Origin of the sequence: Aeromonas sp. R4-1, assembly GCF_040908325.1 — a bacterium.
In the GTDB taxonomy this organism is placed as follows: Bacteria; Pseudomonadota; Gammaproteobacteria; order Enterobacterales; family Aeromonadaceae; genus Aeromonas; species Aeromonas veronii.
The window spans coordinates 1-46625 of record NZ_JBFODM010000051.1; the positions used below are offsets into that span (position 1 = coordinate 1).

General features: G+C 60.3%; 42 protein-coding genes and 1 rRNA gene. 11 read left to right on the forward strand and 32 right to left on the reverse strand.

Features of this window, described 5'->3' with window-relative positions:
• The 3 genes from AB5Y90_RS08375 to AB5Y90_RS08385 form a co-directional block, all read right to left on the reverse strand.
• Positions 1 to 1115, reverse strand: a 1115-nt coding sequence (locus AB5Y90_RS08375; protein WP_368166786.1) for a retention module-containing protein, incomplete at its 3' end; no start/stop codon positions are given.
• A gap of 231 nt (positions 1116 to 1346) precedes the next feature.
• Positions 1347 to 3008, reverse strand: a complete 1662-nt coding sequence (locus AB5Y90_RS08380; RefSeq protein ID WP_368166787.1) for a putative transporter — start codon at positions 3006 to 3008, stop codon at positions 1347 to 1349.
• A 127-nt stretch (positions 3009 to 3135) separates the two neighbouring features.
• Positions 3136 to 3771, reverse strand: a complete 636-nt coding sequence (locus AB5Y90_RS08385; protein ID WP_368166788.1) for a hemolysin III family protein — start codon at positions 3769 to 3771, stop codon at positions 3136 to 3138.
• Positions 3772 to 3945: 174 nt separating this feature from the next.
• Here AB5Y90_RS08385 and AB5Y90_RS08390 point away from each other — a divergent pair, with 174 nt between their 5' ends.
• From AB5Y90_RS08390 to AB5Y90_RS08400, 3 genes are all read left to right on the forward strand, one after another.
• On the forward strand, positions 3946 to 5469 hold the full coding sequence (locus tag AB5Y90_RS08390; RefSeq protein WP_368166789.1) for an aminotransferase class V-fold PLP-dependent enzyme: 1524 nt from the start codon (positions 3946 to 3948) through the stop codon (positions 5467 to 5469).
• 90 nt (positions 5470 to 5559) lie between these two features.
• Entirely contained in the window at positions 5560 to 6123 is a 564-nt protein-coding gene (locus AB5Y90_RS08395; protein WP_064335576.1) for a septation protein A, read from the forward strand.
• A gap of 24 nt (positions 6124 to 6147) precedes the next feature.
• Positions 6148 to 6444 carry a YciI family protein gene (locus AB5Y90_RS08400; protein ID WP_005354350.1) on the forward strand — a complete coding sequence of 99 codons (297 nt, stop codon included), beginning with the start codon at positions 6148 to 6150 and terminating at the stop codon, positions 6442 to 6444.
• 79 nt (positions 6445 to 6523) lie between these two features.
• Here AB5Y90_RS08400 and cysQ read toward each other — a convergent pair whose 3' ends face one another.
• The 11 genes from cysQ to rpoE form a co-directional block, all read right to left on the reverse strand.
• Positions 6524 to 7279: a 3'(2'),5'-bisphosphate nucleotidase CysQ gene (gene cysQ / locus AB5Y90_RS08405; RefSeq protein WP_368166802.1), complete on the reverse strand. Its 756-nt coding sequence runs from the start codon at positions 7277 to 7279 to the stop codon at positions 6524 to 6526.
• A gap of 199 nt (positions 7280 to 7478) precedes the next feature.
• Positions 7479 to 8216 (reverse strand): pyridoxine 5'-phosphate synthase, encoded by a 738-nt coding sequence (pdxJ, locus tag AB5Y90_RS08410; protein WP_005335389.1) that lies wholly within the window; start codon positions 8214 to 8216, stop codon positions 7479 to 7481.
• Positions 8217 to 8300: 84 nt separating this feature from the next.
• Positions 8301 to 9011 carry a DNA repair protein RecO gene (recO, locus tag AB5Y90_RS08415; RefSeq protein WP_041210624.1) on the reverse strand — a complete coding sequence of 237 codons (711 nt, stop codon included), beginning with the start codon at positions 9009 to 9011 and terminating at the stop codon, positions 8301 to 8303.
• A complete protein-coding gene (gene era / locus AB5Y90_RS08420) occupies positions 9012 to 9911 on the reverse strand; it encodes a GTPase Era (RefSeq protein ID WP_042053921.1) in 900 nt (299 codons plus the stop codon).
• Entirely contained in the window at positions 9908 to 10579 is a 672-nt protein-coding gene (gene rnc, locus AB5Y90_RS08425) for a ribonuclease III (RefSeq protein ID WP_005335394.1), read from the reverse strand. Before rnc ends, era begins: the two co-directional genes overlap by 4 nt.
• Positions 10580 to 11503 carry a signal peptidase I gene (gene lepB, locus AB5Y90_RS08430; protein ID WP_139472317.1) on the reverse strand — a complete coding sequence of 308 codons (924 nt, stop codon included), beginning with the start codon at positions 11501 to 11503 and terminating at the stop codon, positions 10580 to 10582.
• A gap of 3 nt (positions 11504 to 11506) precedes the next feature.
• Positions 11507 to 13300, reverse strand: a complete 1794-nt coding sequence (gene lepA, locus AB5Y90_RS08435; protein WP_115522000.1) for a translation elongation factor 4 — start codon at positions 13298 to 13300, stop codon at positions 11507 to 11509.
• 116 nt (positions 13301 to 13416) lie between these two features.
• Positions 13417 to 13878, reverse strand: a complete 462-nt coding sequence (locus tag AB5Y90_RS08440) for a SoxR reducing system RseC family protein (protein WP_040068038.1) — start codon at positions 13876 to 13878, stop codon at positions 13417 to 13419.
• Positions 13879 to 13971: 93 nt separating this feature from the next.
• Complete coding sequence (locus AB5Y90_RS08445; RefSeq protein ID WP_005335407.1) at positions 13972 to 14952, reverse strand: MucB/RseB C-terminal domain-containing protein; 981 nt, start codon at positions 14950 to 14952, stop codon at positions 13972 to 13974.
• A gap of 21 nt (positions 14953 to 14973) precedes the next feature.
• Complete coding sequence (locus tag AB5Y90_RS08450) at positions 14974 to 15576, reverse strand: RseA family anti-sigma factor (RefSeq protein WP_064335572.1); 603 nt, start codon at positions 15574 to 15576, stop codon at positions 14974 to 14976.
• Positions 15577 to 15598: 22 nt separating this feature from the next.
• The gene (rpoE, locus tag AB5Y90_RS08455) at positions 15599 to 16180 is read right to left on the reverse strand and encodes an RNA polymerase sigma factor RpoE (protein ID WP_005335411.1); all 582 of its coding nucleotides are present in this window, start codon (positions 16178 to 16180) and stop codon (positions 15599 to 15601) included.
• Positions 16181 to 16362: 182 nt separating this feature from the next.
• On the opposite strand from rpoE, the gene nadB reads away from it, so the two are divergent.
• On the forward strand, positions 16363 to 17970 hold the full coding sequence (nadB, locus tag AB5Y90_RS08460; protein ID WP_005354382.1) for an L-aspartate oxidase: 1608 nt from the start codon (positions 16363 to 16365) through the stop codon (positions 17968 to 17970).
• A 140-nt stretch (positions 17971 to 18110) separates the two neighbouring features.
• Here nadB and AB5Y90_RS08465 read toward each other — a convergent pair whose 3' ends face one another.
• Positions 18111 to 18503, reverse strand: coding sequence for a protein YgfX (locus AB5Y90_RS08465; RefSeq protein ID WP_201954519.1), 393 nt, complete (start codon positions 18501 to 18503; stop codon positions 18111 to 18113).
• A 19-nt stretch (positions 18504 to 18522) separates the two neighbouring features.
• Positions 18523 to 18792 carry a succinate dehydrogenase assembly factor 2 gene (locus AB5Y90_RS08470; protein ID WP_005335417.1) on the reverse strand — a complete coding sequence of 90 codons (270 nt, stop codon included), beginning with the start codon at positions 18790 to 18792 and terminating at the stop codon, positions 18523 to 18525.
• A gap of 111 nt (positions 18793 to 18903) precedes the next feature.
• Between AB5Y90_RS08470 and ygfZ the strand changes: the two genes are divergently transcribed.
• Positions 18904 to 19812, forward strand: a complete 909-nt coding sequence (gene ygfZ / locus AB5Y90_RS08475; protein WP_368166790.1) for a tRNA-modifying protein YgfZ — start codon at positions 18904 to 18906, stop codon at positions 19810 to 19812.
• A 6-nt stretch (positions 19813 to 19818) separates the two neighbouring features.
• Here the strand turns inward: ygfZ and AB5Y90_RS08480 are convergent, their stop codons facing one another.
• Positions 19819 to 20700, reverse strand: coding sequence for a LysR family transcriptional regulator (locus AB5Y90_RS08480; protein WP_042080104.1), 882 nt, complete (start codon positions 20698 to 20700; stop codon positions 19819 to 19821).
• 125 nt (positions 20701 to 20825) lie between these two features.
• On the opposite strand from AB5Y90_RS08480, the gene AB5Y90_RS08485 reads away from it, so the two are divergent.
• The gene (locus tag AB5Y90_RS08485; protein ID WP_159164222.1) at positions 20826 to 21272 is read left to right on the forward strand and encodes a PACE efflux transporter; all 447 of its coding nucleotides are present in this window, start codon (positions 20826 to 20828) and stop codon (positions 21270 to 21272) included.
• 162 nt (positions 21273 to 21434) lie between these two features.
• Here AB5Y90_RS08485 and AB5Y90_RS08490 read toward each other — a convergent pair whose 3' ends face one another.
• Complete coding sequence (locus AB5Y90_RS08490; RefSeq protein ID WP_069529227.1) at positions 21435 to 21791, reverse strand: hypothetical protein; 357 nt, start codon at positions 21789 to 21791, stop codon at positions 21435 to 21437.
• 244 nt (positions 21792 to 22035) lie between these two features.
• Here AB5Y90_RS08490 and cutA point away from each other — a divergent pair, with 244 nt between their 5' ends.
• From cutA to AB5Y90_RS08505, 3 genes are all read left to right on the forward strand, one after another.
• Positions 22036 to 22353 (forward strand): divalent-cation tolerance protein CutA, encoded by a 318-nt coding sequence (gene cutA / locus AB5Y90_RS08495; RefSeq protein WP_368166791.1) that lies wholly within the window; start codon positions 22036 to 22038, stop codon positions 22351 to 22353.
• A complete protein-coding gene (locus AB5Y90_RS08500) occupies positions 22350 to 24140 on the forward strand; it encodes a protein-disulfide reductase DsbD (RefSeq protein WP_368166792.1) in 1791 nt (596 codons plus the stop codon). The genes cutA and AB5Y90_RS08500 overlap by 4 nt, the downstream gene beginning before the upstream one ends.
• A gap of 131 nt (positions 24141 to 24271) precedes the next feature.
• Positions 24272 to 24685 (forward strand): hypothetical protein, encoded by a 414-nt coding sequence (locus AB5Y90_RS08505; protein ID WP_042080037.1) that lies wholly within the window; start codon positions 24272 to 24274, stop codon positions 24683 to 24685.
• 54 nt (positions 24686 to 24739) lie between these two features.
• On the opposite strand, the gene AB5Y90_RS08510 is transcribed toward AB5Y90_RS08505, so the two are convergent.
• From AB5Y90_RS08510 to AB5Y90_RS08560, 11 genes are all read right to left on the reverse strand, one after another.
• A complete protein-coding gene (locus AB5Y90_RS08510) occupies positions 24740 to 25327 on the reverse strand; it encodes a hypothetical protein (RefSeq protein WP_368166793.1) in 588 nt (195 codons plus the stop codon).
• 240 nt (positions 25328 to 25567) lie between these two features.
• Positions 25568 to 26872 carry an NAD(P)/FAD-dependent oxidoreductase gene (locus AB5Y90_RS08515; protein ID WP_368166794.1) on the reverse strand — a complete coding sequence of 435 codons (1305 nt, stop codon included), beginning with the start codon at positions 26870 to 26872 and terminating at the stop codon, positions 25568 to 25570.
• A gap of 159 nt (positions 26873 to 27031) precedes the next feature.
• On the reverse strand, positions 27032 to 28111 hold the full coding sequence (gene fbaA / locus AB5Y90_RS08520) for a class II fructose-bisphosphate aldolase (protein ID WP_005340963.1): 1080 nt from the start codon (positions 28109 to 28111) through the stop codon (positions 27032 to 27034).
• A gap of 114 nt (positions 28112 to 28225) precedes the next feature.
• On the reverse strand, positions 28226 to 29389 hold the full coding sequence (locus tag AB5Y90_RS08525; RefSeq protein WP_005335436.1) for a phosphoglycerate kinase: 1164 nt from the start codon (positions 29387 to 29389) through the stop codon (positions 28226 to 28228).
• A gap of 61 nt (positions 29390 to 29450) precedes the next feature.
• A complete protein-coding gene (gene epd, locus AB5Y90_RS08530; protein ID WP_368166795.1) occupies positions 29451 to 30461 on the reverse strand; it encodes an erythrose-4-phosphate dehydrogenase in 1011 nt (336 codons plus the stop codon).
• A 60-nt stretch (positions 30462 to 30521) separates the two neighbouring features.
• Positions 30522 to 31451, reverse strand: coding sequence for an ROK family protein (locus tag AB5Y90_RS08535; protein ID WP_368166796.1), 930 nt, complete (start codon positions 31449 to 31451; stop codon positions 30522 to 30524).
• A gap of 111 nt (positions 31452 to 31562) precedes the next feature.
• Entirely contained in the window at positions 31563 to 32630 is a 1068-nt protein-coding gene (hemE, locus tag AB5Y90_RS08540; RefSeq protein WP_005335440.1) for a uroporphyrinogen decarboxylase, read from the reverse strand.
• Between the two features lie 182 nt (positions 32631 to 32812).
• Positions 32813 to 33592, reverse strand: a complete 780-nt coding sequence (gene nudC / locus AB5Y90_RS08545; RefSeq protein ID WP_368166797.1) for an NAD(+) diphosphatase — start codon at positions 33590 to 33592, stop codon at positions 32813 to 32815.
• Positions 33593 to 33813: 221 nt separating this feature from the next.
• Positions 33814 to 36978: a bifunctional proline dehydrogenase/L-glutamate gamma-semialdehyde dehydrogenase PutA gene (gene putA / locus AB5Y90_RS08550; RefSeq protein ID WP_368166798.1), complete on the reverse strand. Its 3165-nt coding sequence runs from the start codon at positions 36976 to 36978 to the stop codon at positions 33814 to 33816.
• A gap of 314 nt (positions 36979 to 37292) precedes the next feature.
• Entirely contained in the window at positions 37293 to 37898 is a 606-nt protein-coding gene (locus AB5Y90_RS08555) for a TIGR04211 family SH3 domain-containing protein (protein ID WP_005335443.1), read from the reverse strand.
• A 146-nt stretch (positions 37899 to 38044) separates the two neighbouring features.
• Entirely contained in the window at positions 38045 to 38797 is a 753-nt protein-coding gene (locus AB5Y90_RS08560) for a potassium channel family protein (RefSeq protein WP_005354446.1), read from the reverse strand.
• A 101-nt stretch (positions 38798 to 38898) separates the two neighbouring features.
• On the opposite strand from AB5Y90_RS08560, the gene AB5Y90_RS08565 reads away from it, so the two are divergent.
• Positions 38899 to 40149, forward strand: a complete 1251-nt coding sequence (locus AB5Y90_RS08565; protein ID WP_005362726.1) for a methyl-accepting chemotaxis protein — start codon at positions 38899 to 38901, stop codon at positions 40147 to 40149.
• A 205-nt stretch (positions 40150 to 40354) separates the two neighbouring features.
• Entirely contained in the window at positions 40355 to 43228 is a 2874-nt protein-coding gene (gene glnE, locus AB5Y90_RS08570; RefSeq protein WP_368166799.1) for a bifunctional [glutamate--ammonia ligase]-adenylyl-L-tyrosine phosphorylase/[glutamate--ammonia-ligase] adenylyltransferase, read from the forward strand.
• A gap of 208 nt (positions 43229 to 43436) precedes the next feature.
• Here glnE and AB5Y90_RS08575 read toward each other — a convergent pair whose 3' ends face one another.
• The 3 genes from AB5Y90_RS08575 to rrf form a co-directional block, all read right to left on the reverse strand.
• The gene (locus AB5Y90_RS08575; RefSeq protein ID WP_368166800.1) at positions 43437 to 45599 is read right to left on the reverse strand and encodes an AsmA family protein; all 2163 of its coding nucleotides are present in this window, start codon (positions 45597 to 45599) and stop codon (positions 43437 to 43439) included.
• A 131-nt stretch (positions 45600 to 45730) separates the two neighbouring features.
• Positions 45731 to 46237 (reverse strand): NUDIX domain-containing protein, encoded by a 507-nt coding sequence (locus AB5Y90_RS08580; protein WP_368166801.1) that lies wholly within the window; start codon positions 46235 to 46237, stop codon positions 45731 to 45733.
• Between the two features lie 161 nt (positions 46238 to 46398).
• Positions 46399 to 46513 (reverse strand): 5S ribosomal RNA (gene rrf, locus AB5Y90_RS08585).
• Positions 46514 to 46625: the final 112 nt, after the last annotated feature.

A 46625-nucleotide genomic window follows, 5' to 3' on the forward strand; every position in this document is an offset into this window, starting at 1 on the left:
TCGGCCACCTCGGTGGTCACCTTGCTGCTGGTGTCCAGCTGCTCGTAGTTGCCACCGCTGCTGCCGGTGATGCTCACCGTCAGGCTGCTGCCATCTTTGTAAACGTCGTCACTCGGGGCATCGACCGTCACGCTGCCGCTCAGCTCGCCCGCCTTGATGGTGATGCTGGCGCCGTTGGACAGGGTCAGCACCAGGTCACTCTGCGGGGCATTGTTGACACTGGCGCTGTAGGTGATCTGCCCACCTTCGTTGACCTGCGCCGGTGCGCTCAGGGTCACCGTGGTGGTGTCCACGGTGTCGTTAATCTGGGTAGTCGTTGAAGGTCCAGTGATAATCTGGTTGAAACCACCGCCCTGAGTACCGGTAATCGAAACGGTGATCGTTGACGGGTCGACATAAGGGCTGTCCGCTGGAGCAGCAACAGTGAATGAACCGGAACTCTGGCCGACGGGAATGGTGATCACTACACCATTTGACAGCTGAATAACCAAGTCAGAACCAAAAACAGGTTCATCTAATGTCGCAGTAAAGGTGATAAACCCACCTTCATTCACCTGTGCATCTGCACTCAAGACAAGGTCAACGGAGGTAAAAAGAGGATCATCTTCACCAACTGCTTCAAGCAGTGGCTCACCATTGGCGTTGTAGGTGGTATCGAAGGTGGCTTCAGCAATGGTTGCGGAACCGGTACGGTCGATGGTGACAAAACCGCCGTTGCCACTGGCACCGGCGACACCACCGATACCGCCACCGCCAGCAGCAGGTGCACCGCCTGCTGCAGAGGCTTCAAAGGCCTGGGTCGGGTCAGCGCCACCCAAAATGGCCTGTTGCAGGGCATTGATATCATCAGGAGTGCCAGCGGCACCATTTTGAGCCAGCTGGGGAGCATCCTCCTCTTCGGCAGGCTCACTCTGCTCGCTGGCTGGTTGCACATTGAACGACTGTCCGCCGCCCATGAAACTGGCGCCATCCGGCGACATGATCACCGCCCCTTTCGGCAGCACATCACCTTCAGCCAACAGCTTCCGGCTGCCATCTGCGGCAACCAGATAAATTTGTCCTTTAAGTTGGGTTACGGTTACGCCCTGTTCCAAGGTAACGGCATTGGTGATCATGTTCTCTCCTGAATCCTGATTTGAATGCAATAAGCCACAGCCTACTTTGCAGACTGAGGGGAAAAATAACCAGCTCGAAAATTCGAAAGGATAGACCGATTTGAGGCTGAACTGTTCAGCCAGACAGAAGTGTATAAAACGAGGTTGCGAGAATAGCAAAAACCAAAATTATCAATAGATTACAGAATGATGACGGGAGCATGACAAGGCATGCTCCCGTCAGGATGAACCCTAGGCTCCCGCCCAGAGGATGATAGCCAGCAGCTGTGGCGAGATGATCCGCAGAAACATCACCAGCGGGTAGACAGTGGCGTATGAGAGCGCACTGGCGCCACTGGTCGGGTGCATGGCGTTGGCAAAGGCCAGCGCGGGAGGATCTGTCATGGAGCCGGCCAGCAAGCCGCACAGGGTCAGATAATTCATCTTGCCGTAGAGGCGCGCCAGCAAACCGACTACCAGCAGCGGGATCAGGGTGATCGCCATACCGTAGAGCATCCAGGCCGGGCCATCGCCGTTGATCAGGGTATCGACGAAGCCGGCACCGGACTTGAATCCAACCACCGCCAGAAACAGCACGATCCCGATCTCCCGCAGCGCCAGGTTGGCGCTGGGTGGCATGAACCAGTAGAGCTTGCCGATGCTGCCGATCCGCGACAGGATCAGCGCCACCACCAGCGGCCCCCCCGCCAGACCCAGCTTGAGGGCGGCCGGGAAACCGGGCAGATAGAAGGGGATGGAGCCGAGCAATACGCCAAGGCCAATCCCGATAAATACCGGCAACATCTGCACCTGTTGCAGTTTTTGCTGCACGTTGCCGACCACATTGGTCACCGCTTCGATGGCGTCGAGACGGCCAACCAGGTTGAGGATGTCACCAAACTGCAGGCTGGTCTGACTGGTCGGCACCAGTTCGATACCGGCACGGTTGAGACGGGAGATCACCACGTCATAGCGCTGTTTGATGTCCAGATCGCGGATCTTCTTGCCAAGAACCTGCTCGTTGGTCACCACTACTCGCTCGACGCGCAGATCGGTGCCGCGGGTCGAGAGCGAGGTCTCCACCTCCTCCCCCAACACCAGCAACACCTTGTGCAGCGCGTGACGCTCACCGACCAGGTGCAGCAAGTCACCCAGTTGGATACGGGATTCCGGCCGTGGCACCATCAGCTCGTCGCCCCGCTTGAGCCGTGAACAGATGACATCCGACTCGTCGAGACTCGGGATCTCGCTCAGCATCAGGCCGTGCATGTTGGGGTTGCGCACCGCGATGTTGATAGTCTGCAAGCTCTCCTTGGTTTTACCGGTTTGTAGCTCGAACTGGGCGGCTTCATCGTCGATCTTGATGCGAAAGAAGACCCTAACCAACCACATGGTGAGCAAAATGCCACAGATGCCGAACGGATAGGCAACCGCATATCCCATCCCCATCAAACCGGTAGAACCGGGCGCGGCGCCCAGCTCGGCCAGGATCTGCTGGCCCGCACCGAGGGATGGCGTATTGGTGACGGCACCGGAGAAGACCCCCAGAATGACCGGCAACGGCACATCGAAAAATTGATGCAAGCCAGCGGCCACCACGCAGCCAAGGATGACCAGCAAGGCGGCAAAGGCGTTGAGTTTGAGACCCGAACTGCGCAATGACGAGAAGAAACCCGGCCCGACCTGGATGCCGATGGTATAGACAAACAGGATCAGGCCAAATTCTTGAATAAAGTGAAGCGTTTGTGCATCCAGCGCGAGATCGGAGGCGCCTGCAAAGTGACCCACTATGATGCCGCCGAACAGCACCCCCCCTATTCCCAAGCCAACGCCATAGACTCGCCAGTTTCCCAGCCAGAGTCCTAGCACTGCCACCAGCGACAACATGCTGATGGAAAGCGCGATTTCACTCATTTCGTGCATCCTTTGCGAATTGAACTGGCCCTAGCTTGTCAGCAAACGCTGATGCCAACTGTGTGATACCGCACGAATTTATCCTTTTACGCGCCAAAAATACCAATTAAGGGCTAGTTGCAAGACGTTAGGCGACGTAGCCGTAAATGGCCATAAAGTGACAGACGCTGCCACCCAGCACAAAGAGATGCCAGATGGCGTGGTTATAGGGGATCTGCTTGGCCACATAGAAGATGACCCCGAGGCTGTAGATAAGGCCGCCAAGCCCGAGCAGCAGCAGCCCCTCACCGGCCAGATGGATATAGAGCTGATAGATGACCACCAGCGACAGCCAGCCCAACATCAGGTAGGTAAAGAGCGACAACTTCTTGAAGCGGTTGATAAACACCAGCTTGAACACCACACCAGCCAGCGCCAGGGCCCAGATCACCACCATCAAGCCCTTCGCCAGCGGCGTGTCGAGCGCCACCAGCAGGAAGGGGGTATAGGTGCCGGCAATCAGCAGATAGATGGCGCAGTGATCAAACACCTTGCACCAACGTCTGGCCCGCTCTGACCCCATGCTGTGATAGAGGGTCGAGGCGAGATAGAGCAGCACCAGACTGCCGCCATAAAGGCTGTAACTCACCAGCGCCTGCGTACCCTGTCCCCATCCCTTGATGAGCAACAACACCAGCCCGATAATCCCCAACAACAATCCCGCACCGTGACTCAGCCGGTTTGCCAGCTCCTCCCGGGGGGAGTAATCCATCACACCACTCATAACATTCACTCCGTCATCATTGGCGACACTCTACCCAGCACCATTTCAGAGTACAAGTGTTCGCTTAAAAAATGGGGTGGCTGTCACCCGCTCCCCTTTGGTGTATGCTCTGCCGCCGATGCCCGACAGAAGCGGCATAGACACCTACCCCGGTGACCTGGTCTGGAGAACCTGATGAAGTTGACTGAGCTGTTTGCACAAGCGGATCCCGCCTTTGGCGAGGCGATGAGCACCTTGCTGGAGACCTTCCACCACTCCGACGACAGTCAGGCCCCCTATCAGCGCGACCTGTTCACCCACCAGCTCGATCAATCCCGCATGCCAGCAGTCGGCCAACCTATCGAGGAGTATCTGGCGCGGCTGGCTACTCTGGTACCCGGCGCCTCGCACCTCACCTCGCCACGCTACATGGGCCATATGACGGCGCCACTGCCGGCCTATACCGCCGAGCTGTCGCGCCTGCTGGTAATGCTGAACCAGAATCCGATGAAGATGGAGTCCTCCCGCCTGCTCAGCTTTCTGGAGCGGGAGGTGCTGGCCAAGCTGCACCGCCTCATCTACGGCATGGACGATGCCTTCTACGGCGAGCAGATGCATGCCAAGGATGCCGCCCTCGGTGTCATGACCAGCGGCGGCACCATCGCCAACGTCACCGCCCTCTGGCTGGCTCGCAACCGCGCCTGTGGCGACAACCTGTTTGCCCTCTACGAGCAGGGCTATCGCGGCGCCGTCATTCTGGGCTCCCGCCTGATGCACTACTCCTTCGACAAGGGGATGGATCTGCTGGGGCTGGGCGCCCGCAGCGTTTGGCGCCTCGAGACCGACGAGCAGAACCGGCTCAGTCTGGCGGCGCTGGAACAGGCTCTGATCCAGTGCAAAGAGCAAAAATTGAAAGTACTGGCATTGGTCGGCGTGGCAGGCAGTACCGACTTTGGCTCCATCGACCCCCTGCCTGAGCTGGCCGCCATCGCCGAGCGCGAGCAGATCCACTTCCACGTGGATGCCGCCTGGGGCGGCCCAACCCTCTTCTCCCCCCGCTATCAAGGTCTGCTGGCCGGAATAGAGCAGGCCGACACCGTCACCCTGGATGGTCACAAGCAACTGCTGGTGCCGCTCGGTACTGGCATGCTGCTCTGCCGCCAGCCCGACCTGATGATGGCGGTCAAGCGAGAGGCGCCCTACGCCATTCGCGCTACCTCATTCGATCAGGGCCGCTTTACCCTGGAGGGCACCCGCCCGGCCAACGCCCTCTATCTGGATGCAGCTTTCCAACTCTTCGGCCAGCAAGGCTATGCCGAGCTTATCGAAGCCAACTACGACCGGGCCCGGCTGATGGCCGAGCTCATCGAAAGCGATCCTGCTTTCGAGCTGATGTCGGCGCCGGTGATGAACCTGCTCTCCTACCGCTGCATCCCGCCCCACCTGCAGGGCAAGGTGCTGGATGAGACGGCCAATGCGCAGATCAACGACTTCAACGTGGCACTGCAAAAAGCCCAGCGGGCCGAGGGGCACAGCTTTGTCTCCCGTACCCAGCGCGCCGTGGTGCGCTACGGTACCCAACCGCTCACCCTGCTACGCGCCGTGCTGCTCAACCCTCTGATTGAAGAGCGCCATATCCGCGACCTGCTGGCCGATCAGCAGCGACTGGGGATCTCCATTGCACGCCAACTGTTTGGCGACAGCGCGGAACCGGCGTAAAAATGAGCGGTCTTATTCATTTGCCGTTGTCCGCCATGCAGGTAGACTGGGCGAAATTTGCAGGCCATCTTTGAGGACTAGGCGCCAGACATGAAGCAATTTATTGAATTTATTCCACTTATCGTTTTCTTCGCGGTCTACAAGTTCTACGACATCTACATGGCTACCGGCGCACTGGTGGTGGTCACCGGTCTGCAGCTCGCCTATAGCTGGATCCGCTATCGCAAGGTCGAGAAGATGCAACTCTTTACCTTCCTGCTGGTCGGCTTCTTTGGCGGCCTCACAGTTTTCTTCCACGATGACACCTTCATCAAGTGGAAAGTGACTGTCATCAACGTACTGTTCGCACTGGGTCTGCTCATCAGCCGCTACGGCTTTGGCAAGAATCTGATCAAACAGATGCTGGCCAAGGAGCTGCAAGCACCCGATAAGGTCTGGGACACAGTCAATCTCGGCTGGGTCGGCTTCTTTACCGTCTGTGGCCTGCTCAACCTCTACGTGGCATTCAACCTGCCGCAAGAGATGTGGGTCAACTTCAAGGTGTTCGGCCTGCTGGGGATGACGCTGGTCTTTACCCTGCTGAGCGGCGTCTATCTCTATCGCCACATCCCTGCCGAGCAGTTGTCACAGCAAAAAGACGAACCAAAAAAATAACCCTCATCAGAAAAGGATTGTCTCATGTGGTATCTCATCTACTCAGAAGATGTTCCCGATAGCCTGCCACTGCGCAAGCAAGTTCGCCCTGCCCATCTGGCTCGCCTGCAAGCCCTGCAGGATGAAGGTCGCCTGCTGACCGCCGGCCCCAACCCGGCTATCGATGCCGAGGATCCGGCCGATGCAGGCTTTACCGGCAGCACCGTCATCGCCGAGTTTGCCTCGCAGGCGGACGCCCAAGCCTGGGCCGATGCCGATCCCTATGTGGCCGCCGGTGTCTATGCCAAAGTGACCATCAAGCCGTTCAAAAAGGTCTTCTGACCGCAAAGCGAATAGCGAAATAAAAAGGCCGGACTGGAAGTTCATTCCAGTCCGGCCTTTTTGCATCCCGATATCTCGTTTATGCCTTGGCGACAAACCAGGGGTTGAGAATGTCGGGCTTGTTGTAGGCGAGGGGCGAGCCATCGAGTTGGGTGACGCTGCCACCCGCCCCCTCCAGCACCGCCTGTGCCGCGCCGGTATCCCACTCGCAGGTGGGGGCAAGGCGCGGATAGAGCTCGGCGTCCCCCTCGGCAATGATGCAGAACTTGAGGGAGCTGCCCATCGAAACCAGCTCGATCTCGCCAAAAGGAGCCAAGAAATCGAGGGTCTCCTGCGACAGGTGGTTGCGACTGCCCACCACTCGCCACGCCTCGCCTTCACGATGAGGCCGGGTCTGGATAGGCTCGCGCTTGCCATCGGCGATGCGCCAAGCACCGAGCCCCTTTCCGCCATACCAGAGCTTGTCCAGCACAGGGGCATAGACCAGCCCCCAACGCGGCGCCCTCCCTTCAATCAGCGCGATATTGACGGTGAACTCGCCGTTGCGCGAGACAAACTCCTTGGTGCCGTCGAGGGGATCCACCAGCCAGTAGCGGGACCAGCCGTGGCGCGCCGCCATCACCTCGGACCCAGACTCCTCCGACAATACGGGAATATCCGGAGTCAGCCGTGCCAACCCCAGAACGATCACCTCATGAGCCCCCTTGTCGGCCGCCGTCAGCGGGCTCTCGTCGCTCTTGTACTCCACCGCGAAGGGCTGGCTGTAGATGGCCATGATGGCCGCTCCCGCCGCACGGGCGACAGGTTCAAGTTCGGTGATATCGGGGTGGTACAAGGGATGATCCATAACAATCTCGTCCAACTCACAGGGTCAACCAGTGTAACCCTTTTGACATCAACTGCTTATAGCCGATTGTGCTGGGTTATTACTGCGCGGGTGCCGCCCTCGCTTGAACAGGGCCTGAAATAACAAAGGACGCCGTGGCGTCCCTTGTTATTTTTGGCAGCCTGTCTCAGGCCGCCGGTCTGGTGAGTCAGATCCCCTGACGGGCTTCCTGCATCAGCAGGCGCATATCGCTCACGGCCTTGGCCAGACCATCGAAGGCGGCACGACCGATGATGGCGTGGCCGATGTTGAGCTCATAGAGCTCGGGGATGGCGGCGATGGCCTTGACGTTGTGGTAGTGCAGGCCGTGACCAGCATTGACCTTCAAGCCCTTGCCAGCGGCATAGGAGGCGCCGGCGGCGATACGCTTGAACTCGGCGTTGCGCTCGGCATCTGTGGTGGCATCGGCGTAACGGCCGGTATGGATCTCGATAAAGGGGGCGCCACTCTCGGCAGCCGCATCGATCTGGATGGGATCGGCGTCGATAAAGAGGGATACCTGGGCACCCACAGCAGAGAGGCGGGCAACGGCGTCAGTCACCTTGTCCAGCTGACCGGCCACGTCCAGACCGCCCTCGGTGGTCACTTCGGTGCGCTTCTCCGGCACCAGACAGACGAAGTGGGGTTTGATGCGGCAGGCGATGCCGATCATCTCTTCGGTCACCGCCATCTCCAGGTTCATTCTGGTCTGGATAGTCTGACGCAGGATCTCCACATCGCGGTCGGTGATGTGGCGGCGATCTTCACGCAGATGCACGGTAATGCCATCGGCCCCGGCCTGTTCGGCCACGAACGCGGCCTGTACCGGATCCGGATACTGGGTGCCACGGGCGTTGCGCAGAGTCGCGATATGGTCGATGTTCACACCCAGATAGATTTCACTCATTGAGAACTCCTTGAAAGGCTTCATCTGTTGACTGCGCGGTCAGTGAATCACCCCGCGCCAATATCCGTATGTCTGTAATCTGTGTCAGCCTTGGATGCTGGCTTTGCGTTTTAAAAACAGCTCCCGGCTCTTTAGCTGGCGCTTGCCCAGATAGGGTTGCAGTGCCAGTCGGCTGAAACGTTTGGCCGCCTGCAGCAAGGGAGGGGTATCGAAACGTCCCTCGGCAAAGGCGAGCAGGTGGGCACCGAGAAACAGGGTACGGGGATCCGGCGCCCGCTCGCAAGCAACAAAGCCCAATTCACGCTCGAAGCCATAGAGCAGGGTCGGCTCGATGGGCGACTCGTCGTCCGCCGTGTATTCGAAATCCACCGCATAGCCGAGCGCCTGCAACAGCAGGAACTCGAAGCGACGCAGCGGCAGCTCCGGCGTCTCGCCATCGGCCAGCGCCATGATGGCACGGGCATAGGCATCGAATACTTCGGGGAACGGGGTGTGCGCTTCCAGCAGGTAGTAGACCAGCTCGTTGAGATAGAGGCCGTAGAAGAGGCGATCGCCACCGAGACGCAGGGAGTGGTCGGGGCATTCGACCTGGGTGAGGTTCTTGAGATCCCCCTTGCCGCGCCAGGCGATGGTGAGCAGGGTAAAGGGTTGCAGCAGCCCCTTGAGAGGGGAGCGTGGCCCGCGAGAACCGCGAGCCACCAGAGTAAATCGGCCACTATCCTGGGTGAAGACCTCGACCAGCTGGCTGGTCTCCCGATAGGGCCGACTATGGATGACGAAAGCCGGGGTCAGCAATCAGTCGTCACCATAGCCGAGACTGCGCAGGGCGCGCTCATCATCAGCCCAGCCCGACTTGACCTTGACCCACAGCTCGAGGTGCACCTTGTTCTGGAACAGACGCTCCATATCGAGGCGCGCTTCGGTGCCGATGGTCTTGATCTTCTCGCCCTTGTTACCGATGACCATCTTCTTCTGGCCATCGCGCTCGACCAGGATCAGGCCGTGGATGTGGTAGAGGCCGTTCTCTTCCACCTTGAAGCGCTCGATCTCCACCGTCACCGAGTAGGGCAGCTCCTCGCCGGTGAAGCGCATCAGCTTCTCGCGGATGATTTCGGAGGCCATAAAGCGGGAGGAGCGGTCGGTCACGTAATCTTCCGGGAAGAAGTGGACGTTTTCCGGCAGCAGATCCTTGGCCCACTCGCGGATCTTCTCCACGTTGGTGCCCTTTTCGGCACTGATGGGCAGAATATGGGCGAAGTTCATCTGTTGGCCCAACCACTCGAGGTGGGGCAGCAGATCTTCTTTCTCTTTGACGTTGTCAATCTTGTTGACCGCCAGCACCACCGGGCACTTGAGATTGCGCAGCTTGCCCAGCACCATCTCGTCGTCTTTGGTCCAGTGGGTACCATCGACCATGAACACCACCATGGCCACATCACCCAGCGAACTGGTGGCGGCACGGTTCATCAGGCGGTTGATGGCCCGTTTCTCTTCAATGTGCAGACCCGGGGTATCGACATAGATGGTCTGGTAGTTCTCCTCGGTATCGATCCCCAAAATCCGGTGACGGGTGGTCTGGGGCTTCTTCGAGGTGATGCTGACCTTCTGGCCAAGCAGCTTGTTGAGCAGGGTGGACTTGCCCACATTCGGGCGGCCCACGATGGCGACAAAGCCGCAATAGGTAGTATCTGTCATGACAGTTTTTCCAATGCTTGCTGCGCCGCGGCCTGTTCGGCCTTGCGACGGCTGGTGCCGACCCCGACGAGGGGACCATCCAGACCTTCCACGTCACACTGGACGGTGAACTCCTGGTTGTGTGCCTCGCCCTTGACGTTGGTCACAGTGTAGGTCGGCAGGGATTTGCGGCTTCCCTGCAAAATTTCTTGCAGACGGGTCTTGGGATCTTTCTGCTCGATGCCCGGCTTGATCTCTTCCAGGCGGCTGGCGTACCAGCTCAGCAGCAGTGTCCGCACCGTCTCAAGATTGGTATCCAGATAGACGGCACCGATCACCGCCTCGACCGTATCGGCCAGAATGGATTCGCGGCGAAAACCGCCGCTCTTGAGTTCGCCGGGACCGAGGATCAAGTGATCCCCGAGGTCGAACTCCCGGCCCAGTTCGGCCAGGGTCTTCTCGCGCACCAGGGTGGCGCGCATCCGGCTGAGATCCCCTTCCGCCGCTTGCGGGAAGCGGTGGAACAGATCGTCGGCAATCACCAGACTCAAAATGGAGTCCCCCAGAAATTCCAGTCGTTCATTGTGACGGGAACCGGCGCTGCGGTGAGTCAGCGCCCGGGTCAGCAGTTCCAGATCCGCAAAGACATGCCCGAGACGGGACTGCAGTCTGTTCATCTTGATATTCATTTACTTGATTCCGCCAATGCGGTTGAAGCGCACACCTGTCGGTACCCAACTTGGCAGCAGGGAGCCTTCTTCGCGCTCGAATTCAAAACTTATCCAGATAGCGACCGCCTTGCCGACCAGATTCTGTTCGGGCACAAAGCCCCAGAAGCGGCTGTCGGTGCTGTTGTCGCGGTTGTCGCCCATCACGAAATACTGGCCTTCCGGTACCACCCACTCGTCGGGGTAGGTGCCGGGCTGGCGATAGTAACGGCCAACCATGTCGGGCATCAGCGGATTGCGCAGGGTCTCGTGGGAGACATCACCCAACTGCTCGGTATAGCGGTCAAGGGGGATCCCCATCTGGGTAAATTCGCCTCTTTGTTCAAACTTGACGTCGAGCTTCTTGAAGCCCGGGCACGTTTTCCCTTCCTGCTCTTCGCACTTGGGCCGGATCATCAGCTCCTTGTTGCGATAGATGATCCGATCACCCGGCATGCCGACCACCCGCTTGATGTAGTCCACCCGCGGTTCGAGCGGGTATTTGAACACCACCACATCGCCACGCTTGGGCTCACCAGTCTCGAGGAACTTGGTGTTGGTCACCGGATCCCGCAGACCATAGGCAAATTTTTCCACCAGGATGAAGTCGCCCACCAGCAGGGTGGGCATCATGGAACCTGACGGGATCTGGAACGGTTCAAAAATGAACGAACGCAGGATCAGCACAAAGGTGATGACCGGGAAGACCCCGGCGGTCTGTTCAATCCAGACCGGCACGGGGGCCACCTTGGCCAGGGTCTTCTCATCCAGGTGGGCACCGCCATGGGCACGAGCCACGGCAATCTTGGCGGCGCGCTGCTTGGACCAAATCATCTTGTCCAGACACCAGATAACACCGGTGATCGCGCAGACCACCACCAGGATCAGGGAAAACGTGCTTGCCATCTATTAATCCTTTCCGACGTGGAGAATCGCGAGGAAGGCTTCCTGCGGCACGTCGACACGGCCGAGGGACTTCATCCGCTTCTTACCTTCTTTCTGCTTGTTCAGCAGTTTCTTCTTACGACTCACGTCACCACCGTAACACTTGGCGGTTACGTCTTTACGCAGAGCCTTGACGGTGCTGCGAGCGATGATCTGGTTGCCGATGGCCGCCTGAATCGCGATATCGAACATCTGGCGCGGGATCAGCTCACGCATCTTCTCCACCACCTGACGACCGCGATACTGGGCGTTCTCCTTGTGGGTGATGATGGCCAGGGCATCGACGCGCTCACCGTTGATCATGATGTCCAGACGGACCATGTCGGAGGTTTCGAAACGCTTGAAGCCGTAGTCCAGCGAGGCGTAACCGCGACTGGTGGATTTCAGACGGTCGAAGAAGTCGAGCACCACTTCCGCCATCGGGATTTCATAGGTCAGCGCCACCTGCTTGCCGTGGTAGACCATGTTGGTCTGCACGCCACGCTTCTCGATACAGAGGGTGATCACGTTGCCCATGTACTCCTGCGGCAGCAGGATATGACACTCGGCGATCGGCTCGCGCATCTCCTTGATGCTGGTGATGGCGGGCATCTGGGCCGGGCTGTCGATATGGATGGTGGAGCCGTCGGTCAGCTCGATCTCGTACACTACGGTCGGCGCCGTGGTGATCAGATCCAGATCGTATTCACGCTCCAGACGCTCCTGAATGATCTCCATGTGCAGCATGCCGAGGAAGCCACAACGGAAGCCGAAGCCCAGCGCAGTAGAGCTCTCAGGTTCGAAGAACAGGGAGGCATCGTTCAGGGAGAGCTTGTCGAGGGCGTCACGGAACGACTCGTAGTCATCGCTGGAGATAGGGAACAGACCCGCATAAACCTGCGGCTTCACCTTCTTGAAGCCGGCCAGCGCCTTGTCGGCACCGTTCTTGGCCTGAGTCAGGGTATCGCCCACCGGCGCGCCGTGGATGTCCTTGATACCGCAGACAACCCAACCTACCTCGCCGCAACCCAGACCCTGGGTATCCACCTGCTTGGGCGTGAAGATACCGATACGATCGACACCCCACACCTGACCGGTGCTCATCACCTTGATCTTGTCGTTCTTCTTCAGGGAACCATTCTTGATCCGCACCAAAGAGACAACGCCCAGATAGGAGTCGAACCAGGAGTCGATGATCAGCGCCTGCAGCGGGGCATCCGGGTCACCTTCCGGCGCCGGGATCTTGGCCACGATCTCTTCCAGCACCAGATCAACACCCAGACCAGTCTTGGCGGAGCAGCGCACCGCATCGACCGCGTCGATACCGACGATGTCTTCGATCTCCTCGGCAACCCGCTCGGGTTCTGCGGCCGGCAGGTCAATCTTGTTCAGCACCGGCACCACTTCCAGATCCATTTCCATGGCGGTATAGCAGTTGGCCAGAGTCTGTGCCTCAACCCCCTGGCCGGCATCCACCACCAGCAGCGCCCCTTCACAGGCCGCCAAAGAGCGGGAGACCTCGTAGGAGAAATCCACGTGGCCCGGGGTGTCGATAAAGTTCAGCTGGTAGGTGTTACCGTCTTGTGCCTGGTAGTTCAGGGTCACACTCTGTGCTTTGATGGTAATGCCGCGCTCGCGCTCCAGATCCATGGAGTCAAGCACCTGAGCCTGCATCTCGCGGTCGGACAAGCCACCGCAAGTCTGGATCAGACGGTCCGACAGGGTCGATTTACCGTGGTCGATGTGCGCAATAATCGAAAAGTTACGAATGTGTTTCATCGAGCAAGAGTCACTCAAAATTAGTTAAGGTCAGTTATGGAGGCGCGATTTTACTGGATAACCCGGCTGACGGCCATTCTTTAGTCGCCAGCGCCAGTGAAATAGCGCCTGTTCAGTCAGGGGAGGATGCGGACAGGGACAACAACGCCGAGCATCTGCGGGCCGTAACGCCCCTGATCCAGGCGATTGGAAAAGTAACGAACCAGTAAAAAGCCCAGCACGCCCCCCAGCAGGCAGCAGAGAATGGTAATTCCCTCCCCGCCCGAGAGCAGCGGTGCCAGCCAGAGCTGCCCCAGCAAGGCGCCGGCCAACAGACAGAAAAGCGGCAGCACATAGACCAGCGCAGCCCCGCGCAGCAGACTCTCCTGCGGGATACCGAGCCTCACTTGCTGGCCAACCCGCACCTCGGCGGTCAGCCTGACCCGCAAGCGGGGAGCTTTCAGGGGAAACGCCTTGGCCACGGTGCCGGTACCGCAGTTGGATTGCTGCTGACAACCACTGCAGGCGGAGCGACGCTCGCACTCCACCCAAGCATGGTCACCCTCAATGGCCACCACGGTCGCCAGCTCTTCACTCATCTCATTCAAGGCAACACCTCGGGTTCACACAATCAGGGGATCTGACCACGACTCGCCACGCTCGGCAAGCGGGGAACAACCCCGCATCCCCCGTTACTGCACCGCTTCGTTGCGGGCCAGCGGCTGGACTGACTCGGCGATGCGCTTGGCGGTCTCGGCAGGCACCTCGCCGACCACGGTGATCTCGACCCCCACCTCGTTGACATAGCTCACCAGCGAGGTCGCCCCCTGGCGGATCAGCTGCTGGCGCACCGCCTGCTTGGGATCGACCCGGGAGACGTAGACCGAGAGATCCACCAGCCCGTCGGAGAGCATCATGTAATCCACCGGCATACTGGTGGTCACCAGCTGGTGCCGGTCTTGCGACAGCACCTTGAAGCCATCGGGCAACCAGGTGATCTGCCAGTTCAACTGCTGTTGTGGCGCCGGATAAGCATCCTCCAGCGCCAGCGCCGGAGGCTGCTTGCTGTTGGCCAGCTTCACCAGCCAGGGGGCCGGTTTGCTCTGCAGATCCAGTTCGACACCAAGTACCTGCTCCACCAGATTGCCTTCCCGCTCGACCATGTCGATCCGCAGCAGCAAGTGGCTCTGCTCGTCAATCCAGAGCACGAAACCATATTTATCGGCCTCTTTAGGCACCAGCCTCACCACCTGTGCCACCACACCGGCGACCCGGCTGCGGCCGGCCAGCACAGGATCATAGCTCTCCAGCACCTGCGCCAGCGGCATCTTCACCAACGTCGACCAGATACCGGGGAAGCGGGCATCCTTCAGGGTGTAGGGATCGTGGCTGTTTTCAAAGAAGGTGTATTCGTTCTGGCGCTGGAGATACTCGATCGCCTTGCCGTCGAGGTAACTGAGGTGGGCCACTTCCTTGCCGTTGATCACGGCATGGCTGATCCGGATCGGTTCAAGACGCCCCTGACGGGCCTTGACCATGGACAACTCGAAATTCTGTTGCTGCACGGCACTCTGCATCTGCTGCAACAAGGCCTCGGCCGACTTATCGTCGGCCGAGGCCTTGGCACTGATCAGCAGGAGAGAGGCCAGCAAAATACGGCTGGACTGGCGCACGTTTGTATCCCTGACAATTCGTTATTGTTGGAGCTGTCTGTCTTGCAACAGGCGCTGCTGCAACTGGTGGTCACGCAGGAAGGCGTTGATCCGCTCCCGCTGCTCCTGCATCTGCTGTTCGGTCAGCCCTTGCTGACGGGCACGGGCGCCATCCTGTTGCGGATAGTGAACACTCACAGGTGCAGCACTGCCACCGATTGGAATGGTATTGAGCACCGGATTGGCCGGAACGCCATCCTGTCCCTGATACTGCTGCACCCCGAAGATAACGGCAGCGGCCACGGATGCCGCAATGGCATATTGACCCAACTGCTGACCGACACGGCGGAACAACGGAACCACATTGGAATCTGTCTTGACCGGTGCAACGGCAGGTTGCAGCACGGGAGCCGTCTCGACCGGCTTGGGTGCCAGTATGGTGGGCTCATCCTCCAGCGCAGCCATGATGCTGTCACTGAGATCCAGTTGCAGATTGACCGGCAGGTCACCCCGCATGGCATCGCCGATCAGGTGGTAACGACCCCAGGTATCTTGCAAGTCAGAGTCCATCTCCAGCTCGTTCAGTACCTCTGCGTCACTCAGGTCACCATCCATCAGGGCAGAGATTTGCTCTTTATTTGCCATAAGTTAACCCGTCTTTCCCCAGTTAATTCTCGATCAGAGGTTGCAGCTTTTTATCGATTGCTTCCCTCGCCCGGAAGATACGGGATCTGACCGTACCCACTGGGCAATCCATGATTTCGGCAATCTCTTCGTAGCTCAGCCCTTCCAGTTCGCGAAGGGTGATAGCTGTCCTCAGGTCTTCCGGCAATGCCTCTATGGCTGAAAACACGGTGCGTTTGATCTCGTCAGTCAGCGCCAGGTTTTCAGGGGTTGAGACCTCTTGCAAGGCTTCACCACCACCATAAGACTCCGCTTCGTCAGCCTCCACATCACTGCTGGGCGGCCTGCGCCCCTGGGAGGTGAGATAATTCTTCGCCGTGTTCACGGCAATTCGGTACAACCAGGTGTAAAAAGCACTTTCGCCACGGAATGTCGGCAATGCACGGTAGGCTTTTATAAAGGCCTCTTGCGCCACATCGGGCACATCACCGGGATTGTTGACATACCTGGCAACCAGGTTGACCACCTTATGCTGGTATTTTTTTACCAACAGGTTGAAAGCTGCTTTATCGCCGCGCTGGACCCGTTCAACCAGCTGTTCGTCCAGTAGATTCTGGTCGCTCATCAGAGCCGTAAAACCCCCATCAGGTTATCGTTTTTCTTTTCCGGCCCTTCCTAAGCGCACAAGTTCAGACAGGGAGAATCAGAGAAAGTTCGCTTCAATTGAAAAAAATGTGATGCAGGCTGCATCCTCGCCCTCGCTTGGGCTACCATGGTGCCAGTTCTTAATCCAGGCCAATGATACTTATGAAAGCAAGTGTTGAATACCTTTGCGATGTACTGATCATTGGCAGCGGTGCCGCTGGTTTGTCCCTCGCGTTGCGATTGGCAGACCACGCCAAAGTCCTGGTTCTGAGCAAGGGGCCCATCAGTGAAGGGGCCACTTTCTATGCGCAAGGAGGCATCGCTGCCGTTTTCGACGAAACCGACAGCATCGAATCCCACGTGAGCGACACGCTCAACGCGGGCGCCGGGTTGTGTGACCCGGCAGTGGTCGAGTTCACCGCACGCCACGCCCGCGAATCCATCCAGTGGCTCATTCAGCAAGGGGTCCCCTTCGATCAGGAGGAGAACGCCGACGGCGAGTCCCAGTACCACCTGACTCGTGAAGGGGGCCACAGTCATCGCCGCATCTTCCACGCGGCGGATGCCACCGGCAAGGCGGTGCAGCTCACCCTGATCGATCAGGTGCGCGCTCACCCCAATATCCAGCTGATGGAGCGCTTCAACGCGGTCGACCTCATCACCACCCGCAAGCTCAACCTGCCGGGCAACAAAGTACTGGGCGCCTACGTCTGGAACCGCAACGCCGAGCAGGTCGAGGTGATCCGTGCCCGTTTCGTGGCACTGGCCACCGGCGGAGCCTCCAAGGTCTACCAGTACACCTCCAACCCGGATGTGAGCTCTGGCGATGGCATCGCCATGGCATGGCGGGCCGGTTGCCGGGTGGCGAACCTGGAGTTCAACCAGTTCCACCCCACCAGCCTGTTCCACCCCGATGACCCCAACTTCCTGCTGACCGAAGCGCTGCGTGGCGAGGGGGCCTATCTGCGCCGCCCGGACGGCAGCCGCTTTATGCCGGAGTTTGACGAGCGGGCCGAGCTGGCGCCGCGCGATATCGTCGCCCGCGCCATCGACCACGAGATGAAGCGGCTCGGGGCGGACTGCATGTATCTGGACATCAGCCACAAACCGGCCGATTTCATAATCAAGCACTTCCCGACCATTTATGAGCGTTGCCTCGCGGTCGGCATCGACATCACCAAGGAGCCGATGCCCATCGTGCCTGCCGCCCACTACACCTGTGGCGGCGTGATGATCGACAACAACGGCCAGACCGATATCCCCGGCCTCTACGCCATCGGTGAAGTGACCTACACCGGTCTGCACGGCGCCAACCGCATGGCCTCCAACTCCCTGCTGGAATGCGTGGTTTATGCCCATCAGGCGGGGGCCGACATTCTGGCCAAGCTGCCGATGAGCGTGGAGCCGCCGCGCCTGCCGGTGTGGGACGAGAGCAAGGTGGAAGATTCCGACGAACTGGTGGTGATCCAGCACAACTGGCACGAACTGCGGTTGATGATGTGGGACTACGTGGGGATAGTGCGTACCAACAAACGCCTGGCCCGCGCCAAGCGCCGCATCGACCTGCTCAAGCAGGAGGTGCAGGAGTACTACGCCAACTTCCGCGTCTCCAACAACCTGCTGGAGCTGCGCAACCTGCTGCAGGTGGCCGAGCTTATCGTCAACTGCGCCCTGCAGCGCAAGGAGTCGCGCGGCCTGCACTACAACCTGGATTATCCGGATATGCTGCCGGACTCCAAACCGACCGTGCTGACCCCGGAGCGGGATTAATCCCCCTTCCCGTAAAGCGTTGCAGCAATCAGTGACCCCGCCCCGGCGGGGTCACTGTTTTTTCAGCAAATAGTGCCACCAACCACATGGCAGCGGCTTATCGCGATAAATCAGCGCATGGTCATCACGGAAAACAGGCGTCAGCGCCGGGACGGCAGAAAGTGGATGGCTCGCGCCAGCAGGCGGTAATGTTCGGGGGGAAGGGCATCGGAGAAGAGCCACAGTTGCCGTGGCGACACAGCTCCACTCTCTTGCAGTTCGGAACAAAGCGCCAGCCTGAGCACACCGGGCAGAATGCGGCTTTTCTTGTCGAGCTGATAGCGGCGACCTTGCCACTGCAACCACTGACCATCCCAGACAAGCTCGAACGGGGGCTCGGCAAGCGCACGCCAGCTCAGCCAGAGCGCCACCAGCCAGACGGGCAGCAACAGCGCCCACTGCCAACCGGCAATCAGGCCAGCCACCGGCCAGAGCAGCAACAGAAAGAGGGCCACCAGCAAATATTGCTGATGGCGGGAGGGGTGAACCTTCATGATCACCCGCTCCACGGTATTACCCCTGGCGGTCGTGGCGCGCCTGATTGCGCTCCAGGATCATCGGGATCATGGCGGCAAATGCGGGATCGGCAGGAACACCATGACCCATGCACCATTTGAACAGATCCGGATCGTCGCTCGCCAGCAGGCGGATAAAGGTCTGCTGATCGGCTTCGCTCAGGGAGTCGAACTCGTGTTCGAAAAAGGGCATAAAGATCACATCCAGCTCGAGCATACCGCGACGGCAGGCCCACTTCAGGCGGGATTTTTCAACTGGGCTCAACATGGCACTCTCCTTACAAAGACCGGGGGATGGTACCAGCTGGATTTTCCGGCTGACAAACATTAGTTACGTCTTTACCATGCAGCTCACATACTTTCTCTCTGGAATACCATCGTGAGCCTGCAACCACCTGTTTTTCCTGCCGAGCCGACCCGCTTCTCCCTGACCAAGCTGGCCATCACCCGTATCAGCGGCCAGGATCGCGTCAAATATCTGCAAGGTCAGGTCACCTGTGATGTCAACGCCCTGCAACCGGGGCAACAGACCCCGGGTGGCCACTGTGATCCCAAGGGCAAGCTGTGGAGCAATTTCCGCCTGCTCTGCCTCGACGACAGTCTGCTGCTGCTGACCAGCCCCTCGGTACTTGAGCGTCAGCTGCCGGAGCTGACGAAATTTGCCGTCTTCTCCAAGGTCGAGATCGCCGCAGACGAACGCCACGCCACCGGGATCGCCGGTACGGGCAGCGATGGCTGGATCACTGCCCAGTTCGGCCTTGAGCAGAGCGGTCTTATCGACGGCGGCATGGCGGTGAAGATTGAGCAGGATCGCTGGCTGCTGGTGAGCAATCAGCAAGCCGACGCCCTGCCGCAAGGTGACGAGTCACTCTGGTGGGGGCTCGAGATCAAGGCGGGTCTGCCACACATGGAAGCGGTGCATCAGGGGGAGTTCATCCCGCAGATGCTCAACCTGCAGGCACTGGACGGCATCAGCTTCAACAAGGGCTGCTACATGGGGCAGGAGACGGTGGCCCGCGCCAAGTATCGCGGCGCCAACAACCGCGCCCTGTTCCTGCTGGCGGGCACTGCCGGCGAGCCGGTTGCCAGCGGCGATACCCTGGAGCTGCAACTGGGTGACAACTGGCGCCGCAGCGGCATGGTGCTCAACGCCTGGCAACAGGCCGGGCAGGTGTGGCTCACCGCCGTACTGCCGAAAGATACCGAGGCTGACGCCCAATTCCGCCTCAAGCAGGACGAAGGCTCCCGCCTCACCCTGCAACCCCTGCCTTACGCCCTGACCGAGTAAGGTCGGCTAGCGAGGCACGCGCGCCAGCAGTGCCTCCTTCAGCCAGCGCCCCGCCTGCCCCAGCGGGCGGGCGCGATGCCACTGCAACTCCAGCGCCAGCGCGTGGCTGGCGATAAAGTCCGGCTCCAACACAACAACCTCGCCCCGCTTCAGCGGTTGATGCAGCAGAAATTCCGGAATGGCGGACCAGCCAAGGCCCCGCTTGACCAGCTCCAGCACCCCGAGATCCCCCTCGACCCACCACACCTGAGCCGAGATGCGAAAACGCTGACGCTCGCTCCCTTCCCGTCGGCCGGTCACCATCAGCTGACGTGCCCCCTGCAGATCGACCTCCCGCAGCGGCTGCTTGCGGGCCAGAGGATGATCCGGTGACACCACCAGCGGCATGGTCACCTCCCCCAGCGAACGGGCGACTATCTCCCGCTGGGGATGCACCTTCTGATAGCTGATGCCGAGCTGGGCCCGACCGGTCACCAGCATCTCGGTCACATCTTCCATCAGCGGGAAGAGCAGCTCCAGCTCCACGGTCGGGTAACGAGTGGCGAACTCCTCCAGCAGGGTGCCGAGCCAGGGCAGGTGGGAGTCGTCATCGATGGCCAGAGTGAGCCGCGTCTCCACCCCGGCCGCCAGCTCCCCGGCAATGGATTGCAACCGTTCACTCTGCGCCAGCAGGATCCCCGCCTCCTGCACCATGCGGGCCCCCGCCTCCGTCAACTGCGGATAGCGGCCGCTGCGGTCAAACAGGGTGAGCGCCAGATCGATCTCCAAATTGGCGATAGCGCTGCTCACCACCGACTGCGCCTTGCCCAGCTTGCGGGCGGCAGCGGAAAACGAGCCGGTTTCGGCGGCCGCCAGCAAGATCCTCAGTTGTTCCAGTGATGGCGTCATCTTATGGCCCTCCGGCAAGCTCTCTCATCCATCTATTTTAGCGATGGATACCAACATGAATCTATCGCTAAATATCTATAGATTAACCTGCAATTCGTGAATGAACCTGATTGAGAGAGTGACTTATGCGTACCCGTAACGATCGCCTGCGCCATGCCATTGGCTTTGAATTTATTGGCCTGCTGATTGCCGCCCCGCTGGCCAGCTGGGTTACCGGGGTTGGGCTCAACCATATGGGCCCGCTGGCACTGTTCTTCTCGGTGCTGGCCACCGTCTGGAACTACATCTACAACATCGGGGTCGACAAGCTGCTGCTGCGCTATCAGGGCCATACCCACAAGACCCTGTGGCAACGGGTGCTGCATACCTTCGGCTTTGAGGGCGGTCTGCTGATCGTCGCGCTGCCGGTCATGTCCTGGTGGCTGAGCGTCAGCATGCTGGAGGCGCTGGTGCTGGATCTGGGCTTCGTCGTCTTCTATCTGATCTATGCCTTCGTCTACAACTGGGGCTATGACAAAGTGTTCCCCATCCCCCGCGAAGTGCCGCACGGCATGCCCCAAGAGGCGCGCTAAGGCACGAATCAGTTGGATTGAAACCGAGAAGTGAAGGTCAACAAGGGAAGGCAACTGAAGAAACGACACGGCCCCATCATGGCAGACATGATGGAGCCGCAAGAGGGGTCAGCGCTGGCAGGCCGGCTGATTCAGAGGTAAGGATTCAGGCCTGCCCGTCGCTCAGGCCTGGGCCTTGAGCTCTTCGCCGCTCTCGTCAGTTGCGACAGCCTCTTCAGGCTGCGCCTGAGCGGCCTGCAGCGCTTCCAGCTCGCTCTGATAATCGCTCAGGATCTGCTGGGCAACCGCCATATCTCCCTTGTGTTTGCGCTCGAACAGATGGTGCTGCACCACGCCGTTGAGATACTCCACCGTGATGGGCTGCTCCAGGGTGGCCATCAGCTCCTCTTTCTCCAGCTCGGCATTGATTTCATCGGCGGTGGTGCGCAGCAGCCCAGCCAATTGAACCAACATGCGGCGCTCACCTTCGCGCAGCAGGCTCAACATGCGGTTTCTCTGCTGCTCATTCTGTTGGGTCATACATTTCCTTACGTCAATTGGGAACAAGCCCGCTCATTCTGCCCTGTCCCCATGACAGCGTCTATCTCATGCCCCCCACAAATTTTTGGCGCTGGCTCACAAATGGCTACAGATGCTATTTGAAGCGGCTCTGGGGTATAGTAGCCGCTGATTTTCAGGCGCTTTTTTCACCTTCATCCGCAGACAGGGATGAGACGGCAAGGGCGCCTGCCCGGTTTACCCCAACGAGGTGAAGATCCGCTTTATGACCGACGCCATTGTGGTGCTCTGCACCTGCCCAGATCAAACCAGTGCCGACCTTCTCTGCGAACAGCTGCTGAACCAGCGGCTGGCCGCCTGCATCAATCAACTGCCGGGCATTACCTCCGTCTATCGTTGGCAAGGCAAGGTGGAGCGCGCCACCGAGATCCAGCTCATCATCAAATCCCGCCAGCTACTCTTTGCCGAGCTGCAGGCATGTATTCAAACCAATCACCCCTATGAGGTTCCCGAGCTGCTGGCCCTGCCGGTGAGTGCCGGACTACCCGCCTATCTCGACTGGCTCAATGGGGAGACCGAATGACATTCACCCGCTTGCTCTCTCCCCTGTTGCTGCTCTGTGCCCTGTTGACGACAGCGGTGGGCAGCTCCCCTGCCCACGCCAGCGGCGCCGATCTGCTCAGCTCGCTGGGCATTGAAGCAAATGCCAAACCCAAATTTTTGCAGGTCGATGAGGCCTTTCAGATCGAGAGCGAACAGCGTGGCGATCAGCTGCTGCTGACCCTCCACATCGCCGACGACTACTACCTCTATCGCCATAGCCTGCGCTTCAAGGGGAACAACCTCACCTTCAGCGAGCCGACCCTGCCGGAAGGCACCGAGCACGAGGATGACTTCTTCGGCAAGACCCGGGTCTACTACCAGCAGGTGAGCATCGCGGTGCCGCTAAAGGCGGTGGGGGAAAATGCCACCCTGCGGGTGCGCTATCAGGGCTGCACCGACGGCCTCTGCTATCCGCCGACCGACAAGCTGATCGATGTGGCCCCGCTGGTCACGGCAACCACAGCATCCACTGCGGAAACGGCACAAAGCGTCGCACCGGTTAGCCAGCAGGATCAGCTGGCCGCCGCCCTCGGACATCAGGGGTTCTGGCTCAGCATCGTCGCCTTCTTCGCGCTGGGGCTGGGGCTCGCCTTCACCCCCTGCGTCTTCCCCATGTATCCCATTCTGACCGGCATCATCGCCGGTGCCGGCCATCGCCTCTCCACCGGTCGCGCCTTCCTGCTCTCCCTGGTCTATGTGCAGGGGATGGCGGTCACCTACACCTTGCTTGGGCTGGTAGTGGCCTCGGCAGGTCTGAAATTCCAGGCGGCGCTGCAACACCCCTATGTGCTGATCGGCCTCTCGGTGATGTTCGTGCTGCTAGCCCTCTCCATGTTCGGACTCTACACCCTGCAACTGCCGAGCAGTTTGCAAACCCGGCTCTCCGGTCTCTCCAACCGCCAGCAGGGGGGCTCAGTAGTCGGGGTCGCCATCATGGGGATGATCTCCGGGCTGGTCTGCTCCCCCTGCACCACGGCGCCGCTCTCGGGGGCGCTGATCTACGTGGCCCAGAGCGGCGATCTCTGGCTCGGCGGGGCGGCCCTCTATGCGCTGTCACTGGGGATGGGTCTGCCGCTGCTGCTGCTCGGCACCTCGGGTGGCAAGCTGCTGCCCAAAGCAGGCGCCTGGATGGATGTGATCAAGCAGCTGTTTGGTTTTGCCCTGCTGGCAGTGCCGATCCTGCTGCTGTCACGGCTCTGGAGCGATCAGATTGCTACTCTCGCTTGGCTCGGCTGGGGGCTGCTGCTGTGCGGCTATCTCTATCACCACAACCAGCACCAGCCCCACTCGGTGGCCAGAAGCGTGCGCGGCTTCGTACTGTTGCTGGCGATGATCAGCGCCGTGGTAGTGGGCAAGGATCTGCTGCAACCGGCCCCCCCTGCTGCCATCACGGCGGATGCCGGTCAAACGGCACCGCAGTTTATCCGCGTCAAGACGCTGGATGATCTCAAGGTGCAACTGGCCGCCGCCCGTGGCAAACCGGTGCTGCTCGACCTCTACGCGGACTGGTGCGTCGCCTGCAAAGAGTTCGAGCACAAGACCTTCAGCGACCCCGCGGTGAGGGAGCGCTTCGGCCAGATGGTGCTGCTGCAGGCGGATGTCACCGCCAACGACGATACCGATATCGAGCTGCTCAACGGCCTCAATGTGCTGGGACTGCCGACCCTCATCTTCTTCGACCGCGAGGGCAAGGAGCTGACAGGGCTGCGGGTCACCGGTTTTATGGGGCCTGCCGAGTTTCTGGGCAAACTTGATCAGCTACGCTGACCAACGGTGCCCCTGTCGACAGGCAGGGGCCGCCTCATGCGTTACGCACTGATTTTTCTGGCAATCCCTTGTATATGACCGGCAGCATGGCAGAATTTGCCCTTCGATTGTCTCGCCCGTCCGGAGTTTTGATGAAAAAGTGGTTCATCCCCCTGCTAGCCCTCTGGCTTTATGGCTGCAGTGCAGGGCCCGGTGAAGAGGATATCCGCCAGCAGGTCACCGCCAAGCTGCTGGCCGAGACAGACGCCAACCTGTTCGATATCAGCGACTTCACCATCCTCGGCAAGGAGGAGCGGATGGAGGGGGTCTATCTGGTCAAGGTGAGTTACCAGCTCCACTTCAAGCAGGGGCTCGATCAGTTGCAGGTGTTACACGACGAGGACCTGGTCTACGACCGGGTTGGCCCCTTCCAGCAGGAGATGGGGCTGATGGAGCTCGAGCGCAAATATGGTGAGTTCGAGGCGGGCCAGGTGCTGCCACAAGAGGCCGAGGTGTGGATGATGAAGGACGAACAGGGCTGGCGGCTGGCGGAACCGGCCCAATGAAGCGCTTTCCGCCCCTTATGCTCTGCAACGACTCTCCTGCCGTTGCCAACCAGCTCAAACCTGGGTATCGACCCGATACCCTTTTCGCTCGGCAGGTTCGTTCGGCAGCTTGCTGGCCAACCCTGACAGCACCTCCTTGAGGGTGCCCCCTCTCTCTGCCGCACCGCTGCTCTCCAGCAGCTTGGTCAGCTGGCTCTGCAAGGGATTGACCGCTTCACGCTCGGCTCCTTGCTCGCTCTCTTTTTCCTGTCCGCCCTGTTGCTCCAGCGTCTCCAGCAGGCGCTCTAGATCCCGCTTGAGCGGGTTTTCGCTGCTGTCGGCGATGGCGAGTTTGCGCTGTTCCTGCTCTTGCCGCTGTTGTTGCTGCAATGCCAACTGTTGCTCCTGCTGCTGTTGCAGGGAGCCCATCATGGTGTTGATGAACGCTTCCAGCGAATCTCTGATTGAAACAGTGCCACCGCCGCTGCTCTCCCCTTGCGGTGACAGCCCCAGCTCATCCAGCACAGCGCCAAGGTCGCGCACCAGGCTGTCACTGCCCGTTGATGGTGAAGTCGCAGCCCGCCCCTGTGCCTGCACGGCGGGAGAACCCTGCCGTTGCGCCAGCGGGCTGAGCCCGCCTGACGCGACCACATTTATCTCCATCTTGGCCCTCCTCTCCCCGTCCTCAGCTCTTTCTCGGCAAGTATTCCGGCAAGCAGACACACCCTCGTCCCCTTGGCAGATAACCGCTCTCACACCTAAAAGATAGCGCCAACCGGAAGGGATTGGCGCGAATGCATCTTTTGGTCTATCAGGCGGAACGATAGTGCCAACCCGCTATAAACAAGGGGTTGGCAAAAAGGGGCCACGTTCAGCCATCACTGCACAGGCTGACAATGGGGGTCAGAAGATATCCTTCATCCGGTGCCACAACATTCCCAGTGCCAGCAGCGGGGAGCGCAGCGCCGGGCCGCCGGGGAAGGTGATATGGGGCACGCTGGCAAAGAGATCGAAGCCCCGGCTCTCGCCGCGGATCGCCTCGGCCACCAGCTTGCCCGCCATATGGGTAGCGTTGAGACCGTGACCCGAATAGGCCTGGGCGTATAGCACGTTTGGGTATTCCTTCAAGCGGCCAATCTGCGGCAGCCGGTTGGCCCCTATGCCTATCATGCCGCCCCACTGAAACTCGATGGCAGTGCCAGCCAGCTCGGGGAAGACTCGCAGCAGCTTGGGCAACATAAAGGCCTTGATATCGCGGGGATCCCTTCCCGAGTAGTTGCAGGCGCCGCCAAACAGCAGGCGGCCATCGGCAGAGAGGCGGTAGTAGTCGAGCGCCACATTCTGATCGCACACCGCCATGTTTTGCGGCAGCAATCTCTGGCGCAAGCGGCGATCGAGCACCTCGGTGGCGAGGATGTAGGAACCGGCAGGCAGCACCCGCCCCCCCAGCTCCGGATTGAGGTCGTTGAGATAGGCGTTGCAACTGATTACCAGATAATCGGCGGTAACCCGGCCATGAGCCGTGGTCACCTCGACCTGCTTGCCATAGTCGATATGGGTCACTCGGGAGTGTTCAAACAGGGAGACCCCGAGGCTGGCGGCGGCGCGCGCCTCGCCGAGCGCCAGATTGAGGGGATGGAGATGGCCGGAGCCCATGTCGATAAGGCCGCCGATATAGCGATCCGATCCCACCACGCTATGGATATCTTCCCGCGGTACCAGCTTGAGTTCGTGCTCATAGCCGAGGCTCGCCAGATGGTCGAGATCCTCCTCGAAGCCAGCCAGATGACGCTGACGGGTGGCCAGATCGCAGTAGCCCCAGGTGAGATCGCACTCGATCTTGAAACGCTCGACCCGCTCGCGTACCAGTTGCACCGCCTCCAACCCCATCAGATCGAGCTCGCGCACCCCCTCCTCACCAATCCAGCGGGCAAACTGGCTGGTATCGTGGCCGATACCGCGAATAAGCTGACCGCCGTTGCGCCCGGAGGCGCCCCAGCCGATGCGGTTGGCCTCCAGCAAGGCGACCTTGTAACCGGCCTCAGCCAGATTGATGGCGGTATTGAGACCGGTAAAACCGCCGCCGATGATGCAGACGTCAGCCTTGTGCTCCCCCTCCAGCTCGGGCCACTGTTGCGAGTCATTGCGGGTGGCCGCGTAGTAGGAGGCGACGTGCTCCTGATATCCGTTGTGCTTTCCTGCCTGCATACTCAGCATCCTGCCTTGGTTGCAAATTGTTTAATAAAATAAGCAAAGTTGTTTCGATAATACCCAGTTCCTCCTCCACTCACCAACCGGTGCGGATCACAGAAATGCAAAAGGCGCCCCGAAGGGCGCCTTTTCATGCAATCAAGGTGCTGTAACGAATTACAGTACGTCGATGGCGTTCAGGTCGGAGAATGCTTTCTCCAGACGAGCGATCATGGAAGTCTGACCTTCACGCAGCCATACGCGCGGATCGTAGTACTTCTTGTTCGGCTTGTCGGCGCCTTCCGGGTTGCCCAGCTGGCCTTGCAGGTAAGCTTCGTTCTTCTTGTAGAAGTTCAGCAGACCTTCCCAGGTTGCCCACTGGGTGTCGGTGTCGATGTTCATCTTCACTACGCCGTAGGAGATGGACTCGCGGATCTCTTCCAGAGTGGAACCTGAACCACCGTGGAATACGAAGTCCAGAGACTTGGCTGGAACGCCGAACTTCTCGGAAACGTACTTCTGGGAAGCGTCCAGGATGGACGGGGTCAGCTTGACGTTACCCGGCTTGTATACACCGTGTACGTTACCGAAGGAGGCAGCGATGGTGAAACGCGGGCTGATCTTGGACAGACGCTCGTAAGCGTAGGCAACATCTTCCGGCTGGGTGTACAGAGCGGACTGATCCATGTGGCTGTTGTCGACGCCGTCTTCTTCGCCACCGGTGCAACCCAGTTCCAGCTCCAGAGTCATGTTCATCTTGGCCATGCGGGTCAGGTACTCGCAGCAGATGTCGATGTTCTCTTCCAGAGACTCTTCGGACAGATCCAGCATGTGGGAGGAGAACAGCGGCTTGCCGGTTTCAGCAAAGTGCTTCTCGCCCGCTTCCAGCAGACCGTCGATCCACGGCAGCAGCTTCTTGGCAGCGTGGTCGGTGTGCAGGATTACCGGCACGCCGTAGGCTTCGGCAACAGCGTGAACGTGCTTGGCACCAGAGATGGCACCCAGGATGGCAGCTTTCTGACCTTCCAGCTTCAGACCCTTACCGGCGGTGAACACGGCACCACCGTTGGAGAACTGAACGATAACCGGCGCTTTAACCTTGGCGGCAGCTTCCAGTACGGCGTTAACGGAGTCGGTACCAACGCAGTTTACGGCCGGCAGAGCAAAGCCGTTCTCTTTAGCGATGGCGAACACTTTCTGAACGTCATCACCAGTGATCACGCCGGGTTTTACGAAGTCGAAAATTTTCTTAGACATGTTTAATCGTCCTGTCTCGTATGCCGTTAATAAAAAATGGGGGTTCATCATGAACCGGCACAGCGGGCACATGATAAACGAAACGGGAGGCTTTTGCCCCCCGTTCCGGGTCAATTAGGCTTTGGCGCGCTGTTCCAGAATCGCAACAGCCGGCAGTACCTTACCTTCTACGAACTCCAGGAAGGCGCCGCCGCCAGTGGAGATGTAGGAGACTTTGTCAGCGATGCCGAACTTGTCGATAGCAGCCAGGGTGTCACCACCGCCAGCGATGGAGAAGGCCGGAGAAGCAGCGATGGCTTCAGCGATAACCTTGGTGCCTTCAGCAAACTGGTCGAACTCGAATACACCAACCGGGCCGTTCCACAGGATGGTCTTGGCGTTCATGATGATGTCAGCCAGGGCCTTGGCAGAATCCGGGCCGATGTCGAAGATCATGTCGCCGTCGGTCACGTCAGAGACGGACTTGATGGTCGCCGGAGTGGACTCGGAGAACTCGGCACCTACAACCACGTCGGTGGTCACAGGAATGTTGGTCTCGGCAGCCAGTTTCTTGGCGGTGTCGATCAGGTCGTGCTCGCACAGGGACTTGCCGACGTTGTGACCGGCAGCAGCGATGAAGGTGTTGGCGATGCCACCACCGACAACCAGCTGGTCAGCGATCTTGGAGAGGGACTCCAGAACGGTCAGCTTGGTGGAGACCTTGGAGCCGCCAACGATGGCAACCATCGGGCGCTCGGGCTTCAGCATGGCTTTGCCCAGCGCTTCCAGTTCACCCGCCAGCAGCGGACCGGCACAGGCGACCGGAGCGAACTGTGCAACACCGTAGGTGGAACCTTCGGCGCGGTGAGCAGTACCGAACGCATCCATTACAAAGACGTCACACAGGGCGGCGTATTTTTTGGCCAGCTCTTCGGTGTTCTTCTTCTCGCCTTTGTTGAAGCGGCAGTTTTCCAGCACAACCAGCTCACCGGCAGCGACTTCTACGCCATCCAGGTAATCCTTGGCCAGGCGAACCGGGCAGGACAGAGCGTCTTTCAGATAGTTGACAACCGGAGCCAGGGAGAATTCTTCGTTGTATTCACCCTCGGTCGGACGACCCAGGTGGGAGGTGATCATCAGCTTGGCGCCCTTTTCCAGAGCCAGCTTGATGGTCGGCAGAGTCGCAACGATACGTGCATCGGAGGTGACCTTGCCGTCTTTTACCGGTACGTTCAGGTCAGCACGGATCAGAACGCGTTTACCCGCCAGATCCAGGTCAGTCATCTTGATAACAGACATATTCAGTCCTCTATATTTTCCAGGTAATGTTAAAAACAGTAACCTTTCGCCCGGGGCAGGCTCAGCCTGCGGCCATCATGGCCCGGGTGGTATCCAGCATCCGGTTTGCGAAGCCCCATTCGTTATCGCACCACATCAACATCTTGACGAGGTTGGCATCGCTAACCCGGGTCTGGGTACCATCAATGATGCAGGAGTGTGCATCATGATTGAAGTCTACGGAGACCAGAGGTTCTTCCGTGTAATCCAGAATACCGTGTAATGTACCTCTGGATGCCCGTTGCAGGGCTTGATTTACGTCAGTAACTGTCACTTTTTTACGAACAGTAATACTGAGATCCATCGCTGTTACATTGATGGTCGGCACCCGCACCGCAATCGCCTCGAACTTGCCGGCGAAGTGGGGCAGGATACGCTCTAGCCCCTTTGCCAGCTTGGTATCCACCGGAATGATGGACTGACTGGCAGCGCGGGTTCGGCGCAAGTCACTGTGGTAGGCATCGATGACTTGCTGATCATGCATGGCCGAATGAATTGTCGTAATAGTACCACAATTTATCTCGAATTCTCGATGCAATGTTTCAATCACCGGCACCACGCAGTTGGTGGTACAGGAGGCGTTGGAGACAATCCGCTCCGCTCCGGTGAGGGTATGATGGTTGACCCCGTAGACCACGGTGGCATCCACATCCGCATCCGCCGGGTGGGAGAAGAGCACCTTGCCCGCCCCCGCAGCCAGATGCCGCTCGGCATCGGCCCGCGAGCCAAACACCCCGGTGCAATCGAGCACCACATCCACCCCCAGCGCCCGCCACGGCAGCTTTGACGGATCCCGCTCGGCAAAAAGGGAGATGAGATCCTCCCCCACCAGCATGCTGTTGCCCGCCAGTTGCACCGGATGGTGGAAGCGACCGTGACTGGTATCGTAACGGGTCAGGTGCACCATGGCCTCGGGGGCCGCCAGCTCGTTGATGGCGACGATCTTGATGGTCTTGTCGCGCCCGCTTTCATAGAGGGCTCGCAACACGTTGCGACCGATCCGCCCGTAACCATTGATGGCAATCTTGATCATCGAGAATCCGTTTCCTTGAACCTGCAACAGGGCGGCACACCGGCCGCCCGGGAGCCCCAGCTACGACAGCAGGGCCTCCTTGAATTCACCGCGGGCCAGCAGTGCGGCCCCGAATACCCCGGCACTGTCACCAAGGGCAGGAGCAATAATGGGGGCACTGAAACGGGGATTAAAGAGGAAGGGCAAAATTGTCTGCCGTCCGGCGCTGTAGAGGGTCTGCACATTGCCCACCCCACCACCGATGACGATCACATCCGGGTCGAGAATATTGACCACGTTGGCCAGCGCCTGACCAAACAGCAGATGCAGTCGGTCGATGGTGAGCTTGGCCACATGATCGTGAGCCGTGGCGGCCGCGATTTGGGCGAGCGAGAGGTGGCGCTTGGCCTTCGCTTCGTACCAGGCCTCCAGCGCCGGACCGCTGATCAGGGTCTCGACGCAGCCACGCTTGCCGCAGTAGCACTCGGGGCCATCAGGGGAAAGCACGTTGTGGCCCCACTCACCGGCGATGCCGTGGTGGCCGTTGAGGATCTGGCCGTTGATGACGATGCCGGAGCCGACCCCGGTGCCCATGATGATGCCGAACACCACTTTCGCATCGGGATGGTGCTGGCGCACTGCACCGAGATGGGTTTCTGCCAGCGCGAAGCAGTTGGCGTCGTTGGCGATCAGCACCGGCACGCCCAGCTTGCGCTCCAGATCCTCCTTGAACGGCTTGCCGTTGAGCTCGGTGGTGTTGCAGTTCTTCATCAGGCCGGTCTGCGGATCCCGCGCCCCCGGCGTGCCCATGCCGATGACGGTCGGGCGCTGGCCAATCTTCTCGGCACACTCAGCTACCAGTTTGGCGATCTGGCCGATCATGTGCTCATAACCGCCCGCCCGCTCGGTGGGGATGCGGTGGCGCAGCAGCACCTCGTCGCCATCCAGCACCACGCATTCACACTTGGTACCACCAAGATCGATACCCCAATCCAGTGACTTGCTGCTCATCTTGCCTCCTGCACGGCCGCCACGCTCTCGTCGTCACGGCGCCTTTTTCAATGTAAAACGGGGCCTGACGGCCCCGGATTTCAAACACACTCTTCTTCTCTCGCCCCGGCCTTAGCGACCATGGTACTGGGCGGAGAGCTCGTGTACCGCGTTGACGAACACACCGGCATGTTCCGGGTTCACATCCTGATGGATGCCGTGGCCGAGGTTGAATACGTGACCATTGCCATGACCGAAACCGGCCAGAATGGAGGCAACCTCTTCACGGATGCGAGCCGGGGTGGCGTAGAGCATGGAGGGATCCATGTTGCCCTGCAGCGCCACCTTGTCGCCGACCCGACGCTTGGCGTCGGCGATGTCGGTGGTCCAGTCCAGACCCAGCGCATCGCAACCGGTGGCAGCGATCTGCTCCAACCACTGACCACCGTTCTTGGTGAACAGGGTGACCGGCACACGGCGACCGTCGTGCTCGCGGATCAGGCCATCAACAATCTTATGCATGTACTGCAGGGAGAAATCGCGGTAGTCGCGCGGGGTGAGCACGCCGCCCCAGGTGTCGAACACCATGACAGCCTGCGCACCCGCCTTGATCTGGGCGTTGAGGTAAGCAATCACGCTGTCGGCCAACTTGTCGAGCAGCAGGTGCAGGGTTTGCGGCTCTGCGTACATCATCTGCTTGATCTTGGTGAACGCCTTGGAGCTGCCCCCCTCCACCATGTAGGTGGCCAAGGTCCATGGGCTGCCGGAGAAGCCGATGAGCGGCACTTCGCCCTTCAGCTCGCGGCGGATGGTGCGCACCGCGTTCATCACGTAGCCCAGCTCATCTTCCGGATCCGGGATCGGCAGCGCCTGCACATCGGCCATGGAGGTGATCGGACGCTCGAAGCGCGGGCCTTCACCCTGCTCGAAGTAGAGACCCAGCCCCATGGCATCGGGCACGGTGAGGATGTCGGAGAAGAGGATGGCGGCATCGAGCGGGTAGCGGCGCAGCGGCTGCAGGGTGACTTCACAGGCCAGCTCGGCATTGCGGCACAGAGACATGAAATCCCCCGCCTGGGCGCGAGTCGCCTTGTATTCCGGCAGATAGCGCCCTGCCTGGCGCATCATCCATACCGGGGTCATGTCCACGTCCTGACGCAGCAGGGCGCGCAGGTATCGATCGTTCTTCAGCTCTTTCATCCCAGTTCCTGAGTTCGTATCACGCATAAAATGGCGGCCATAATACCACTTTGCCCACCGGATCGGACTGCCCAAAACGTGGCAAATGGACGCGCGGTTGCAAAGATGTGAAGGGGCGCAAACCTGACCGCCCCGCTTGTAACAAGAAGTGCAAAAAGATTGGCGAAAAGATAAGCGCCTCGTTACCCCTCGCCAGCCAGTGACAACTCGATCAGCCGCCTGGCAATGGTGCCGTGGGGCGGCAAACGCGGCAGCCGGTCGGCGGCAAAGAAAGCGGCGGCCACCAGTTCGTCATCCTGCACCTTGATCTCGCCGCTCTCGTAGTCGGCGGTAAAGCCCATCATCAGGCTGTGGGGGAAGGGCCAGGGCTGGCTCGCCACATAGCGCACATTGCGCACCCGGATGCCGCTCTCCTCGAACACCTCCCGTGCCACGCACTGCTCAAGGTTCTCTCCCGCCTCCACGAAGCCGGCCAGCACGGTATACATGGGATCGTCCGCCTGATAGTGACGGCGATGGGCTGCCAGCAGGATCTCCGGCCCCTTGCGTACCGCTACGATAATGCAGGGGGAGATGCGCGGATAGACTGTATGGCCGTGGTGGCACACCTGCGCCCACTCCCCCGCCTTCGGGGTCATGGGGGCGCCGCACTCGCCGCAGAAACGGTGGGTCCGGCGGAAAGTGGCGAGCTGCCAGGCACGGCCGGCGAGACGAAAGCCCTCCTCGTCCCCCGCCACCATCAGCTGGCGCAGGGGGGCCATCATAGTCGTGGCGGCCTCAGCCCCCAGATCCAGCAGATAGCAGGGCAGCCCCTGCCACTCGTCGAAACGCTCGAAATGGGCGTCAGCCAGCGCTGTGGGCAGGCACGCTTTACTTCCTTGTGGCACCTCTCCCTGCTGATCGAGCAGTACCAGATGATCGCCCCCCAGCACGAACCAGCGGGCTTGTTCGGTTAATGACATCAGATAAACACTCTCGTTAAAACAAAACCCTGACCACGGCTGGCCGACCAAGGGGCAAACGCCGCACGAATGGCTCCCATCTTACGACCGGCACGGGTCGCTGACGACCCCGCCGTGGCCGATTGTCCCATTCGTAAAAAACGGATGGTGCAAATAAAGAGGCCGCCCGAAGGCGGCCCGTTGTTATCCGGTATCCCGTATCCGGCCTCTATCGACGCGGATCAGGCATCGCCCATCGCCAGCAGGGAGGCGTTGCCGCCCACTGCAGTGGTGTTGATGGTGCGAGTTTTTTCGGTGACGAAGCGGCTCAGGTAGTGGGGGCCACCCGCCTTGGGGCCGGTGCCGGAGAGCCCCTGGCCGCCGAACGGCTGCACCCCGACCATGGCGCCGATCTGGTTGCGGTTGATGTAGACGTTGCCCACGTTGATGCGGCTCGCCAGCTCCTCCGCGTGGGATTCGTTGCGGCTGTGGATCCCCAGCGTCAGGCCGTAACCAGTGCCGTTGATGTCGCTGATCACCTTGTCCAGATCCCGGGTGGCGTAGCGCACCACGTGCAGGATGGGGCCGAACTGCTCCTTCACCAGCTCGCGGATGGAGCCAATCTCCAGCGCGGTCGGCTGGACGAAGTGTCCCTCCATGGTCGCGGCTGGCATCGGCGCCTGCGCGATCAGGCGAGCACGAGGGATCATGTAGGCGAGGTGGGCATCGAGACCGGCCTTGGCATCGGCATCGATCACCGGGCCGACGTCGGTATTATGCTCGGCCGGGTTGCCCACTTTGAGCTCCTGCATGGCGCCGGTGAGGATCTCCAGCACCCGCTCGGCGATCTCCTCCTGCAGGTAGAGCACACGCAGGGCCGAGCAGCGCTGACCGGCGCTCTGGAAGGCGGCGCTCACCACGTCGCGTACCACCTGCTCCGGCAGGGCGGTGGAGTCGACGATCATGGCGTTCTGGCCACCGGTCTCGGCGATAAGCGGCAGAATGGCGCCATCGCGCTGGGCCAGGGTCATATTGATCAGCTTGGCGGTCTCGGTGGAGCCGGTGAAGCAGACGCCGCCGATGCGCGGATCCGCTGTCAACTTGGCACCGACGGTGGCACCGTCACCGGGCAGCAGTTGCAGCACGTCACCCGGAATACCGGCCTGATGGGCCAGCGTCACAGCCAGATGGGCGATAAGACCGGTCTGCTCGGCAGGCTTGGCGATGACGGTATTGCCGGTGGCCAGCGCAGCGGCGATTTGGCCGAGAAAGATCGCCAGCGGGAAGTTCCACGGGCTGATGCAGACAAACACCCCGCGCCCCTGCAGGAACAGCTCGTTCTGCTCGCCGGTATAACCGGGCAGCAGGGTCGCCTGCCCCATCAGGCTGCGGGCCTGCACCGCGTAGTAGCGGCAGAAATCGACCGCTTCACGCACCTCGTCGATGCCATCTTGCAGCAGCTTGCCCGCTTCGCGGGTACAGAGGGAGACAAACTGCTCGCGGTTCGCTTCCAGCAGATACGCCAGCTTCTCCAGCGCGGCGGCCCGCTCGCTCACCGGGGTTTCACGCCAGCGCGGGAAGGCAGCGTGAGCAGATGCCAAGGCCTGCTCCACCGCCTGCTCGTCAGCCCAGTGGATCTTGCCGACGGTGAGGCTCACATCCTGCGGGCTCAGCACGATGCGGGCTTCGCTGCGCTTGAGGGTCTCACCATCGACGATGGGCCCTGCCAGCCACTGCTTGCTCTCCAGCTCTTTCAAGCGGGCGAAGAAGGGACGCTGGATGGAGAGAATGTTCATGTTGACGCCGCTGGAGTTCTTGCGGTCGCTGAACAGGTTCACCGGTTGGGGAATGCGGTCGTTGGCAAAGCCGGAGTAGCGCTTGAGGGTGCGCAGCGGGTGCTCGGCCAGCGAGTCCACCGGGGTATTGGGATCCACCAGCTTGTGAACGAAGGAGGTGTTGGCCCCGTTCTCCAGCAGGCGGCGCACCAGATAGGGCAGCAGATCCTTGTGCGCGCCGACCGGCGCATAGATGCGGCAGTGCAGGCCGGGATTGTCGTTTAGCACGGCGTTGTGCAGCTCCTCCCCCATACCGTGCAGACGCTGGAATTCAAACTGGCGATCGCCAGCCATCTCCAGAATGCTGACCACGGTATTGGCGTTGTGGGTGGCAAACTGGGGAGCGATAAAGCCGCGGGTCGGCTCGCTCAGCAGGTAGCGGGCGCAGGCGAGGTAGGAGATATCGGTACCCGCCTTGCGGGTAAACAGCGGGTAGCCGGGCAGGCCCGCCTGCTGGGCATATTTCAGTTCGCTGTCCCAGTAGGCGCCTTTTACCAAGCGAACCGGAATGAGGTCACCCTGCTCGCGGGCCAGTTCGGTGAGCCAGCAGAGTACCGGCAGGGCGCGCTTGGAGTAGGCCTGCACCACCATGCCGAGTTTGCCCCAACCACGGTTGGCGTCGGAGCGGTACAGCTGCTCGAACAGATCCAGCGACAGCTCGAGGCGGTCCATCTCTTCGGCATCGATGCTGATGGCCACATCCTTGTCGCGGGCGAGACGCACCAGCCCCACCAGTCGCTCGCACATCTCGCCAAGCACCCGCGCGCGGTTGGCCACGTCATAGCGCGGATGCAGTGCCGAGAGCTTGATGGAGATGGAGGGGGCCGGGCCGCCGTCGCTAATGCGTTCATTGCCCACCGCCTCGATGGCGTTGCGGTAATCGGCCAGATACTTGTCGGCATCCTGCATGGTCAGCGCCGACTCACCCAGCATGTCGTAGGTGTGGGTGTAGCCCAGCTCGCGGGATTTGCGGCTCGCCTTGAGGGCCTCCTTCATGTCGCGCCCCAGCACGAACTGCTTGCCCATGATCTTCATGGCGGCATACATGGCGGATCGCACCACCGGCTCCCCCAGCTTGTTGACCATGCGCCCCAGCAGGTTGGCCGGGTTGCCGTCGAGCTTTTTGTCGAGCTTGATGATCTTGCCGGTCAGCATCAGCCCCCAGGTGGAGGCGTTGACCAGAGTAGAGTCGCTCTTGCGGAAATGGGATGACCAGTTGGCGCCGGAGAGCTTGTCCTTGATCAGGGCGTCGGCGGTCTCGGCATCGGGAATGCGCAGCAGCGCCTCGGCCAGACACATCAGGATGATCCCCTCCTGGGTATCCAGGCTGTACTCCTGCAGGAAGGCGTCGATACCGTCACCGGAGCCGCTCTCCTTGCGCACCTTGGTCACCAGGGTACGGGCACGCTGGGTCACCTGCTCCAGCGAGGCGCCATCCCCCGGCAGCATGGCCGACAGTTCGGCCAGATAGGCATTTTCATCCACCACATAGTTCTGGGTGATGGCTTCGCGCAGGGCGGCCAGATCGGAGGGGATATAGTCAGCGGCAAGCACTTGAGTAGCTTTGAACATATGGGGTCTTCCTGTACGCCCTAGGGCTGATATCGACAAAGGCGGACGCGCCGCCGAAACGCCGATAATGTATACAATGTTGCACCCTATATGAAATGAATTTGTTGCCACTCTTAACAAAGATCGCTCATTCCCCCCATGAATTCCCTTTTGAAGCCAATACGCCAGCAAGCGTGAGGGTCATCTGACTTCATTTTGTATACGATCTGCCGCCGCTCTATCGCAAAGCAGTCACGCATTCCGCCCAATGCGCCCAAAAAAAAAGAAGGGCCGCCACGGCGACCCTTCTCAGCAATTCATTCAGCCAGATGCTGTCAGTTCATCCAGCGATCGCCGCGGCTGCGACGACGGGGCAGCATCGGCAGCAGGATGCCGAGCAGGATACCGGCACCCACCATGGCACCACCACGGATAAACCAGTCCATCTGCATGTCGTGCTCCTGGTTGTCGTAGCTCTGGGTCAGGGCATCATTCTGCTCTTTGAGATTGCTCATCTCCTCACCCTGACTGACCAGCTGGGCCTTGAGGGCGGCGATCTCCTTGCTCTGGGCAGCGATCTGGCCATCCTTCTCGGTGAAGCGTTTCTCGTTGTCACCGTTAAGGTTCTGCAGGCGATCTTTAAGCTCATCGCGCTCTTTTTCCACCTGGGGCAGGCGCTCGCGCAGGCTGATCTGGCTCTGCAGTTCGCTGTTTTTGATCCACCCCTCGCGGCCACGACCGTCCACCACCTGGGTGAAACCGGCCTCGCTGTTCACCGCCTTTACCTCCAGCGGTTCACCAGCCTTGACGCTGCCAAGGATCCGGTACTGGGTACCCGGGCCATTGTGGATATAGGTAAAGATGTTGTCTGAAACATAACGGGTATCGGCCAGTGCCTGTTGGGCACACAAGCAGATCAAAATCCCGAGAAGGGCGCGCATGGTCGATCGATTCTCTTTTTCAGGTTTGGACAAGAGGTTGAATGTTAAGCCGCCAGCAGGTTAAAGGACAAGCAAAGAAAAAGCACCTCCCCCGGATTAAAGAGCGCAGAGTTGCGAGTCACCTCGCAACTTGCCCGTCCGCGGCCTCACTTGTTTTTCAGCTCCTGCACCTCGCTGCGCAGGGCGCGGATCTCCCGCAGCAGCTCCTCTTGCTGGTTGTTGTAGTGATGACGCCACTTGTCGGTCTCGCCATCCCCCTTGTTGGGCTGCAAAAACAGGCTGGCCATGAAACCGCTGATGGCACCGAACAGACCGACCCCGAACAGGATCAGCAGGCTGGCGACAAACCGCCCCTCCTCTGTCTTGGGCACCAGATCCCCGTAACCCACTGTCGAGAGGGTCACCAGCGTCCACCAGAACGCGTCATAGGGTGTCTCAATCTGGCTGCCGGGCTGGCCTGACTCAATCCAGTACATGACGCCGGAGCCCACCCCCAGCAGCAGGAAGAACAGAAACAGGATGCCGGAGAGGGTGGTCTCGTTGCGCTCGCGACGGAACATGGCCCAGAGATCCGGGTGCTCCTTGAACAGCTGATAGACCCGCCACAGCTGGATCAACCGCGCCCAGCGCAGCTGCTCCGCCATCGGCAGGCTACCCGGCAGATAGATCCAGTTGGCCTTGAAATAGGCCTTGCGATCAGAGGCCCGGATCCAGCCATAAGCAAAGTGCGCGAGGAAGAAGTAGCAGATCAGACTGTCGAGGTCATAGAAGAGCTGCAGAGTCTGTGGTGTCAGGCTCTCATGGCCCCACCAGCGGGCCGTCACCAGCACAACCGAGATAATCGACAAAAATGCCATCAGCAGATCCATCGCCCGCAGATGAGTTAAGTGATGTCGCATACATTTTCCAACTTTAAGCACAGTGCAAATTAATAAAAGAGAAGATAATGCCGATAGTCCTGAGGGCAAAGGAAAAAACGGCTTTTAAAAGGAGAATGACAATGCAGCTGAACCTGCTGGAGAAAAGAATGAGCAACATCCGGTTGGTACCCAAAGTGGTGCTGCTGATGGTGTTCAGTACCCTCCTGCTACTGACAAAACTCTGGTTTGACGCCAACAATCTGGAAGCGACCCTGCTCAGCGAAGGGCTCGATCCCGCCAAGGCGGATGCGATCTCCAATCGCCTGCTCTGGACCGGTCTGATGGAGACCGCCATCATGGGGCTGCTGTTCGTGATCCTGCTGCTCACCGGCTCCCGCCTGATGGTCAAGCAGGTGCACTATCTGGTGGGCCTGCTGGAGCGCTTCGCCAAGCGGGACCTCAGCCACAAGGTACTGCTCAAGTCTCGTGACGAATTCGGTGACATCGCCAAGGCGGTCTCCCACTCGCAGGAGAACCTCAAAGAGGTGTTTGGCAACCAGCGCGCCGCCTGCAAGGAGCTCAACGACATCGCCTCCCAGGTGACCCTTTGCATGGAAGAGGCCAACGAAGCGATCAACGAAGAGTTCACCCAGATCGAACAGCTGGCCAGCGCCATGAGCCAGATGGTCGGCGCCATTCGCGAAGTGGCCGCCCATGCGGATCAGGCCTCTCACGCCACCGCCGAAACCAGCCAGCTGGCGGAAGAGGGGAGCCGCTGCGTCGCCGACACCGTCAGCACCATAGACACCCTCTCCGGCAACATCCAGCGCTCCGCCACCGTGGTCAACGAGGTGGAGCAGGGGGTCGAGCGCATTGGCTCGGTAGTCGACACCATTCGCGGCATCTCGGAACAGACCAACCTGCTGGCACTGAACGCCGCCATCGAAGCGGCTCGCGCCGGTGAAGCGGGTCGTGGCTTTGCCGTGGTGGCCTCCGAAGTGCGTGAGCTGGCCAACCGGGCTCAGGCCGCCACCGTCGAGATCCAGAAGATGATCGAACAGCTGCAGGGCAATGCCCACCAAGCTGGCGAACTGATGGCCCAAAGCGTACAGCAGGCCGACAAGGGGGTGGAACAGGTGACCCAGGCCGGTACCCAGCTCGCCACCATAGTGCAGCGGGTACAGGGTGTCGCCGACATGAACCGCCACATCGCCGCCGCCTCCGAGCAGCAGAGCTCGGTCGCCGAAGAGATGCGCGGTAATCTGGAACAGGTCAAACAGATCGCCGAAGGCTCCGTCGTGGTGCTGCGTGAACTGCAAGAGGCCTCCGAGCTGGTCGAGCAGCACAGCAAGGAGCTCGACAGCCAGATCCAGTCCTTCAAGCTGGCGTGACCACAGCGCATAGACAGCAAGGCCCTGCGGGGCCTTTCTTCATATCCCCACCAGCAACCCATTTTCCTTTCTGGATCATGCTTCTCGCCCCTGCGCTGTGACGCGGGGGCCTGACAGTGCTAGATTGGCAACCACCATTTTGAACCGGCAGCGTTGTTAACCCCGTGTCGTTAACCCGCTGTCGTGAACCACAAGGACGGCAACCGTGGCCCAGCATTCTCCCTCTTTCTCCGCCCTCTCCCCCTTGCTGCAAGAACAGGCCGAGCGCCAGTGGCAACGGCTGATCGAACTGGCCCCCGACTATGGCAACCAGCCCGAGCCCGTTCGCCAGCCCCTGCTGACCCTGCTTGGGCTCTCCGATTTTGTCGCCGACTCCCTCTTCAAACAGCCCGAGTTGCTGACCGAACTGCTCGCCTCCGGAGAACTGGATCAGGCCGAACGCTGGCCCGCCTACCAGCGCGATCTGACCGCCCTGCTCGCCGAGGTAAGCGATGAAGAGGCGCTCAAGCGTATCCTGCGCCAGTTCCGCCGCAGCCGCATGCTGGTGATCGCCTGGCGCGAGCTGCTGGGCCATGCGGCGGTGGAAGAGAGCTTTATCCACCTCACCAAACTGGCGGATGCCCTCATCTGCTCCGCTCGCGACTGGCTCTACGCCAAACAGTGCAGCGAGCTGGGCACCCCGATGGATGGCAACGGTAATCCGCAACCGCTACTGATCCTCGGCATGGGTAAGCTCGGGGGCGGCGAGCTCAACTTCTCCTCGGATATCGACCTTATCTTCACCTTCCCCGAGAACGGCTACACGGTTGGCGGGCGACGCGAGCTCGCCAACCAGCAATTCTTCATCAAGCTGGGCCAGCGCATCATCAACGCCCTCCACCAGCCCACGCAGGATGGTCAGGTGTTCCGGGTCGATATGCGACTGCGCCCCTTTGGCGATGCGGGGCCGCTCGCCATCTCCTTCGCCGCCATGGAGGATTACTACCAGCATCACGGCCGCAACTGGGAGCGCTACGCCATGGTCAAGGCGCGGGTACTGGGGCCCCAGTGCGAGCACGCTGTGGAGCTCGCCGAAATGCTGCGCCCCTTTGTGTTTCGCCGCTATATCGACTTTGGCGTCATCGACGGCCTGCGCCAGATGAAAGCGATGATCGCTGCCGAGGTGCGCCGCAAGGGGCTGGAGGGCAACATCAAGCTGGGGGCTGGCGGCATCCGTGAAGTGGAGTTTATCGCCCAGGCGCTGCAACTTATTCGCGGCGGCCGTGAACCGGCACTGCGGGTGCGTCACCTGCCGGAGGCGCTGGCCGCCATCGCCCAGTGCGGCGCCCTCGAGGCAGAGCATTGCGACCGCTTGCTGGTGGCGTACCGCTTCCTGCGTCGGATCGAAAACATCCTACAGGAGATCGGCGATCAGCAGACCCAGACCCTGCCCACCGAGGAGCGGGATCGCCAGCGGCTGATCGCTGCTCTAGGTTTTGGCGACTGGGACGCCTTTATGGCTCATCTCGATGAGGAGATGGCCGCCGTCCATCAGGAGTTCGCCGCCGTGGTGGGGGAAGAGAAGGAGGCCCCCGCCCATCTGGAGCAGCTCTGGCTCGATCTCTGGCGCACCGAGCTCGACGCCGCCGAGCTGGAAAAACTGCTGACCGCGCAGGGGGTGGCCGAACCCGCCCCGCTCTGCGCCGCTCTGCTGCGCTTCAAGGAGGAGTACAAACGCCGTCAGGTGGGGCCGCAGGGACGCATCGCGCTGGACTGGCTGATGCCGGAGCTGCTGCGACTGGTGGTCGCCAGCGAGCAACCTGCCCGCCTGTTCGAGCGGGTGTGCGAGCTGCTGACCCGCATCTTCACCCGCAGCGCCTATCTGCAGCTGCTGGCGGAGAACCCGGGCGCCCTGCGCCAGCTGGTGCGGCTGTGCGACGCCAGCCATCTGGTGAGCGAGCAGCTGGCCCGCTATCCCATTTTGCTGGACGAACTGCTCGATCCCCAGCACCTCTACCACCCCACCCCGCTCGATCAGTACAAGCCCCAGCTGCGCCAGTTCCTGCTGCGCATCCCCGAAGAGGATGTGGAACAGCAGATGGAGGCGCTGCGCCAGTTCAAGCAGGTGCAGCTGCTGCGCATCGTGGCGGCCGACATCGCCGGCGCCCTGCCGCTGATGAAGGTGAGCGACCACCTCACCTGGCTGGCGGAGGCGATCACCGAAGAGGTGGTCAATCAGGCCTGGGCCCAGATGAGCGAGCGCTACGGGGTGCCACCCGAGGTGGCAACCAGCGGCCAGCGCAGCTTTGCGGTGGTGGCCTATGGCAAGCTGGGCGGCATCGAGCTCGGTTACGGCTCGGATCTCGATCTGGTGTTCCTGCACGGCGGTGACCCCAACAGCTACACAGATGGCCGCAAGCCCATCGACAGCCGCCAGTTCTACCTGCGTCTGGCACAGCGGATCCTGCACCTGTTCAGCACCCGCACCCCGTCCGGCATCCTCTACGAGATCGATATGCGGCTGCGCCCCTCCGGCGACTCCGGCCTGCTGGTCTCGTCCCTCTCGGCCTATGAGCAGTATCAGCAAAACGAGGCGTGGACCTGGGAACATCAGGCGCTGGTGCGGGCCCGCCCCATCTATGGCGATGACGCCATCGTTGCCGAGTTTGCCCGCATCCGCCGCGATGTGCTGGCCAGGGAACGGGAGCTGCCGACTCTGGCCCGCGAGGTGCGCGAGATGCGCCACAAGATGCGGGACCACCTGCTCAAGGCGGGGTCTGGCGAGTTCGATCTCAAGCAGTCCCCCGGCGGCATGGTAGATATCGAGTTCATCGCCCAGTATCTGGTGCTGGCCCACGCCTGCGGCGAGCCCGATGCCCTCACCCGCTGGTCCGATAACGTGCGCATCTTCGACGAGTGCGTCATGGCGGGGGTGCTGACCCTGGAGCAGGCGGAGGGGCTGAAGCAGGCCTATCTGGAGATCCGCAACCTCGGCCATCGCCTCAACCTCTCGGAGATCTCCCGCAAGGTGAGCGACGATCAGCTGCAAAACGAACGCAGCCATGTGCTCGCCGTCTGGCAACAGTTGCTGGGAGAATAAGCAGAAGGGGCGCCATAGCGCCCCTTGTTGTATTCACTCTCGGGTCGAGATCAACACCCGTTTGTTCATGAACCCTCCTGGTTCCCGGTTTCGAAGACTGCTTCGCATATTACCCCATGTTGCCGACCACTCCTCGTCCCATGACGCACGGCACCACAGCAAAGAGCCCGCACGGGGCGGGCTCTTGATGACAGCGACGGAAGATTGGCTATTTGAACAACCCCTTGAGCAGCTGGTCCGCCACCCCCTTCACCCCTTCGTCGTCAGCCTTGTCCCCCAGCATTTTTTTCAGGCCCCGCTCGGCCTCCTTGCGGGCCTTCTCTTCCAGCACCTTGTTGTTGCTAAGCAGCTCTTTCACGTCGAGCCGGTAGCTCGGCGCCTGCCAGTGACCGCCGATGCGCACCGGAATGGTGATATCCTTCAGCTCGTCCACCGTCTTGCCCCCCTGTCCCTTGCTGCTCTCGACGATGGAGGTGAGGAACAGGAAATCGAGGCTCTCCGGCACCAGCGCCGTCTGCCCATCCCCCTTGACCCGCAAGGCCGGGGCAAAGAGCTGGATGTCGTTGCTGCGGGCGATGCCGTCGGCAATCTGGAAGCTGGCGGTGAGGGCGCTGAAGTCGGTCTTGCGCGCCTCCTTCACCTGCTCGGCCCCCTTGCCGGTGAGGGTGGCCCGCGCCTCGCGGATCATCTCCGGCAGGTTGATGCCATGCAGGGCGCCGTCGCTCAGCTTCAAGGTAACCTTGCCCTGCATTCCGTTGCGCAGTGCCAGAGGTGAGAGACCACGCCCCTGCACCTGCACATCGAGATCGCCCTTGCCCTCCAGCAGATCGCTCTGGGCCAGAGTCTGCAGCAAGGGACGAATGTTCACCCCGGCCACCTGCTTGTGCACCTTGTAGGTGGCGGGCTGCTGGCGCGCGTCGAGAACCCCTTTCGCGTTTACCTGACCGCCAGCCACGGTCGCGCTGAACTGTTTGAGCGTCAGCAGTCCCTTGGCCAGAGCCACCTGCAGATCGACAGCGCCGAGATCCAGCCCTTTCAGACGCAGGCTGCCGAGTTGCAGCCGACCATCCAGATCCAGCCCTTTGAGCGCGCCCAGATCCGGTTCAACGGCGGAGAGGGCTTCGCTCTTGCCGGTTGCCGCTTTATTGCCACTTGCAGCGGTATTGGAAGCACCGACCGCCGGTTTGTCCTCTTTCGCCTGTGCGGTCATGGTCGGTGCCGATTTGGCGAGCCATTTGTCGAGATCCAGCTTCTCCCCCTTGAGATCGAAGCTGATCGAGGGAACAGCGCCAAGCTGCACGGTTCCATCACCACTCAGCAGCGCCTCATCGGCACTCATCACCAGCTTGCTCAGGGTAATCAACTGCTTGTCGAGCTCGGCGCGGGCAAAGCCGGCCAGTTTCAGCTTCATCTGCGGGCGTGGCAGCGCATCACCTTCCAGCGCTGCGGTCAGCACCATATCGGAGAGCTCGGCCAGCTTCATCTCTTTATCGAGCCTTCCCTTGAGTGTTCCTTCCAGCGAGCCAGCCAGTGAAGCTTGCTGCCCCTCACCCTTGGCACCCTTCAGCGCCAACGTGAGGTTGCTCCACTCACCAAGGGCCAGTCGGTCCCCCTTGATGGAAAAACTGTCGAGTCGCAGGGACGGGTCACTCAGGCTGCCACTGAGGCTCAGATCTTTCAGTTCACTGGCCATCACCTCCTGCGCCAACTTGATCTGGGTCTGCCCTTTAACGTCGAAAGCGAGCTTGTCGGCACTCCCCTTGGTGGCCAGAGTCACGGGCACCCACTGGCCGGTGGCCAGCTGCCCCATATCGAGATCGAGGCGATCCAGTCGCAGCGAGGTGCTGCTGCGATCATCCTGCACCAGCGCGCTGGCATGGGAGAGCGCGACACCCTGCAAGCTGATCTGCCAGGGCTTGCTATCAGCGGTTGGGGCAGGGGTTGCGGGAGCGACCGGTTCGCTTGCATCAGCAGCAGCATCATTGATCAGTCCGCTCAGATTGGAGCTGCCATCCGCCTTGGTCTGGATAAAGAGATGGGCGCCACTCAGGGTCACCTTGCCGATCTCCAAACGATGGGAGAGCAGCGGCAACAGGGCCACCGAGGCCTCCCCCTGTTCGAAACGAATCAGATCCGGCTCGGCAAAACCGGCCGGATTGCGCAGGGCGACCTTTTCCAGCGAGAGGCCGAGACTCGGCCAGAAACGCCAGTCAATCTCCCCCGCCATCACCAGTTCCCGGCCTGTGCTCTTGCGCACCTGTTCAGCCAGTTGGGGCTTGAATTGATTGGGGTCGATAAGGCTTATCAGCGTCACTATGGCCAGCAAGACCGCCACGGCGATGCCGAGCAAGATGAGAACTATCTTCTTCACGATATACTCCTTGAATCCGGATCCACTGCAGACTATACCACTCACCGTCTGACGAATGGCCTCTGCGGGACAAAAGCGGACAAGGATGAGACAGGTATGGTCGCTGCCAATCCCCATATCATCAGCAGGGATCAGGCTTGCAAAGGGGATTGCAGCAACCGCGCCATCGCGGTGCGCGTCGACTCGAAAGCAAAACGGGACAAGGGGATATCGCTGAGCTTCAACCACTGACAGGCGGCCACATCGTCAGCCGGCTGGATGACAGGTTTTTCACTCAGCTTGATGGCAAAGAAGGTGTCACAGGTGTGATAGGTGATGCCATCGTAGGGATAGATATTGGGGAAGGAACCGAGATAGGTACAAGGATGAGCGCTGACATCGAGTCCCAGCTCCTCCTGCAACTCGCGCACCAGTGTCCCCTCCAGCGACTCGCCGGGATCGACAAATCCGCCCGGCAGATCCAGCAACCCCTTGCCCGGATTGCCTGCTCTCACCGCAACCAGCACCTCGTCCTGCCAGCAAAGCGCCACCATCACCGCAGTCGCCACATTCTGGAAAAAATGAAAACCGCAGCCACAGCGAAACTCTTTAGGGCTGACGCTCTGCAGGGTTTGATCGCCGCATTTTGGACAAAACACGGGCTATCTCCGACCAGATAAAGCGCTATTTTACGCTGCCATCGCTGTTTTTATGAGTAAAAACGACAGGAAGAGGGAATAAAAGGTCAGTTATTAGACGACTTTATGAATTGCAGGCAATAAAAAACCCCGCTCGATGAGCGGGGTTTCTTGTATTGGGTGCCTGGCAGTGTCCTACTCTCGCATGGCGAATGCCACACTACCATCGGCGCTACCGCGTTTCACTTCTGAGTTCGGCATGGGATCAGGTGGTTCCACGGCGCTATGGCCGCCAGGCAAATTCTTCAATCTGTGAAAGCTGACGTAAGTAGTTCGCTTGGTATTTGCTACAAGCCTTAGAACACTTCTTGGGTGTTGTATGGTTAAGCCTCACGGGTAATTAGTATGG

Bases quoted from the DNA above. Each gene is read 5' to 3' on its own strand.
- AB5Y90_RS08385 (WP_368166788.1), bottom strand. From the start codon at position 3,771: ATGAGTGGTGTGATGGATTACTCCCCCCGGGAGGAGCTGGCAAACCGG.
- pdxJ (WP_005335389.1), bottom strand. From the start codon at position 8,216: ATGAGTGAAATCTATCTGGGTGTGAACATCGACCATATCGCGACTCTG.
- putA (WP_368166798.1), bottom strand. From the start codon at position 36,978: ATGTTCAAAGCTACTCAAGTGCTTGCCGCTGACTATATCCCCTCCGAT.
- nadB (WP_005354382.1), top strand. From the start codon at position 16,363: ATGAAAGCAAGTGTTGAATACCTTTGCGATGTACTGATCATTGGCAGC.
- AB5Y90_RS08465 (WP_201954519.1), bottom strand. From the start codon at position 18,503: ATGAAGGTTCACCCCTCCCGCCATCAGCAATATTTGCTGGTGGCCCTC.
- AB5Y90_RS08535 (WP_368166796.1), bottom strand. From the start codon at position 31,451: ATGAGCAGCAAGTCACTGGATTGGGGTATCGATCTTGGTGGTACCAAG.
- AB5Y90_RS08400 (WP_005354350.1), top strand. From the start codon at position 6,148: ATGTGGTATCTCATCTACTCAGAAGATGTTCCCGATAGCCTGCCACTG.
- hemE (WP_005335440.1), bottom strand. From the start codon at position 32,630: ATGAAAGAGCTGAAGAACGATCGATACCTGCGCGCCCTGCTGCGTCAG.
- AB5Y90_RS08500 (WP_368166792.1), top strand. From the start codon at position 22,350: ATGACATTCACCCGCTTGCTCTCTCCCCTGTTGCTGCTCTGTGCCCTG.
- AB5Y90_RS08510 (WP_368166793.1), bottom strand. From the start codon at position 25,327: ATGGAGATAAATGTGGTCGCGTCAGGCGGGCTCAGCCCGCTGGCGCAA.
- AB5Y90_RS08490 (WP_069529227.1), bottom strand. From the start codon at position 21,791: ATGACCCAACAGAATGAGCAGCAGAGAAACCGCATGTTGAGCCTGCTG.
- fbaA (WP_005340963.1), bottom strand. From the start codon at position 28,111: ATGTCTAAGAAAATTTTCGACTTCGTAAAACCCGGCGTGATCACTGGT.
- AB5Y90_RS08560 (WP_005354446.1), bottom strand. From the start codon at position 38,797: ATGCGACATCACTTAACTCATCTGCGGGCGATGGATCTGCTGATGGCA.
- AB5Y90_RS08505 (WP_042080037.1), top strand. From the start codon at position 24,272: ATGAAAAAGTGGTTCATCCCCCTGCTAGCCCTCTGGCTTTATGGCTGC.
- lepA (WP_115522000.1), bottom strand. From the start codon at position 13,300: ATGAAACACATTCGTAACTTTTCGATTATTGCGCACATCGACCACGGT.
- nudC (WP_368166797.1), bottom strand. From the start codon at position 33,592: ATGTCATTAACCGAACAAGCCCGCTGGTTCGTGCTGGGGGGCGATCAT.
- AB5Y90_RS08450 (WP_064335572.1), bottom strand. From the start codon at position 15,576: ATGGCAAATAAAGAGCAAATCTCTGCCCTGATGGATGGTGACCTGAGT.
- epd (WP_368166795.1), bottom strand. From the start codon at position 30,461: ATGATCAAGATTGCCATCAATGGTTACGGGCGGATCGGTCGCAACGTG.
- AB5Y90_RS08565 (WP_005362726.1), top strand. From the start codon at position 38,899: ATGCAGCTGAACCTGCTGGAGAAAAGAATGAGCAACATCCGGTTGGTA.
- AB5Y90_RS08380 (WP_368166787.1), bottom strand. From the start codon at position 3,008: ATGAGTGAAATCGCGCTTTCCATCAGCATGTTGTCGCTGGTGGCAGTG.
- era (WP_042053921.1), bottom strand. From the start codon at position 9,911: ATGACAGATACTACCTATTGCGGCTTTGTCGCCATCGTGGGCCGCCCG.
- AB5Y90_RS08440 (WP_040068038.1), bottom strand. From the start codon at position 13,878: ATGAGTGAAGAGCTGGCGACCGTGGTGGCCATTGAGGGTGACCATGCT.
- AB5Y90_RS08485 (WP_159164222.1), top strand. From the start codon at position 20,826: ATGCGTACCCGTAACGATCGCCTGCGCCATGCCATTGGCTTTGAATTT.
- lepB (WP_139472317.1), bottom strand. From the start codon at position 11,503: ATGGCAAGCACGTTTTCCCTGATCCTGGTGGTGGTCTGCGCGATCACC.
- AB5Y90_RS08480 (WP_042080104.1), bottom strand. From the start codon at position 20,700: ATGACGCCATCACTGGAACAACTGAGGATCTTGCTGGCGGCCGCCGAA.
- AB5Y90_RS08395 (WP_064335576.1), top strand. From the start codon at position 5,560: ATGAAGCAATTTATTGAATTTATTCCACTTATCGTTTTCTTCGCGGTC.
- AB5Y90_RS08515 (WP_368166794.1), bottom strand. From the start codon at position 26,872: ATGCAGGCAGGAAAGCACAACGGATATCAGGAGCACGTCGCCTCCTAC.
- rnc (WP_005335394.1), bottom strand. From the start codon at position 10,579: ATGAATATCAAGATGAACAGACTGCAGTCCCGTCTCGGGCATGTCTTT.
- AB5Y90_RS08555 (WP_005335443.1), bottom strand. From the start codon at position 37,898: ATGCGCGCCCTTCTCGGGATTTTGATCTGCTTGTGTGCCCAACAGGCA.
- cutA (WP_368166791.1), top strand. From the start codon at position 22,036: ATGACCGACGCCATTGTGGTGCTCTGCACCTGCCCAGATCAAACCAGT.
- rpoE (WP_005335411.1), bottom strand. From the start codon at position 16,180: ATGAGCGACCAGAATCTACTGGACGAACAGCTGGTTGAACGGGTCCAG.
- AB5Y90_RS08470 (WP_005335417.1), bottom strand. From the start codon at position 18,792: ATGTTGAGCCCAGTTGAAAAATCCCGCCTGAAGTGGGCCTGCCGTCGC.
- AB5Y90_RS08390 (WP_368166789.1), top strand. From the start codon at position 3,946: ATGAAGTTGACTGAGCTGTTTGCACAAGCGGATCCCGCCTTTGGCGAG.
- AB5Y90_RS08525 (WP_005335436.1), bottom strand. From the start codon at position 29,389: ATGTCTGTTATCAAGATGACTGACCTGGATCTGGCGGGTAAACGCGTT.